Annotated in this window: 42 protein-coding genes and 3 pseudogenes (1 of these 45 running past the window's edge); 30 read left to right on the top strand and 15 right to left on the bottom strand. The window is 40.6% G+C overall.

What is annotated here, in order from left to right:
* The 4 genes from aceK to lepB all read left to right on the top strand — a co-directional run.
* Positions 1-305, top strand: partial view of a bifunctional isocitrate dehydrogenase kinase/phosphatase gene (aceK, locus tag CWB60_RS04035; protein ID WP_138576802.1) — the 3' end only. It extends 1,471 nt beyond the left edge of the window; the window shows 305 of its 1,776 coding nt (coding positions 1,472-1,776); its start codon lies off the left edge, out of view; its stop codon occupies positions 303-305.
* 365 nt (positions 306-670) lie between these two features.
* Positions 671-1,633, top strand: coding sequence for a zinc-binding dehydrogenase (locus CWB60_RS04030; RefSeq protein WP_138576800.1), 963 nt, complete (start codon positions 671-673; stop codon positions 1,631-1,633).
* Positions 1,634-1,736: 103 nt separating this feature from the next.
* Complete coding sequence (locus CWB60_RS04025; RefSeq protein ID WP_004586776.1) at positions 1,737-1,991, top strand: DUF2999 family protein; 255 nt, start codon at positions 1,737-1,739, stop codon at positions 1,989-1,991.
* Positions 1,992-2,129: 138 nt separating this feature from the next.
* Positions 2,130-2,780: a signal peptidase I gene (gene lepB / locus CWB60_RS04020; protein ID WP_004586775.1), complete on the top strand. Its 651-nt coding sequence runs from the start codon at positions 2,130-2,132 to the stop codon at positions 2,778-2,780.
* 31 nt (positions 2,781-2,811) lie between these two features.
* Here the strand turns inward: lepB and CWB60_RS04015 are convergent, their stop codons facing one another.
* The 6 genes from CWB60_RS04015 to CWB60_RS03985 form a co-directional block, all read right to left on the bottom strand.
* Positions 2,812-4,065, bottom strand: coding sequence for a nitrate regulatory protein (locus CWB60_RS04015; RefSeq protein WP_029771678.1), 1,254 nt, complete (start codon positions 4,063-4,065; stop codon positions 2,812-2,814).
* Between the two features lie 269 nt (positions 4,066-4,334).
* Complete coding sequence (gene cobA, locus CWB60_RS04005) at positions 4,335-5,201, bottom strand: uroporphyrinogen-III C-methyltransferase (protein ID WP_138576796.1); 867 nt, start codon at positions 5,199-5,201, stop codon at positions 4,335-4,337.
* Between the two features lie 11 nt (positions 5,202-5,212).
* Positions 5,213-5,566 carry a nitrite reductase small subunit NirD gene (gene nirD, locus CWB60_RS04000; RefSeq protein ID WP_024033472.1) on the bottom strand — a complete coding sequence of 118 codons (354 nt, stop codon included), beginning with the start codon at positions 5,564-5,566 and terminating at the stop codon, positions 5,213-5,215.
* On the bottom strand, positions 5,553-8,129 hold the full coding sequence (gene nirB / locus CWB60_RS03995) for a nitrite reductase large subunit NirB (RefSeq protein WP_138576794.1): 2,577 nt from the start codon (positions 8,127-8,129) through the stop codon (positions 5,553-5,555). Before nirB ends, nirD begins: the two co-directional genes overlap by 14 nt.
* A 420-nt stretch (positions 8,130-8,549) precedes the next feature.
* The gene (locus CWB60_RS03990; protein WP_055255729.1) at positions 8,550-9,206 is read right to left on the bottom strand and encodes a carbonic anhydrase; all 657 of its coding nucleotides are present in this window, start codon (positions 9,204-9,206) and stop codon (positions 8,550-8,552) included.
* 249 nt (positions 9,207-9,455) lie between these two features.
* Positions 9,456-11,102: a sensor domain-containing diguanylate cyclase gene (locus CWB60_RS03985; RefSeq protein ID WP_249318329.1), complete on the bottom strand. Its 1,647-nt coding sequence runs from the start codon at positions 11,100-11,102 to the stop codon at positions 9,456-9,458.
* A gap of 146 nt (positions 11,103-11,248) precedes the next feature.
* Between CWB60_RS03985 and CWB60_RS03980 the strand changes: the two are divergent.
* The 10 genes and pseudogenes from CWB60_RS03980 to CWB60_RS03935 form a co-directional block, all read left to right on the top strand.
* Positions 11,249-11,521: pseudogene (locus CWB60_RS03980) on the top strand (RICIN domain-containing protein); the annotation flags it as partial.
* Between the two features lie 141 nt (positions 11,522-11,662).
* Entirely contained in the window at positions 11,663-13,984 is a 2,322-nt protein-coding gene (locus CWB60_RS03975) for an agarase (protein WP_138576792.1), read from the top strand.
* Positions 13,971-14,960 (top strand): SMP-30/gluconolactonase/LRE family protein, encoded by a 990-nt coding sequence (locus CWB60_RS03970; protein ID WP_138576791.1) that lies wholly within the window; start codon positions 13,971-13,973, stop codon positions 14,958-14,960. The genes CWB60_RS03975 and CWB60_RS03970 overlap by 14 nt, the downstream gene beginning before the upstream one ends.
* Positions 14,961-15,152: 192 nt before the next feature.
* A complete protein-coding gene (locus CWB60_RS03965; RefSeq protein ID WP_096739505.1) occupies positions 15,153-16,265 on the top strand; it encodes a mandelate racemase/muconate lactonizing enzyme family protein in 1,113 nt (370 codons plus the stop codon).
* A gap of 9 nt (positions 16,266-16,274) precedes the next feature.
* Positions 16,275-17,297, top strand: coding sequence for a zinc-dependent alcohol dehydrogenase (locus tag CWB60_RS03960; RefSeq protein WP_096739506.1), 1,023 nt, complete (start codon positions 16,275-16,277; stop codon positions 17,295-17,297).
* A gap of 11 nt (positions 17,298-17,308) precedes the next feature.
* Positions 17,309-18,073 (top strand): SDR family oxidoreductase, encoded by a 765-nt coding sequence (locus CWB60_RS03955; protein ID WP_064385154.1) that lies wholly within the window; start codon positions 17,309-17,311, stop codon positions 18,071-18,073.
* A 3-nt stretch (positions 18,074-18,076) separates the two neighbouring features.
* Positions 18,077-19,525 carry an aldehyde dehydrogenase gene (gene aldA / locus CWB60_RS03950; RefSeq protein ID WP_096739507.1) on the top strand — a complete coding sequence of 483 codons (1,449 nt, stop codon included), beginning with the start codon at positions 18,077-18,079 and terminating at the stop codon, positions 19,523-19,525.
* Between the two features lie 199 nt (positions 19,526-19,724).
* On the top strand, positions 19,725-20,897 hold the full coding sequence (locus CWB60_RS03945; protein ID WP_138576790.1) for a cytochrome P450: 1,173 nt from the start codon (positions 19,725-19,727) through the stop codon (positions 20,895-20,897).
* A gap of 56 nt (positions 20,898-20,953) precedes the next feature.
* A complete protein-coding gene (locus CWB60_RS03940; RefSeq protein WP_096739509.1) occupies positions 20,954-21,262 on the top strand; it encodes a 2Fe-2S iron-sulfur cluster-binding protein in 309 nt (102 codons plus the stop codon).
* Positions 21,263-21,275: 13 nt separating this feature from the next.
* Positions 21,276-22,550 carry an NAD(P)/FAD-dependent oxidoreductase gene (locus CWB60_RS03935; protein WP_138576788.1) on the top strand — a complete coding sequence of 425 codons (1,275 nt, stop codon included), beginning with the start codon at positions 21,276-21,278 and terminating at the stop codon, positions 22,548-22,550.
* 9 nt (positions 22,551-22,559) lie between these two features.
* On the opposite strand, the gene CWB60_RS03930 is transcribed toward CWB60_RS03935, so the two are convergent.
* The gene (locus CWB60_RS03930) at positions 22,560-23,408 is read right to left on the bottom strand and encodes a helix-turn-helix domain-containing protein (protein WP_249318327.1); all 849 of its coding nucleotides are present in this window, start codon (positions 23,406-23,408) and stop codon (positions 22,560-22,562) included.
* 104 nt (positions 23,409-23,512) lie between these two features.
* Here CWB60_RS03930 and CWB60_RS03925 point away from each other — a divergent pair, with 104 nt between their 5' ends.
* A complete protein-coding gene (locus CWB60_RS03925; protein ID WP_138576786.1) occupies positions 23,513-24,331 on the top strand; it encodes an IolE/MocC family protein in 819 nt (272 codons plus the stop codon).
* A 62-nt stretch (positions 24,332-24,393) separates the two neighbouring features.
* Here CWB60_RS03925 and CWB60_RS03920 read toward each other — a convergent pair whose 3' ends face one another.
* From CWB60_RS03920 to CWB60_RS03910, 3 genes are all read right to left on the bottom strand, one after another.
* A complete protein-coding gene (locus CWB60_RS03920; protein ID WP_138576784.1) occupies positions 24,394-26,745 on the bottom strand; it encodes a beta-galactosidase in 2,352 nt (783 codons plus the stop codon).
* An 86-nt stretch (positions 26,746-26,831) separates the two neighbouring features.
* The gene (locus CWB60_RS03915) at positions 26,832-27,941 is read right to left on the bottom strand and encodes an NHL repeat-containing protein (RefSeq protein WP_138576782.1); all 1,110 of its coding nucleotides are present in this window, start codon (positions 27,939-27,941) and stop codon (positions 26,832-26,834) included.
* 75 nt (positions 27,942-28,016) lie between these two features.
* Positions 28,017-28,778: a phytanoyl-CoA dioxygenase family protein gene (locus CWB60_RS03910; protein WP_138576780.1), complete on the bottom strand. Its 762-nt coding sequence runs from the start codon at positions 28,776-28,778 to the stop codon at positions 28,017-28,019.
* A gap of 234 nt (positions 28,779-29,012) precedes the next feature.
* Between CWB60_RS03910 and CWB60_RS03905 the strand changes: the two genes are divergently transcribed.
* The 5 genes from CWB60_RS03905 to CWB60_RS03885 all read left to right on the top strand — a co-directional run bounded on the left by CWB60_RS03905 (position 29,013) and on the right by CWB60_RS03885 (position 36,489).
* Positions 29,013-29,777, top strand: a complete 765-nt coding sequence (locus tag CWB60_RS03905) for an IclR family transcriptional regulator (protein WP_138576778.1) — start codon at positions 29,013-29,015, stop codon at positions 29,775-29,777.
* A 429-nt stretch (positions 29,778-30,206) separates the two neighbouring features.
* A complete protein-coding gene (locus tag CWB60_RS03900; protein WP_138576776.1) occupies positions 30,207-32,978 on the top strand; it encodes a TonB-dependent receptor in 2,772 nt (923 codons plus the stop codon).
* 75 nt (positions 32,979-33,053) lie between these two features.
* Positions 33,054-34,622, top strand: a complete 1,569-nt coding sequence (locus CWB60_RS03895; protein ID WP_138576774.1) for a tryptophan halogenase family protein — start codon at positions 33,054-33,056, stop codon at positions 34,620-34,622.
* A 33-nt stretch (positions 34,623-34,655) separates the two neighbouring features.
* Entirely contained in the window at positions 34,656-35,375 is a 720-nt protein-coding gene (locus CWB60_RS03890; protein ID WP_138576772.1) for a SapC family protein, read from the top strand.
* A gap of 103 nt (positions 35,376-35,478) precedes the next feature.
* Complete coding sequence (locus tag CWB60_RS03885) at positions 35,479-36,489, top strand: Gfo/Idh/MocA family protein (RefSeq protein WP_138576770.1); 1,011 nt, start codon at positions 35,479-35,481, stop codon at positions 36,487-36,489.
* Positions 36,490-36,725: 236 nt separating this feature from the next.
* Here CWB60_RS03885 and CWB60_RS03880 read toward each other — a convergent pair whose 3' ends face one another.
* Positions 36,726-37,340 carry a GntR family transcriptional regulator gene (locus tag CWB60_RS03880; RefSeq protein ID WP_096041592.1) on the bottom strand — a complete coding sequence of 205 codons (615 nt, stop codon included), beginning with the start codon at positions 37,338-37,340 and terminating at the stop codon, positions 36,726-36,728.
* A gap of 105 nt (positions 37,341-37,445) precedes the next feature.
* The gene (locus tag CWB60_RS03875; protein ID WP_138576768.1) at positions 37,446-39,782 is read right to left on the bottom strand and encodes a beta-galactosidase; all 2,337 of its coding nucleotides are present in this window, start codon (positions 39,780-39,782) and stop codon (positions 37,446-37,448) included.
* A 324-nt stretch (positions 39,783-40,106) separates the two neighbouring features.
* Between CWB60_RS03875 and CWB60_RS03870 the strand changes: the two genes are divergently transcribed.
* The 9 genes and pseudogenes from CWB60_RS03870 to CWB60_RS03830 all read left to right on the top strand — a co-directional run bounded on the left by CWB60_RS03870 (position 40,107) and on the right by CWB60_RS03830 (position 51,434).
* Positions 40,107-41,702, top strand: coding sequence for an MFS transporter (locus CWB60_RS03870; RefSeq protein ID WP_138576766.1), 1,596 nt, complete (start codon positions 40,107-40,109; stop codon positions 41,700-41,702).
* A complete protein-coding gene (locus CWB60_RS03865) occupies positions 41,699-42,637 on the top strand; it encodes a sugar kinase (RefSeq protein ID WP_138576764.1) in 939 nt (312 codons plus the stop codon). The genes CWB60_RS03870 and CWB60_RS03865 overlap by 4 nt, the downstream gene beginning before the upstream one ends.
* Before the next feature lie 9 nt (positions 42,638-42,646).
* Positions 42,647-43,735: a glycoside hydrolase family 117 protein gene (locus CWB60_RS03860; protein ID WP_138576762.1), complete on the top strand. Its 1,089-nt coding sequence runs from the start codon at positions 42,647-42,649 to the stop codon at positions 43,733-43,735.
* Between the two features lie 11 nt (positions 43,736-43,746).
* Positions 43,747-44,802 carry a UDP-glucose--hexose-1-phosphate uridylyltransferase gene (locus tag CWB60_RS03855; protein WP_138576760.1) on the top strand — a complete coding sequence of 352 codons (1,056 nt, stop codon included), beginning with the start codon at positions 43,747-43,749 and terminating at the stop codon, positions 44,800-44,802.
* Positions 44,799-45,953 (top strand): annotated as a pseudogene (gene galK / locus CWB60_RS21160) (galactokinase). Before CWB60_RS03855 ends, galK begins: the two are co-directional and overlap by 4 nt.
* 10 nt (positions 45,954-45,963) lie before the next feature.
* Positions 45,964-46,992: a UDP-glucose 4-epimerase GalE gene (gene galE / locus CWB60_RS03845; protein ID WP_064385073.1), complete on the top strand. Its 1,029-nt coding sequence runs from the start codon at positions 45,964-45,966 to the stop codon at positions 46,990-46,992.
* Between the two features lie 117 nt (positions 46,993-47,109).
* Positions 47,110-47,304: a hypothetical protein gene (locus tag CWB60_RS03840; RefSeq protein ID WP_096041599.1), complete on the top strand. Its 195-nt coding sequence runs from the start codon at positions 47,110-47,112 to the stop codon at positions 47,302-47,304.
* A 24-nt stretch (positions 47,305-47,328) separates the two neighbouring features.
* Positions 47,329-47,637: pseudogene (locus tag CWB60_RS21155) on the top strand (aldose epimerase family protein); the annotation flags it as partial.
* Between the two features lie 338 nt (positions 47,638-47,975).
* The gene (locus CWB60_RS03830; RefSeq protein ID WP_138576758.1) at positions 47,976-51,434 is read left to right on the top strand and encodes a TonB-dependent receptor; all 3,459 of its coding nucleotides are present in this window, start codon (positions 47,976-47,978) and stop codon (positions 51,432-51,434) included.
* A 361-nt stretch (positions 51,435-51,795) separates the two neighbouring features.
* Here the strand turns inward: CWB60_RS03830 and CWB60_RS03825 are convergent, their stop codons facing one another.
* The 3 genes from CWB60_RS03825 to CWB60_RS03815 are packed head-to-tail and all read right to left on the bottom strand — an operon-like array spanning position 51,796 to position 54,363.
* Positions 51,796-53,724: a CRTAC1 family protein gene (locus CWB60_RS03825; RefSeq protein WP_138576756.1), complete on the bottom strand. Its 1,929-nt coding sequence runs from the start codon at positions 53,722-53,724 to the stop codon at positions 51,796-51,798.
* Positions 53,705-53,950: a hypothetical protein gene (locus CWB60_RS03820; RefSeq protein ID WP_138576754.1), complete on the bottom strand. Its 246-nt coding sequence runs from the start codon at positions 53,948-53,950 to the stop codon at positions 53,705-53,707. Before CWB60_RS03820 ends, CWB60_RS03825 begins: the two co-directional genes overlap by 20 nt.
* A 5-nt stretch (positions 53,951-53,955) precedes the next feature.
* Positions 53,956-54,363 (bottom strand): hypothetical protein, encoded by a 408-nt coding sequence (locus tag CWB60_RS03815; protein ID WP_064385079.1) that lies wholly within the window; start codon positions 54,361-54,363, stop codon positions 53,956-53,958.
* Between the two features lie 704 nt (positions 54,364-55,067).
* Between CWB60_RS03815 and CWB60_RS03810 the strand changes: the two genes are divergently transcribed.
* Positions 55,068-57,431 (top strand): alkaline phosphatase D family protein, encoded by a 2,364-nt coding sequence (locus CWB60_RS03810; RefSeq protein ID WP_138576752.1) that lies wholly within the window; start codon positions 55,068-55,070, stop codon positions 57,429-57,431.
* The last annotated feature ends 240 nt before the right edge of the window (positions 57,432-57,671 follow it).

The raw sequence follows: 57,671 nt of genomic DNA, 5'->3' as shown, positions 1-57,671 counted from the left end.
GCGTTGTTTTTTACGACTTTGATGAAATTTGCCCATTGACTGATTGCCACTTTAGAGATGTACCTAGCGCACAAAACGACCTAGAGGAGCTAAGCGCCAACAGTTATTTTGATATAGCAGAAAACGATATTTTCCCCAGTCAGTTTAAGGTGTTTTTTAGCGCAAACGAAACGGCATTTAACTATTTTAACTGCGAACATAACGATCTGTTTTTAGCTGATTTTTGGCAAGCTTGCCAACAACAAATTAAATCAGGCTTTTTACCTGACGTATACCCGTATAAACAAAGCTGGCGGTTTAAATAAAAATAACTAACCCCATGTCTAGCTAGGGCCTGTTTATCTTTTGAGGTTAAATTTGCAGCCGTCTGTTTGGTAATTAGGCAAGGCAGAGCCTATGTAGTGTGGTTGTTCCCCATAAATAGGCGATAACGTAGCATAAATGCCAAACAGGCGCTGCCCGAAGGGTTTCTGCCAAGGGGCCATTTACTCTTTGTTGCCTACATGGATGTAGGTAAGGGGCGTGAGCAGGACGCGGAAGCTTTGCTCGGTTTTTACTTAGCTCACTAGGTTACAAACCTCGCGCCGCGATTAAATGGCCCCTAGATTGAACAAATTTTAATCCTGAAAGGTTATCAGGCCCTAATTAAAAGGCTAAATACGGAGCATTAATGAAATATATTTCTCATGAGGGTGGCACCCTTGCATTTAGTGAAACCGATAAACCGGTTTTAAAAAGCCACGAAGTGCTAGTAAAAGTGTCTGCTATAGGTGTAAATCGCGCTGATTGCATGCAGCGCCAAGGTAAATACCCAGCGCCAGCTGGGGATAGCCCCATTTTAGGTTTAGAGTGCGCAGGCACAGTGGTTGAGCTTGGTTTTGATGTTGATAAAAGCTGGCTTAATAAACGTATTTTTAGCTTGTGCGCAGGCGGGGCTTACAGCGAGTACGTTGCCATAGATGCTAAACAATTAATGGTATTGCCAGATGATTTAACCATGGTAGAAGGTGCAGCTATTAGCGAAGTGTACCTAACAGCATTTGGTGCGCTTTTTAAACTTGGTAAATTACAACAAGGCCAAACAGCGCTTATTCATGCAGGGGCAAGTGGTGTAGGCGGTGCGGCTATTCAAATGGCTAAAAGTGCAGGTGCAACGGTGGTTATTACTGCCGGCTCAGATGAAAAATGCGAGCATGCAAAAGCCCTTGGCGCCGATCAAGCCATTAATTACAAAACAACTGACTTTGTAGAATATATGCAAGCAAATGAGCTTTCAGCAAATGCAATTGTAGATCCCGTATCGGGCAGTTATTTAAATAAAAATGTGGCTATTGCTGCCATGGATTGCCAAATTATTATGCTCGCTTTTTTAGATGGGCGTTTTGCTGAGGTTGATTTTGCAGCGCTATTACGCAAACGTATTTCGTTTCATGCATCAACACTTAGAAACCGTAGCATTGAGTTTAAACGCCAATTACGCGATGACTTAGTTGCGCGTTTTTACAATGATATTGCAACTAAAAAGTACGACTTTAACGTGTATAAAACACTACCGTGGAGCGATGCAAACGAAGCGCATGCTATTTTAGAGCGTAATGAAAATGCCGGTAAAGTGGTATTACTTGTAGAATAACCACCCAATGTAACACTGAGGCGTGTGTTGGCGTTGTTAATGCATGGCTCAGCTAATATAATTTAGTAAATATAAAATACGTACAAAACACACAAGGTTAAAAATGAACCCAATACTAGCAATACTTAAAGAGCACAATGTAAGCGACGAAAAAGTAAAAGCATTGTTCGAGGCCTTTACACAAAACCCAATGATGGCAATGGCATTAGTACAAGAACTTGGTATTCCGCCTGAAAAACTACAGCAGTTAATGGCCGTGGTTATGACTCAGCCGCACTTAATTAAAGAAGCCACCGACGAACTCGGCCTAGACTTTGAAAAAGTAAAAGAAGCGAAAGACAAGCTAAACCAACAATAAGCTTCACAAATTACTCCTTACCAAGGCATAAGCCTTGGTAATTCTACCTAAAATCACCACACTTTTTGTTACATTATTGATTGAACTGCTTGGTATTAAGCTAGTCATACTATTACTTATGATAGGTAGGGACTAGGTATGAAGCCACTTTATAAATTTTGGAAAAATAACCGTTCATTAATTTTATTTATTGCGCTGATGAGCGTGTTTAGAAGCGCAGTTGCCGATTGGTATGAAGTACCAACAGGCTCGATGAAACCGACCATTTTAGAAGGCGACAGAATATTAACCGATAAAATGGCTTATGATATACGCATCCCTTTTACGCATATTCCTTTAGTTAAATTAGCCGACCCACAAACAGGCGATATTATTGTATTTGACTCACAAGCTGCTGATAACCGGTTAATTAAACGCGTAATTGGTGTGCCAGGCGATACGGTAGCGCTTTATAACAACGAGCTAGAAATTAATGGCGTTAAACTTAAATACAATAACTTGCAAAGCAATATTGACTCTTTAGATAAAATAGAAGATTTAAATGGCCACAAACACACCATTCGTGTTGCGCATACGCCTTCACAGCTATCGGGTTTTAATAAAATAACTATTCCTGAAGATTATTATTTAGCAATGGGTGATAACCGCGACCACAGTGCTGACTCGCGTGTTATTGGTTTAATCCCCCGCAGCGAACTACTTGGCAAAGCAGAGCGTATTATTGTGTCGCTTGATTACGACGATTATTACTTACCTCGTAAAAACCGCTTTTTAAAACCCTTACTTTAAGGGGTTTTGGGCGCTAACCACACGCCCGATTTTAATCGCTTAGCTCTACAATTTTTTGCGCAATATTATAAAGCGAGCAGTGCGAGTCCATTGCTTGCTTTTGCAACTTTTTATGAGCTTGCTCTTCGCTAAGGCTTAGCTGCTCTATTAAAATATACTTTGCCTGATGTATTATTTTTTGTTCTGTTATTACCCGTTTAGCATCAACTAAAGCCTGGTTTATTTGCTTAATATGTTGGCTTTGCTCCATGATTAGGTCGTACATGCTTTTATTACTATTGAGTTTATTAGCAGCGGTATTTTGGGGGGTATTTTGTTTAAACGCGAGTTGCCCGTCGGTCATTGGCATGTATTGTTCTTCAAGGCTGCTTATAACTTGTTTATTTGAATTTAAAGTGCGCTGCGCCTGAGCAATTTGCATTGCTGCAGAGTCAATAAGGTAGTCACTGAGGTTTTGCTCTATTTTGTGCATAATATCGATACGCGTTGTTGTTACCTCGTACCACACCTCACTAAGCTGAGAAAGCGGCTGCGCATTTTCGTCATCTAAATTTTGTAAAAGCCCGCGTAGCTGATCCACTTGCTTATTTACGGGGTGATCAGTTAACGAGCGATAGCATTTTAATACGTGTTCGTCGGCATATTCGTTAAAAAACGTAAAGCTGTGGTGCTGTTGTTGAACAAAATGAGCAAGCTGTTGTTTTTGCTCCACGGTAAACTTACTTGATGCAAACGCTTGCGCGCCACAGGCACGTTCTTGTCCGGCGTATTCTTTACCTTGCATAAAATTAAAATAAGCCACTAGCAATCGTGTAACGCGCGGGTCGCTTGCGCCATCGGCGGCTTCTAAAATTATATTTAGCAAACACGAAATAAGCTGCGTATACGATTGAGTTGCATGCACTGGGGTAATTTTTTGATTTGCTATTTGTTGTCGCAGCTCTGGCAGCGCCTCTAACGATTGCAAACTATGGGTAATTAAATTGTACAAACGGGTGTGGCCCGTGTCGGCGTTATCGGTAATAAAGGTCGTTTTAATTGAGTGGTAAAACTGCGTTTGGGTTTGCTCTGTTAAGCTAATTTGTTGTTTTAACTGCGAGGCAAAACGTTTGCGATTAGAGGCTAAATAAATATTGCTCATGCCGCGCTCTTTTTGTAACTGATGTATAAAATCGCCCAGTTTAGTAAGCGATGCACAGCTTTTTTGAAGCTGCTTTAAGGCATGAATTTCTTGGTATTTTGCTGCTAATAAAAACTGTTTTGTGAGAGGATTGCTCGATAACATAGGACTTGTTCCACACTTTTTTGTATATAAATTGCAACCACTGTTCCAATCATTTAAAAATTTTTCGATTGAATTTAAAATTAAATTAAAACAGCCGCTTAAAGCCATACTTGTTATTTGTTCCCATTTTAACTTATCTGTCCTTATTACAGGAATAAACCTTTTTGGTGCAAAAATAGTTGTTTTTGCACTCGGTTGCGCCCTACATGAACGAGGGGAAAAAAGTGTTTACTCTATAAACTGCACAGAGCAAACACCAGAGGGGGAATTTATGCGTTGCTACATTGCAGCAACGCTGGGCTGATAGCCATTTGATGATTTATTACCTCGCCAACCATAATTAGCGTAGGGCCCGTTAATGTGTGCACCGCACTCTCGCTAGTAATTTGCTCAAGCGTGCTGGTTATTATTTTTTGCTGGTTGGTGGTGGCATTTTCTATCAATGCGATAGGGGTTGTTTTAGGCCAGCCAACCGATTGCAAACCAGTACTTAATGCGTTTAAACGTCCTAATCCCATATAGACGACTAGCGTGGGGTTATTAGAGCATTGTACATAGGTGTAGTTGTGCCAATTAGGGAGTTTATTAGGATCGGCAAATTGCGCCGTTAAAAATGTGACACTTCGGGCCACATCGCGAGCAGTAAGCGGTATACCAGTATAAGCCGAGGCTGCACACGCGGTAGTAACGCCTGGGACAATAGCAAAATTAATATTGTGCTGTGATAGGGCGTTGGCTTCTTCATTAATGCGCGCAAAAATACTCGGATCGCCACCTTTTAAACGAACAACTTTAAACCCTTGTTGTGCGTATTTTACTAATAAGGCACTAATGGCAGCTTGTGGCATAGAGTGCTTGCCTGCGCGTTTACCTACGTACACTCGCTGCGCATGTTTAGGCAGTGTATTTAAAAGCGCTTCACTAACTAGGCTGTCGTATAATACTACTTCGGCTGCTGCAATCAGGCGCTGCGCTTTCACCGTTATAAGCTCAGCATCGCCCGGGCCTGCCCCTATTAAATACACGTGGCCGTTTTTTTGGTGTTTAGCTTTGTACTTTGCATCTTGAGTTAGCCTATTAACAAACTTGTTTAGCCATGGGCTGTCAATACCCGAAAAATACGAAAGAACACTCATTTTATTGCTCCTTATGCTAACGCTGTAATGGCTTTTGGCTCAGCGCTAACAAAGACATTGCCATTGTCTATTTTGGCTTCAAATACGGGGAGCTGTATTGCCTCTGCTTCTAGGCACTCGCCGGTATTTAAACAAAAATGTTGCTTATACAAAGGGGAGGCCACTACTAACTTTCCATCAATAGAGCCAATAATGCCGCGCGATAGTACATTGGCTTTGCCTATCGGGTCGTAGTTGCTAATGGCTAACACAGGCTCACTATTTTGTGGAACATAAAATATGGCCACTTGCTGGTTGTTTACTAATGCGCATACGCCACTATTAGCAACTAGGTCGTCGGTTGTTCCAATTTTATGCCAATACATCAGCTTGCTCCTGCTCAATTTCCATTACGGGGATACGGTTTGTCGAATTTTGCTGGTTACGTTTTTCAGACTCAGTGGCGGGGCGAATTTGGTTGCGCTCTTGTACAAATAAAATATTGCTATCGGCATCTGGGCTATTAATAAATTGGCGGAACCGTTTTGAGGCCTCTGGACTTTCGACTGCTTTTTTCCATTCGCAGGCGTAAGTTTTAGTTATAAGCGCCATTTGGGTTTCAAGCTCATGGCAAATACCTAGGCTGTCGTCTATTACTACGCTTTTTAAATAATCTAACCCGCCCTCTAAATTTTCCATCCACACTGAGGTGCGCTGCAGTTTATCGGCGGTTTTAATGTAAAACATGATCACGCGGTCAATGTATTTAATGAGTGTTTCGGTATCTAAATCGGTAGCAAATAAATCAGCATGGCGCGGGCGCATACCGCCATTTCCACATACGTATAAGTTCCAGCCATTTTCGGTTGCTATTACGCCTATATCTTTGCTTTGTGCCTCAGCGCATTCGCGAGTACAACCCGATACGGCCATTTTAAATTTATGCGGGGCGCGTAAACCTTTGTAGCGGTTTTCAATCGCAATCGCGTGGCCAACACTGTCTTGAACGCCATAGCGACACCACGTACTGCCAACGCACGATTTAACAGTTCTGAGCGATTTACCATAAGCGTGACCGGTTTCAAAACCGGCTGCAATAAGTCTTTCCCAAATAATAGGGAGCTCTTCAAGGCGTGCGCCAAATAAGTCGATACGCTGCCCACCGGTTACTTTACAGTACAGGTTAAAGTCTTTGGCAACTTGGCCAATAACGATAAGTTTGTCGGGGGTAATTTCGCCACCCGCTATACGGGGAACGACAGAGTAAGAGCCATCTTTTTGCATATTTGCAAGGTAAGTGTCGTTGGTATCTTGCAGGCCAACATGAGCGGGTTCTAAAATAAACTCATTCCACGTTGAAGCTAAAATAGAGGCCACGGCAGGTTTGCATATTTCACAGCCGTGATGACCGCTGCCATGTTTAGCGAGCAAATCATCAAAAGTTTTAATGCTTTCTACTTTTACTAAATGCAGTAACTCTTGGCGCGAAAAAGCAAAGTGTTCACACACATGGTTGTTAACTTCAACCCCACGGCTTTGAAGTTCACTGTCGACTACCGATTTTAATAATGCGGCACAGCCACCACAGCCGCTGGCGGCTTTGGTACAAGCTTTAACTGCAGATAAATCGCATGAGCCGCCATCAATTGCACCCACAATGTCTCCTTTGCTTACATTGTGGCACGAACAAATAGTGGCGGTATCGGGCAGGGCATTTCCCGCTAAAACAGGAGCTCCTTCACTATCAGGTAAAATGAGGCACTCAGGGTGTGCGGGTAATTCCATATCGTTTAACATGTACTGCAACAGTGTGTCGTAATCGCTAGTATCGCCAACAAGCACTGCGCCTAATAACTTATTGCCTGCCTCATTTAAAATAATTTTTTTATAACAATCACGAATAGGATCTTGATAAATTAACTCTTTGCAATCGGGGGTTTTAGCGTGGGCATCGCCAATTGAGCCTACCTCTACCCCGAGTAGTTTTAATTTTGTGCTCATATCGGCACCTAAAAACTCAAGTTCGCCGCCTGTAAGTTGGCTTGCAACCACGCGAGCCATGTTATAACCCGGGGCGACTAAGCCAAATAGCTTTTTGTCCCATAAGGCACATTCGCCAATAGCATATATATCTGGGTTTGATGTTTGGCATTGGTTATTTATTACAATGCCGCCACGTTGCCCTAATTCAAGTTCGGCCACTTTGCCAAGCTCATCGTATGGGCGAATACCGGCCGAGAACAAAATTAAGTCGGTTTCTAAAAACGTGTCATCTGAAAAATTTAATCTGTAACGGCTTGTTTCGCCTTTTACTATTTCGCTGGTGGCTTTAGCGGTATGCACGCTTACGCCCAATTTTTCAATTTTGTTTTTTAACAGCGTACCACCTTGTTCATCAAGTTGTACCGCCATAAGTTGGGGTGCAAACTCAACTACATGAGTATCAAGCCCAAGTTGCTTAATTGCATTGGCTGCTTCAAGCCCTAATAAGCCGCCACCTATCACTACGCCACTTTTACTTTGTGCAGCGCTAGCTTTTATTTGCTCTAAATCTTCTAGGGTACGGTAAACCAAGCAATGGGGTTGGTCATTCCCTTTAATTGGCGGCACAAACGGGTACGACCCTGTTGCTAAAATAAGTTTATCGTAATTAAATTTATCACCGGTTTGAGTGCTAACTACCTTGTTTGTTTTATCTATTTCATTAACCCACTGGTTAGTATGCACATTTATATTTAACTGCTGATAATTATCAAAGGTGGTTAGGGCTAAATCGGCGGCTGTTTTACCATCAAACACGCTGGATAAGTAAACACGGTCATAAGCTAAATTTGCTTCTCCACACAGTACGGTAATGTGCGCGTTAGCGTCGCTTTGGCGCATTTGCTCTACAAAATGGTGCCCAACCATCCCATTCCCAATAATGAGTATTTTTGTTGGTGTTTGCATTGGTATCCCCTCAATGACGGTTTAATTTAAAAACAAAAAAGCCCGCCACAGTTACAAATTAATGCAACTGCGAGCGGGCTTCTTTGCCTGTGGTCATAACAACCTAAATGTGTGTCGTTTTAATAACGAACGGTATGGTTATCATATAAGCAAAAATGCGGCCATTTTTATAAGTGTTTGTTTTTTAATGGCTATATTGATTTTGAATGGTTTTACTTACGCATATTTGAGTTGTTTTGGTGCGGTGCCAGCACTATGGGAGTGCACAAAATGAGGCTACAATGTGCTGCTTAGTCAGCAAAAGTGCATTTGTGCCGTTAACTAATAACGAGGGGTAGGCGTTTAGGCTATAAATAAAAAATGCGCTTTGTTATTTTGAAATAAAAATAACAGTAAGCGCATTAATTCTGTAAAGCGGCTTTACTTGCTTTGTTTTGCTAGGGTTTCTACATCGGTATCTTCAACAGGTTTAAAGCTGCCCGTTGCTTCATCGTAGGTTTTAATTTCTGCAGATTCTATATCATATACCCAGCCGTGTAGCTTAACTTGACCGGTTGCAATTTTTGCAGCCACAGCAGGGTGTGTTTTTATATGCTGTAGTTGTTGTACTACGTTTTCTTCAATTACTAAGCCTAGGTGGTCGTTATTGTTTAGCTCTGCGCAACCGCATTTTTCTTTTACAACTTCAGTTGCTACGCGGCTGTGGCCAAGCCACTCTTTAACGTGCGGTAAGCTCGATAAACCTTCAGTATTTATAGCGCCTTTCATTGCGCCACAATCCGAGTGTCCACAAATAATAATGTGCGATACGCCCAGTGCAGCCACCGCAAATTCAATTGAGGCTGTCATACCGCCGGTTTGATTACTATGTGGCGGGATAATATTGCCCGCGTTACGACAAATAAATAATTCACCGGGTTCAGTTTGAGTCACTAAGTTAGGATCGATACGCGAGTCGGCACAGGTGATAAATAACACTTCTGGGTTTTGACCATTGGCTAGTTTTTGAAACGCTGCTTTTTTTGATGGGTAAACTTCTTTTTGAAACTTAGCCACGCCCGAAATAATATGTTCCATGTACAACTCCTATTGGTGTAATTTAATCGTGTTATTTATAGCTTTATTCGCCTGACAAATTAGCGCCATTATAACTTTGTTCTTGTTTGTTTTGTACTATTACACTGTTTAATAAATTTCATGCGCACGATCAAAGGGCGACACACGTGCATGAAGTTATTGGCGAATACATGAGCGTACCTAGCAGAGACTTCGAGTAAAATAAAAGGCGGTAAGTGGCGAAAAAAGGGGGTTGAGAAGGTTAGTAGCTTAACTTGCTTTAAGTTTATGGGCTGATTTTAAGTTATACATGCGCTGATCCGCTAAGGTTAAACACTCGGTATGGCTTTGGCACTCATCGCTAGATGCTATGCCAAAACTAATACCAGATTGCGGCCATTGCTGCTGAATAGTGCGATGTAATGCGGTGAGCTTCTGGGTAAGTGTGGTTTTTAGTTGGGGAAGGTGTGATTTGTTTTTGACTTTACATAACCAAATAAATTCATCGCCCCCGGTTCTAAATACGGTGCCGTCTTGCGCTAGATGCTGTGTCATTAATTTTGCTGCATTTATTAAAAAAGCATCACCTTTAGCGTGCCCAAGCGCATCGTTTATTTTTTTTATTCCATCACAATCTATAAACACAATGATGTAAGCACTGTGTGCAAGTTTAATCAGCTCATCATTTAATAGTAGCCGGTTGCCAACTTGGGTTAGAGGATCAAAGCGAGATTCATGTAACAAGGTACTAAATTCGTGCTGTTTTAACTTTAGCCACTCAGACAAAGACAGCACAATACACACACAATCTATTGCTAAGGCTAACAGCACAAGTATTTCTGATGAGGCCGCATTTATTAAATCAAAATGAAACGCAACGAATACTACTAATGACAGGCTATAGAGCATATTTCCAAATAAAAAATACTTGGCTCTAAAATCGTTCAGGCTAAGCATGGCAAACCCGGTGGTTAAGCTGAGCATAACCCATACGGCTGCTAAAAAGTGCGCGATATAAAACACTAAATAAAAGGGCATTAATAGGCTGCAGATACCGCATATAAATGCACTAACGGTAAAGTATTTTAAAGCACTCCCAAGCTTATTGGCTTTTTCTTTATCGAAGTTAAACAGGTAGTAGGTAAATGCTGCTGCGCAACTTACAGCAAAGGCAAATAAATAAATACCTAAGTAATGTTTATTAAAAGAGGGGCTGGCATAAATTGTATTTACAGCGCCCGAAGCAAACGCCCAGCCAAGACCGTGCAAACCGACATACCCAGCACAAAACAAGGCCACTTTTTGCTTTACTCTTAAAAACATTACAAAGGCCATCATTGCTAAAGTAAGCATGACAGAAATTGCAATAAGGCTTAATGAGTTTATATAAAACTGATGATGCAAAAATGCACCTTCGCTTAAAATACTTAAATCAACCGGCGTTGGATAGTGTTTGGCTTCTAAATATATCCATAAATAGCCACTGCTTGGCGCATAGAAGGGCAGTTTAAATGCTTGTCCATGCATTAAAATAGCCGGTTGATTAACGTGAGACTGCGAAAAATCAGCAAGCTTAACTATATCCCCCTGTTCGGTTTGCCAATAGGCTAAACCAACGTCGATAAAATTGGCTTGCGGCAGCACATACCAAGCTCCAGTGGTGGGGTTATTTAACGCAATTTTTGTTATTACAGCGCCACTTTTACCGAGCAGGTTACTCGTTTCACTAGCGTTTTTATAAGATGTAATTACTTGCTGTGCAGAAGGAGGCGCATTGAATGCTGTGACAGGGCGCCACAGGTTATCATCCTCTAGGGTAATGTTGTTATTAAGTGTATAAGCATATGTTAGCGGGCTAAACAAAGCACAGAAAAAGAATACTGTTAATATACCAACCCGCACCATACCTAAACTCACTTTAAAAACCCACTAAGCGATTATAATCAAATTGTAAACAAATAGTATATAAATCAAACAAAATTATCGCCTTTAAGTAATGGCTTAATTTGGCTTTAAATAACAAACTGCATTAATAAATAAATAAATAAGTAAGTAATAATGAATATGCAATTAGCTCGCAGTTAAGTGGTTTGTGCATGCAGATTGAAAACGCCAGTACAAGTAATGGCGCTAAGTTGGAGCAGTGGGTTTGTGATCATGCAAAAGCCAGTCAACGCTTTACTCTCAATAGCACGGGTGATGACTACTTCGAGCTCAAATCAAGTTTAAGTAATAAATGTGTTGATATCGCAGGTAAACTGCAAACATATGGTGCTGATATTGTACAGTGGCAGTGTTATAACGGCGACAATCAACGTTTTCAATTTATTGAATAATACAATTAGCAAAGTTTTTTACACTAATTCAAATTGTTGACAATTAATTGTTATTTATTTTGTGTTGTGTAATTATTCAACATAGTACCTAACCGCTTTTTTACAAAAGCGGTTCTTTAATAATAAAAGAATAGGCTTGCTATGAAACACACACATAAAACCATTTATATCCCAATAGCTCTATTGTTAAGCACTGGGCTTGTCGGCTGTACTAATAATCAACCAGAACAAAGCATACAGCTTAGTAATACTACACAAAAAGAACACATGCTGTGGGATTTTGAAAAAGCTGACTACCAACCTTTTTTAAAAAGCCACAATGCCACTACAAGTCTAATTGAACAGCAAGGCAACCATAAATTAAAGGTTACATTTGCTGCAAAAACGCATCACGAAAGTGATATTGAATTTGTAAATAACCAAACTTGGAATTGGCAAGCTTTAGGTAATTTCGCTTTTGCTTTAGATATTGAAAACCCTGATAAAGTGTCTACCCAGTTATATATAAAAACAATTGATAAAACTGGCAAAGCACAAAGCCGCAGTGTAGTGGTACCCAGCGAATCAACTAATACTTATTATATTGAATTAAAAGGCGCTGATTTAAATATAGAGTCGGGTATACGCTCTAATCCTCCAAGTTGGAAAAGCAGCTACACACCGGTATTGTATCGAGGTGGTGCAAAAAATATTGATGTCAGCCGAGTAACAAAAGTGAGCTTTGGCACAAAGGGCTTATTAGAAGACAAACACTTACTCATTGAAAATGTAAGGCTAATAAAACCGACAAACTTTGATACTGAGTACCTAGCAGGCTTAGTGGATAAGTTTGGCCAAAACGCCAAGCGTGATTTTGCCAATAAAGTATCTTCAACTGAGCAGTTAATTGCGGTTTCAAAACAAGAGCAAGCCAACCTTAGCAAAGTCCCTTTAGCTGGTCGCTCTAAGTTTGGTGGATGGCAGGATGGGCCAAAACTTAAGGCTACAGGCTACTTTAGAACCGACAAGTACAATGGAAAATGGAGCCTAGTTGACCCACAAGGCTATTTATTTTTTTCAACCGGTATCGCCAATGTACGCTTAGCCAATACCACTACCATTACAGGTTACGATTTTGATCAAAAATACATAGTACAAAGAGAGCCCGGTGATTTAACCCCTGAAGATTCGATTGGTTTAAACCCTGCACCGAAATCGGCATGGCCATCACGTTATATTAGCTCAGAATTAAGAGCAAATATGTTTAATTGGCTACCCGCTGTTGATGATCCGCTCGCAGATAATTATGGATATCGCCGTGAAGTTCACAGTGGTGCGTTAAAAAAAGGCGAAACATTCAGTTTTTATAGAGCTAATTTACAACGCAAATATGAAACCCAAAACGAACAGGTATTGATGCAAAAATGGCGAGATACCACCATTGACCGTATGCTCACTTGGGGTTTTACCTCGTTCGGTAACTGGATTGATGAGGGTTTTTACCAAGAAGATCGCATACCCTATTTTGCGAATGCGTGGATCATTGGTAACTTTAAAACCGTTAGCAGTGGCAACGATTACTGGAGCCCACTACCAGACCCCTTTGATCCCGCCTTTATTAAACGCGCTGATGTGACGTTAGCAACGCTAGCCGCACAAGTTAAAAATAACCCATGGTGTGTTGGTGTATTTATAGATAACGAAAAGAGCTGGGGCATGATGGGCTCAGTTAATTCGCAATATGGTTTAGTGATTAACACATTAACTGTCAATGCAAAACAAAGCCCGACAAAAGCTGAATTTGTGTCCCTGATGAAAGAAAAGTATCAAGACATATCAGTATTAAATGTAAACTGGAAAACTAATATTTCATCTTGGCAGGAATTTGCCTCAGGGGTGGTTATCCATGATATCAACGAGGCAGTACAAGCTGATTTTTCCGTGATGTTATACCACTACGCAAAACAATACTTTGCCGTTGTTGAGCAAGCGACAGCCAAGCACTTGCCTAATCATCTATACATGGGCGCGCGATTTGCTGATTGGGGCATGACACCTGAAATTCGCCAAGCTGCGAGTGAGCACGCAGATGTAATGAGTTATAATTATTACCGTGAAGGCTTAAATGATGATTTTTGGGATTTTTTAGCCGCACTTGATAAGCCCAGTATTATTGGAGAGTTTCATAATGGGGCGTTAGATTCAGGGCTATTAAACCCAGGCCTTATTCATACTCAGTCACAACATGAGCGTGGCGTTAAATATCAACAATACATGAAGAGTGTGATCGATAACCCATACTTTGTTGGCGCACATTGGTTTCAATATATAGATTCGCCGTTAACTGGGCGCGCTTATGATGGCGAAAACTATAATGTTGGCTTTGTTAATGTCGCAGACATTCCCTATCAGCCGCTTGTCAACGCCGCTAAAGAAGTTAATCAGCAACTATATCAACGCAGGTTTAGTCATGAAGATAACTAAAAGCTTGGCCTTTAGCTTATTTTTAGTGATTACCTTATCTGTATATGCAGAGCAACACGAGGTTAAGCCGCTTATAAAGCAAGGCCCTTATGAGATATACAATAAAAAAGCGTTACAGGTTTTAGATTTAGATGCAACGATTGAGACACTCGCATCAGGCTTTGATTGGTTAGAAGGGCCTGTGTGGGTGAATGATGGCCAGTACTTATTGTTTTCAGATATTCCCACGCACCGTGTGTATCGGTATCAAGAAGGCGAAGGAGTGCAGCTATATTTAGCACACAGTGGTTATTCAAATGGTCTATTGCTGAATCAGCAGAACGAGCTGGTGTTGTTGCAATCGCGCTCACGTCAAGTAGTTAAAATGGTCGCGCCATTAACGTCAGCTAAGGCAAACTATCAACAACTTGTTAGCCAATATAAAGGCCAGCGGTTAAATAGCCCTAATGACGGCGTATTTAATCGCCAAGGCCAGTTGTTTTTTACCGACCCTCCTTATGGTTTAGCCAAGCAATTGGACGATCCCGCTAAAGAGCTAAACTTTCAAGGTGTATATAGCCTAACAACGACAGGGCAGTTACAGCTGTTAGACAAGACACTGATTTACCCAAATGGCATTGCGTTATCAAAGGATGAAAGCACCTTGTATGTAGCCGCATCCAATCCGCAAAAGCCTGCATGGTATCAATACAAATTGCATAAAGACGGGACGGTAATAAATAAAACGTTACTGTATCAATTGCCTGCTGTTACATCAGATAGTCATGGTTTGCCAGATGGCTTAAAAATACACGCAGCTAGCGGGATTATTTTTGCAACCGGGCCAAATGGACTTTGGCTATTTGATGAACAAGGCACGTTATTGGCACGGGTAAGGCTGCCTCACATCAGTGCCAATTTAGCCTTTAATGCTCAGCAAAATCGGGTGTATATCACTGCACATCAACACTTGCTGGCGCTCTCATTAAAGAATTAAGCTAGTAGGGTTCACCATTACAACTCATCGAGCAAGTCAAATCAGTTGATTAACTTGCTCGCGCTTTACTTCAAAGCAAATTTCCGCGTTAAGTTATTTTCATTTTATTAACTATATATCCTTTACAATAAATTTGCATTGTTGTAGATTGTTAACAATAGACAGTATCATGTAAACTAATTTGGTGGCTAGATGAGAAATTCATTACTAAAAATAAAAAGCGTAAAGGTGGAGTATTATCAAATTCCTCTGGCTGAGGTGTTAAGTGATGCTAAACATGGAGATCATACCCATTTTGAAGTGATTGCTGTGCGCATCATGACAAACGACGGCTATGAAGGCATGGGTTATACCTACACCGGTGGCAAAGGTGGCCGTGCTATTTATTCATTATTAAATGATGAAATTAAACCTGGCTTAATTGGCGTCGACTCATCAGCCATCATGTCAATTTGGGATAAATTACAGTGGGATCTGCATTATGTTGGTCGCGGTGGTTTATTAAGCTTTGCTATTTCTGCAGTTGATATTGCGCTGTGGGATATCAAATGTAAGCGGTTATCAGCACCACTGTGGCAAGTCGCTGGTGGTCATAGCGATAAAACAGCGTGCTACGCTGGCGGAATCGACCTTAATTTTGATCAGAAAAAGCTGCTGGCGAATATTCAAGGCTATCTAGATCGTGGCTTCAACGCCGTTAAAATTAAAGTTGGTAAAGCAGACAATAAAGAAGACGTAGCTCGTGTTGAAGCTGTCAGGCAGTTGATTGGTGATGATAGAACGTTAATGGTCGATGCTAATTACTCAATGAACGTAGAGCATGCAATTCGTTTTGCCAAAGCGATTGAAAAATTTGATATTACGTGGTTTGAAGAACCAACCATCCCTGATGATTACAAAGGTTTTGCTCGTATAGCACAGGCGACATCTATTCCTTTAGCGATGGGCGAAAACCTGCACACTTTACATGAATTTGGCTATGCAATTGATCAAGCCAAATTAGGCTTTTTACAACCTGATGCCTCTAATATTGGCGGTATCACTGGCTGGCTGCACGTAGCAAGTCAAGCTTATACCCACAACTTACCTATTTGTAGCCATGGTATGCATGAATTACATGTATCGCTTCTGGCTTCACAACCTCATGCGGGATTTTTAGAAGTTCACTCGTTCCCGATTGATGAATACACAACGCGACCGTTACAACTTGATGATAACGGTAAAGCCTGCGCCCCAGATATTATCGGTACTGGCGTAGAGTTTGACGCGCAATTAGTTAAACCACATTTAGTAAAACAATCATAAGGTATCACTATGCAAGCAGCAGAATATATTGGTAATAAATCGTTTCGTATCGTTGCAGGTCAAGCGATAAAGCCACAAGCAGATGAAGTTCGTTTAGATGTTGGTTTTGTTGGTATTTGTGGTACCGACATGCACATTTACCACGGTGTAATGGATCAACGTGTAAACCCACCACACACCATAGGACATGAGATTTCAGGTGTTGTCGCCGAGCTTGGCAGTGAGGTTACTAACCTACAAGTAGGTGATCGTGTTGTTGTACGTCCACTTGATTATTGTGGTGACTGCCCAGCCTGTAATGCAGGCCATAGCCACGTGTGCCATAACCTTAAATTTATGGGGATTGATTCAGTTGGCGCATTCCAAAATTCATGGACCGTAAAAGCCCGCACTATCCATAAACTACCAGAGAATGTATCACTTGAGCAGGGTGCACTGATTGAACCGTTATCGGTTGCATGCCACGATATTTCGCGTTCTCGTTTAAAAGCAGGCGAAAAAGCTGTAGTGATTGGGGGTGGCCCAATTGGTCAGCTTGTCGCATTAGTGGCAAAAAGTGTGGGTGCAGAGGTATTGATCTCAGAGGTTAATAACGAACGACGTAAATTTTCGTCACGTTACGATATTGAAACAATTAATCCGCTGGAACAAGATTTACAAGAATATGTGTCTAAATGGAGCGATGGAAAAGGCGCTGATGTTGTGTTTGAAGTATCTGGTGTGCAGCCTGCAGTTGAAGCCATGACCCAAATTGCAGCTGTGCGTGGCCGTATCTGTATGGTTGCTATCCACTCACAAAAACCGCCAGTCGATCTATTTCAGTTTTTCTGGCGTGAGTTAGAGCTGGTTGGTGCACGTGTATACGAAGATGCTGACTTTGAAATGGCAATTGATTTGGTAGCCAGTGGCAAGATTGACTTAGCACCATTTATTACATCTGTGAGTGAACTTGCTGATATTAGCTCTGCATTTGCCAGTATGGATAACAATCCAACGGGTATGAAAGCACTTGTCTCTTGCCAAACTAAGTAATGGAACAAATTATGTTAGATAAATTTAGCCTAAAAGGTAAAACAGCGTTAGTCACAGGGTGTAGTCGTGGTATTGGTAAAGCAATGGCACTGGCATTAGCAGAAGCGGGCGCCGATATCATCGGCGTATCAGCAAGTCTAGCAAAGTCTGGCTCAGATGTTGAAACCCAAGTCTTGGAGCGCGGTCAGCTATTTCATGCTTATCAATGTGACTTTTCATCACGAGAAAGCTTGTATACTTTTATTGAGCAAGTGAAAAGTGATCACCCTAAAATAGATATTTTAGTGAATAACGCTGGCTCAATCTTGCGCGATCCAGCGGTTGAGCACAGCGATGAATATTGGGATAAAATCATTGAGATTAACTTAAACTCACAATTTATCTTAAGTCGCGAACTAGGAAAAGAAATGGTCTCGCGTGGCCAAGGTAAAATTATCTTTACTGCGTCATTATTAACCTTTCAGGGCGGGATCACCGTACCTGGCTATGCGGCAAGTAAAGGGGCAATAGGCCAATTAACTAAAGCACTTGCCAATGAGTGGGCGAGTAAAGGTGTTAATGTAAACGCTATTGCACCGGGTTACATTGCAACAGATAATACCGAAGCACTCAGAAATGACCCAGAGCGTGCAAAATCGATTTTAGAGCGTATTCCGCAAGGTCGTTGGGGAACACCGGATGACTTTAAAGGGCCAACTGTATTTTTAGCATCAGACGCCTCAAACTACATGAACGGCAGTGTATTGCTAGTTGATGGCGGCTGGATGGGACGATAAAAAATGACAATTAAAAATAACGTAAACTTTATCAATGGTGAGTATGTAAGCTCATCAAATAGCGACACCATCAGCGTGCTCTCGCCAAGTACCGGCGAGCAGGTGGGTGTTATTCCTAAAGGCAGTGTTGAAGATGCACAAACAGCTCTTGAAACAGCGACTGTTGCACAAACTGCATGGGCACAAAAAACGCCACGTGAACGTGCCACAATCCTACGCCGTTTTGCACAAGGTATTCGTGATAATAATGAGCGCCTAGCTGAGTTATTAGTACAAGAGCAAGGTAAGCTGATTGATGTGGCTCGTATGGAAGCCAATGTCACAGCAACGTTTATCGAATATGCATGTGATAATGCCTTAACAATCAAAGGGGATATCATTCCTTCAGATCACGAAAACGAAAAAATCTATATTCATAAAGTGCCACGTGGTGTGGTTGTGGCAATCACAGCGTGGAATTTTCCGCTGGCGTTAGCTGGTCGTAAAATTGGCCCTGCACTAATCACCGGTAATTCTATCGTTATTAAACCAACGCAAGAAACGCCATTAGCAACTATGGAACTCGGTGAAATTGCTAACCAAGCGGGTGTTCCTGCTGGCGTACTTAACATTGTTAATGGTACTGGCTCTGTGGTGGGTCAACATTTATGTGAAAGCCCGCTGACAAAACTGATCACCATGACCGGAAGTACCCGTGCAGGGCAAATTATTCATCAAGCCAGCGGTAAGCATTTAACTCCTGTTATGCTTGAGCTTGGCGGCAAAGCACCGTTTATCGTAATGGAAGATGCAGATCTAGATAAAGCTGTTGACGATGCTGTTACAGCACGATTTGCAAACTGTGGTCAAGTGTGCACCTGTGCAGAGCGTTTATATGTGCACAGTGATGTATACGACAGCTTTATTGAAAAGTTCATCCCTAAGGTTAAAGCCTTAAAAGTGGGGGACCCGATGGATCCAACATCAGAGATGGGTCCTAAAGTAAACCAGAGTGAAATTAATAATATTCACTCAATTGTTGAAAAAGGCATTGCTCAAGGCGCGAAGCTTGCCACTGGCGGCAAAGTCGCGACGGTGGCAGGATTTGAAGGCGGAAACTGGTACGAACCCACGGTACTTGTGGATGTTGACCAAGATAATATTTTAGTGCACGAAGAAACCTTTGGCCCAATATTACCTATTATTAAAATCAATAGTATTGATGAAGCGATTGCATACACGAATGACAGTGAATACGGTCTATCAGCTTATTTATACACAAAAACATTGGATTACATTCACCGCTCTATTGCTGAAATGGAAGTAGGCGAAGTGTATGTAAACCGTGGTTTAGGTGAGCAGCATCAAGGTTTTCACAATGGTTGGAAACTAAGCGGTATGGGCGGTGAAGACGGCCAGTACGGGTTAGAGCAATACCTTGAGAAGAAAACAGTGTATTTAAATGAGAAGTAATTAGGCAGGGTGGATTCTCTCACATTTGCCCACCTAAAGCCGATGCAGTGCATCGGCTTTTTTGTGCTTGTGTGTTTTTTAACAAAAAACAAATAGGACATGAAATTACCATTTTTAAGCGTTAGTTGTGTATTTTGAGCAAAAATAACGGACTAGTATGGTTCATCAAATTTATATTTTACGGTGAAGGTATTAAGTCATGACAACAAAAAACACAAAGGTGAGTGAATTTGCCGATGCATTTAAAGGGCAACGTACCGCAACAGGCATAGGCCAAATGGATGACCAAAATGATCCCGTAAATATGATATTAGGTTTAAAAGAAGTACGAAAAGCCGCGCATAATTGTACCCTGTTTCAATCAGGTGCCAAACCTGGCCGCATTGTTATTCCTTCTGAAGTTGCAATTAGAGAAACCCGGCAAATTCCCTTTGAAGTTGACCCACCTGAGCATGGCGGTGTTCGTGAGTTATTAAACCCGTGGTTCAAACGTCCGTTAGAAGAGCAATACCAAGCGCGTTTACAACAAATCATAGATGACACTATTGAACATGCTCTGAATACCGAGACGATTGAAATTGTCAGTGAATTTGCACTGCCACTGCAATCGAAGGCACTGACATTGTTACTTAATACCCCAATGGATACAGCACAAACATGGATTGATTGGGGAACACATGTATTTCGCAGTGAAGACAGTAATCTAGATGGCGATAAAGCCAACATTCTGTACGACTACATAGATCAACAAATTGATAAAGCAGTGGCGCAACCTAGTGATGATCTGTACTCAGTATTACTGGCAGCCAAGGTCAATGGTCAAACCATGACCAAGGAGCAAGTTAAAGGGGTCATGATGCTAACTTTTGCAGGTGGCCGCGATACCGTCATCAATGCTATCACTAACTCAATGGCTTACTTTAGCGAACACAGTAGCGATTTACAGCGTATTTGCAATGAACCAGAAATCCTTAATCGTGCGGTGGAGGAGTTGCTTCGTTATTTTTCACCCTTAACGCATATGGGGCGAGTATCCACACAAGATACACAGGTTTGTGAGCATGCGATAAAAGCTGATAGCCGTATCTCTTTGTGCTGGGCATCAGCAAACCGTGATGAAAACATCTTTAAAAATCCAAACCATGTAGATTTTGACCGTAAAGTAAACCCTCACGTCAGTTTTGGCTTTAGTCATCACAGCTGTTTAGGAGCCACTCATGCGCGACAAATATTACGTCAATTGGTGTTATCTCTGGCTAAAAAAGTTGCCAGCATAGAGACAGTTAAAGCCGACGAAAATATTGAACAGCTTGGTGAATTTTCAAGAAAAGTCGGCTTTAACAGCCTTCACGTTCGTTTAACCGCTAAATAATTAATCGATAACAAAGCGCACTGTAGCAAGTGTCAGTAAAAAGTAGAGGAATAATCATGGCTAAAGTAATTTTTATGACCCAAAGTAATGGCGCAATTGCAGTGGAAGGAAGTGGTGGTTCGTTAATGGAACTTGCGGTGGCAAATGGTGTATCAGGCATTGATGGTGATTGTGGCGGAGTGTGCTCTTGTGCAACCTGTCATGTTTATGTTGCCCCTGAAGATTTTGAGAAAGTGGGAGCCGCGGATGAAATTGAAAGCGACATGCTCGAACTTGACGATAACGTGACTGAATATAGTCGGTTATGCTGTCAAATTGAGGTATCTGATGACATAGATGGCATGACATTTGTGGTGGCAAATTAATTGGTAAATTCTTATGCAACATATAAATACAGAGCAAAACGACATTGATTTAAATGTAGTCGTCATAGGTGCCAGCCACGCAGGTGTTAACTTCGCGTTTAATTTACGCCAACAGGGCTGGCTTGGCGCTATTACACTGATTGATAGCGACCCTGAATTACCTTATCACAGACCGCCGTTATCAAAAAAAACCTTGCAAGCAAGTGACACAATTGCCAGCCCATTGAAAGCAGAAAAAGCTTACAAAGATAACAATTTATCGCTGTATTTAGGGCAAACTGTTACAGCCATCAACAGTGAAAAAAAAACAATTACATTAGCATGTGGGCGGTTAATTACCTTTGACAAACTTGTTATTGCCACGGGCTGCTCGGCGTTTATTCCTGCGATTAAAGGCTTAAATGAGACTGTTGATGCTCAAGGAAGTCATCAGTATTTTTCTATGCGAACCTTTGTTGATACAAAGGCGATAAAAGCTGCGCTTAATAACAGTCGCGATAAACAAGTCGTGATTATTGGCGGCGGGTATATTGGGCTTGAGTCAGCATCGTCATTTGTTGCATTAGGTGCCAATGTCACTGTGATTGAAAAGCATGACAAAATATTATCCCGGGTGACCTCTGCGGTGATGTCTGACTTTTTAACTGATTTACATCAAAGCAAAGGGGTAAATTTACAAACCAGCAAGGATGTAGTCGAAATAAAACACCAAAGCAATAAACACATCGTGGTATGCAGCGACGGCAGTCAATACCCCGCTGATTTTATTCTAGTGGGCGTGGGTGTAAAGCTAAATACCCAATTGGCAAGTGCTGCGGGGATAGAGGCCGATCAGGGAATTAAAGTAAATGAGGCTTGCCAAACATCCCATCCTGATATATTTGCTATCGGTGATTGTACTCGTCATTTTAGCAAAATTTATCAGCGATGGATCCGTTTAGAATCAGTCCAAAATGCGGTTGATCAAGCCAAATCGGCGGCCATGTTTATTGCTAAGCAAGAATACACGCCCGCGGCTGTGCCTTGGTTTTGGTCTGATCAATATCAATACAAGTTACAAATTGTGGGTTTAGCAAATGGATATAATGAGCTAATAGTGCACAAAGAAACACCAGAGCAGTTTTCTGTTTGGTATTTTCATGATGACACCTTGTTATGTGTTGAAGCAGTTAATAGTAGCAAAGCTTATGTACTTGGGACGCAAGCGATAAAACAAGGGCTATCAGTCAATAAAGCGTTATTAAGGATCACAACAGCATTAAGTAAAACCTTATTACAGAGCACATAATTGCGCTTATTAGCGCAGTTGTTGACGATACTGTAGCGGCGTGACTTTGAAGTGAAACTTAAACTGTTTAATGAAGTAGGAAGGACTGGAAAAGCCTAAATCATAAGCAATATCTGTGACTGATATATCAGTTTGACCCAATAATCGCGCAGCGTTATATAACTTATGTTGAATAAGGTAATCGGAGTAGGGAACACGAAAGTGTTTTTTAAAAACCCGAGAAAAATACGACGGCGATAAATGACACATATCAGCGGCTTGCTCTAACGAAACGTTAATACCGTTATGGGTCTTCAATTGTTCAATAATAGGCGTTAACTTTTTAAAGCTTGCTAAGCCAGATCGCGGTTTATTGAGCGTTGCCGCGCCATTTTTACCGTACTCGCAAACGAGTGTTATAAGGCTATTAAACAACTGTTTACAGGTTTTGCTTTTAGGGTTTTGGTTGTATTCGCTTAGCATCCAGGCTAATAAGCAGTGCAGCTTTTGTTGTATTTCGACACAGAAACTAAGATGCATACCCGATTTAAGCAGCTCGGTAAATTCGTTTAAAGCCGGGTCATTTAGTTGCTCAGGCATAAATTGCACTATATACCAAGATTTAGACCGCGGGTTTAACTCAAAGTCATGGGTTTGCATTGCTGGTGTAAATACGGCCTCATAATCAGATAGCTTTGACTCGCCCTGATGATAGAAATAAGTGCCATCGATGTGCTCAAAAAAGATGAATTCATGGACCTGATGAAAGTGCATAAAACAGGAATAAGCATCGTGCTGCAAGTAACTGACATGATGAATTTCAAAATCGTAGCCATCCTTTATGGTAAATGGCTCGCAATAGATTGCAGGCTTAGACATATGGTTTATTGTTAACAAAACTTAATTGAAGTGTATCGCGCCTTATTAAAAGCTGCAATGTCTGATAAGCCAAATTGAATATTAGATACCCTAAAGGAGAAAATATGGAATTAAAGTTTTTATGCCCTTACTGGGGTTGTGAAGGAATAGCCGCAGAGCAGTTTGTTGCCCGCGTACTCGCTGCGGGTTTTGATGGGGCTGAAATTAACTTCCCTGATGACGATGAATTTATTGCAACCATTAAACGTGCGGCTCGTGAAGATAACTTTGCTGTGGTTGCTCAACAGTGGCTGGCTGCTAAAGCAGAATCGTTTGCACAGTACCGAGCTAGGTTTAATGCGCGACTACGCTTTCTTGCTACTCTTAATCCTGTGTTTATAAATTCACATACAGGGAAAGACTTTTATAGTTTTGCGCAAAACAGCTTATTACTAAAAGATGCGTTAGCGTTAGAACGTACTTTAACAGTGACCATTACGCACGAGACTCACAGAGGGCGCTTTAACTATGCCGCTTTTGCTACTGAGCCTTACCTCCAACAATTTCCAGAGCTAAAATTAAATGCTGACTTATCCCATTGGACTAATGTAAGTGAAAGCTTGCTTGAAGAGCAACAAGATGCCCTATTAGCAGCGCAGCTGCAGAGCTACTATATTCACGCAAGAGTCGGGCATACTCAATCCGCGCAAGTAAATGATCCCTTTAGTAGCCAATGGCGTGACACATTAAACCTGTATGTACAATGGTGGCAAACGATCATCGACTTAGTAAAAGCACGAGGTCAGCAAACATTTTATATTTGCCCAGAGTTTGGTCCTTGGCCTTATATGCCGAATGAACTCAATTCTAATAAACCAATAACAGAGCAATGGCAACTGAATGTTGCTATGAAAGATTACCTAAAGCAGCACTTGGTTGTGTAACTAGAGGGGATATTTTATAACCGGCTTTAACTTAAAAAAAGCCGGTTATATCAGCGTTTGTACTATTTACCGTAGCGTTTTTCGTACATGGTCGATGTGACGTCTTTTACCGCCTCAATCATTTTAGGATAAGGAATATCGGTGCCCGTGACAAAGCCGATATTGGCATTTTCACCATCAAAGGCTCGCCCAGATACTGGTTCATCAACATACTGAAACCAATGCGCGCCTACCATGTAAGGTTTTTCGAGAACGCTTTGCATGTATTTTTTATACATGGCTGCACGGTCAGTTTGATTCGCTGCATGGACAATGCCTGGGTTGAACAAGCCAGAGTCGGTTGCAGTTCCGATATGAAACTCGCCAATAACAACAGGTAAATCAACATTTTCTAAAAATTTCCAATAATGATCTTGCATGCCTTCTTCGTAAATATTAAAGCTTAAAACATCTGAGTATTTTACAGAGGCTTTAATAATTTCATCGGGCATACCCCAATTAGCCATACGAGCGCCCATATATAAGTGATTAGGGAGTTTTTTAGCTAAGGTGCCATTAACCACTTTAAAGTATTGCTCGCCGAGCATTTCTAGCATTTTAGAAATATCAGCTATTTGTGCATCGCTGTAAGTGGTAAATGTTACGCCCTTGTCGAGCTCATCCCAGTTAGCGATATCACTTTGCCATGCTTTATTTAATGCAGTAATTGAGCTGTATTTTTGTTTAAGGTGCGTAGTAAAAGCATGCTTAGCAGGGCTATTCGCTGCATTTTTAGAAAGTGCATCGAGTATGATCCCATAACGCTTTTCAACACTGCCTTCACGCTCGCCCCAACTTTTCTCGTTATCTATAAAAATACCGATACACCAAGGTGATGCTTTAATTTTTTGTGCTATAGCATCGATTGTTATTTCGGCGCGTTTTTTAAATTCAGGGTCGTATACGTCAGGCATTAAACCCCAGTGGTTGGTGTGGCCAGAAAGGGTTTTAAAATCACCAATAATCCAACCGTTGGCAAAATAGGGCACCGATTCTTTATCATAAAAAGCCGGGTCGACCCAGTTACCAAACGATGTAAACCCCCAATCCTTCATGCGGTCAAGTGTTACATCATGCCATTTATCTATGTACGATTTAGGTGATGTTTCGCCGTAGCGACGTTGTAAATTTGCACGATAAAAGCTATATGTTTCGCCATGTGCCACAGGGCCTTTATGGGTTGAGCGTCGGTAGCTGTAATGCTCGCTCAGTGGCTCATTGTAATCCGGCAGCCATTGGAACATATTATGACGCAGCTCAGAAGTAATAAAGCGGCTCTGGCGAGCTTGCTCTGAGACTTTAACAATGCCCATAGAATCTTCGGGGGTGATCTCATCACTGCTGCGATTACGTACTGAGTCGTCTTTAAAGTCTACCCCGGTAATTGTTGTTAGGTTAGCCATACGGACATTAGCGGGACCATGAGAGAAAAATAAATACCCTTCAGGGTCGACCATCCACCATTTACCGTCTACTTTTTCAGTTCTGAAATAGCCTGTAGCCTCTAACTTAGGACCGTTGGCGTAACCACCAAATCGTGAGCGGTCGCTCATGCCTTTGGATTTTGCAAGTTCAGCTAGTTCAATATCAGCCAAACGTTTAAGCTGCTCATCTGATGTGATTGTCAGTGCATTGGTTTGTTTACTGTATTGACCATATTTGTCGATGATATTAACCATCCAATTTGGATCAGACGGTGGGTTTTCTCTTAGTTTTATGTCACCAATCAATACCGACTTATCTTCTAAAATGCCAATGGTAAATAAGTTCATTGCGCTAATTTTAGTAAAGTCGCCACCATCATCACGCCAAGAGCGCCACACCATTAAGCGATCTTTTGTTTGCCAAGGTGGCGCATCTCCCCACATACCGGTATTTGTTTGTGCTTCTTTGCCAGCTAAAGGAAAATACACCGTCCCTTGGTAATTAGCAGGTAAACTCACTGAGCGACTTTGTAGCTGACCGTGTGGGTTTTCTAATGACAAGTAAACATGTATAGAGTCTGAGCTGATGTTTTGTATATCAAATGCCAAATTATAGTTATTATATGCCGATACGTCCCACGGGCTCGGTGGAGCTATTTTTAGCTCAGAAATATTTCCCTGAGCTGAAAAATTTAACGCTAATTGTTTATTATTTGCTGATTCAATCAGTTGATGAGATGTGTGACTATCAAAAAGCCAACTTTGCTGTTGTTGATCTGAAAAATCAACCAGCTTGGTCAGTGTTTCTACCTCAGTAAATGGATCTGCTTGTGAGTTAACTGATGGCTCTTGCACAGGCGCTTTATGTGTATCGCTGCAACCATTGGCAAACACACAGGCTAAGCTTAGCGCAATTAAATTAAGTGTCATTGAAGGGCGAGGTGCTGTCATTATAGTTTGGTCCTGTTGTAAACTAGAATGAATAACATACGATCATTGTTAACAATAAACAATGATCGTGTTCATATTTATCACTTTTAATTTTGTTTTATTAACTTCATTGGGTAGCTGTTGGACGAATTCCATTGGCCAACATATAAATTGTCATCTTGATCTACACAAATACAGTGCACATGATTAAATACTTGCCAATCAGTTTGCATCGGTTGTAGTTGACCGTCCTGATAAACAGGTTGTGGTGCACCCACGTTAGCGATGATTTTATTTGTTTCGTCAAAAATACTAATAAAACCTGAATCATCGGCATTGTGATTATCAACGTGTGACCAACACACCGGCGCATAAAAAACGGATCCCTTGAATACGGGGCCACCAATGTAAGCGCCATTAGCACTGATTGTTTTAAGGTATTGGCCATCTAAAGAAAATACTTTTAAACATTGCTCAAACCGAGAGCTTACGAGTAAAGTCGGGTTATTTTCATCACGTAAGTCAATTTCAATTCCGTGCGTATTTTGTAAGTTGTAGTGGCTATCGCTGTTATCGTGTCCTCCCCAGTGTTTTATATAGCGGCCTTGTTTATCAAAATTAAGTAAAAAGTCGCTACCGTAGCCGTCGGTTACATACAAATCGCCATTCGGTGCAATGGCGATATCAGTGGGACGAAAAGGTTGCTCAGGTGAATAAGCGCCATAAGTTTGTGGGTGGCCAATTGTGTAAATGAGCTTGCCGTCTAGGGTCATTTTGGCAATAAAACCAGCTTGTGGTATTACATTGTTGGTAGGGCTATCCCATTGTTCTTTGCTGTGACCATCCCAATGTCGGTTAACGACCCAGCCACTATCGACAACATATAAATACTCTTGCTCGCCTTCTTGCATAATTTTAATGGCATGGCCACCTGGGAACAGGGTACCAAATGCATCCAGTAACTCACCTTGTTGCGAGTAAACTAAAATGTTATTGCGGGTGTTATCAGTGATCATAAAAATACGCCCTTGCGAGTCCATCACCATGGCGTGACAATTTTCGATAGGGTAGTCTTTGGGGTCTAATTTACCCCAGTGCGCATCTATCTTGTATTGGTAGTTACCATGACCCACTATTTTGCCATGCGGGTCTTGTCCGTTTTTTGGTATTGCGTGAGCAATTTGTTGTTTTTGTTGTAACGTTAGCTGTTGGATCATTGTAATTTCCAAATAAAAAACCAACTCAAAGTAAGGGCTAACAATCTTTGAGTTGGTTTGGCTAGAAAAGGGTGGCTATCCTGGGTGATTTAAAATCGCATCATCATCAACCCGATCGAGAGGATAGTAAATCGCTTCATTTTCTTTAAATGATTGATTGCTGACGGCATTATAGGCACAAATCATTGACCAACGTGGCTCAGACGCTCTATTTTGATTAGATTTATGTAGCAAATTACAGTGGAAAAACAACACATCGCCAGGCTCAAGCTCAACGTTAACCAGCTCATGATATTTCATGGCCTCTTCGACAAACTCTAAGCACGCGCCTTTTTGATCGCCAGTTTTGCTGTGATCTAAACGCCCTAAATGATGAGAGCCTTTTAAAACTTGTAAGCAGCCATTTTCAATCGTTGCTTTATTAATCGCCACCATACAACTGATTGCTTTAGGGTAAAGCATATAGTTATCACGATGCCAGTAACCAAAGTCTTGGTGCCATTCCCAAGCACCGCCTACAAAGGGTTCTTTCATCATAATTTTGGTGCTGGTATGGTAAACCTCTTCGTCGATGAGGGTTTCACAGATATCTACTAAACGACGGCCACGGGAAAACATACTGTAAAAGTCATCTCCCGTTTTTTGCCATAAACACACTTTACTTACTGCACCATCAGCATCTTTTTTATGCCATGCTCGCTCGTATAACGAATCGTCGTTAAATGCGGTTTGTTGTAAGCGCGCAATTTCTTGCTCATTATAATAGCCTTTTGCAATAACGTAGCCGTCTCTATGAAAGTCAGCAATTTGTTGTGGTGTGAGTTGTCTGTTGTTCATAACTGGGTGTCCTGTTAGTGACTATTTGTTGTAAATTGTTGACAATGATGTATCGGTTTATTTAACCGGTCAAGCTGTAATTTATATGAAAATATGGTATTTATATATGAATGCTAGTGAAATTAATTAACTAATTGTTTCTACATAAATTCATTGTAAATACGGTAGAAAAATTATTTTTTAATTCATATATGAAGATGAAAAATTGGTTAATTTTTGTGCTGATGGTGGTTTATGAACACAAAAGTAAAAAATAAATACGCAGTACCCGCGTTAGATAAAGGTCTCGATATCCTTGAGTATTTGGCGCATAAGGGCAGTGCATGTTCACAAAGTGAAATAGCGGCCGGGCTTAATCGCAGTCCCAATGAAATTTATCGGGTTTTGGTAAGTTTAGAGTCTAGAGGTTATTTAATTCGGGATGAGTTTTCTGGCCGGTATAGTTTATCGCTAAAGCTTTTCAATTTATCCCGCTCTATTTTGCCGGTGGATCAAGTACGCCAATGTGCCATTCCTTATATGGAAGATTTAGCGGTAAATTTAGGGCAGTCATGTTACTTAACTATGCTGTATCAAAGCCAAGCCATGACAGTAGCTCAAGCACGTAGCCACAGTGAAATGCATTTAAGCATTGCTGAGGGATCACTATTTAAGTTGTGTCAATCAACACCTGGCAAACTGCTGTTAGCAAATAGTAATAGTGCAGTACGAGAGATGCTTATTGATCATGATGACGTTTACAGGGAATACAAAAAGCAAAATGAAATTTTAAACGATTTAAATATAATCCAAGAACAAGGATATATAATACAACGCAACCCACTTATTAATGGTGTTAACGACTACAGCTTTTTAATAGGGAAGCCTGAAGCAACGTTAATAGCAGCACTCACAATATCGTCATTCGAAACCCCCTTTTACGATGCGCTTAACCAGCAAAGTATTATTACTGAGCTAAAAGCGGCCGCTAATAGCATTACTTCTATATTAATAAGATAAAGCGATTAACTTATATCACACCTTTTGTGATAAGCAGTTTGGCAAAGTTATTTCATTACTTATTGTGTAACAATAAAACATAAGCATTAAGCACCCATGCTCTATAAAGAGTATTTGTTACTCAATTAAAAAATCCTAGCTTATATCACTAATTTTTAGCGCTATTAATATTACTGGGCGCTCAACTTCTTATTTTTATACCTCCAGTCCCCGTATTTGCTCAATAAGGCACTTTCTGTATTTGCTCTTAATTCACGATGATTAAAAAACGCCCATAAATTGTAAAATAAATACGCAATTTATTTGACTTATGTAGCAAAGTTACTTTACTGTAAAGTTAATTGTTAACAATGTTATGGTAACAATAAGGCATCTCGTTAAATATTAAACAACAATTACACTCTACAAACACATTATTTAGGTGCAAAAATGACTCACACACAATTTAAATTAAATGCGATTTGCGCAGCTATGCTACTCACATCCACATTGGCTAATGCTGAGCAACAAAACGATACAGCAGCGCAAAATGATTTAGAAGTTATACAAGTAACCGGTATCAGAAGTGCTCTTAGTAAATCTGCATCAATCAAACAAACTTCATCGGGTGTGGTTGATGCCATTTCGGCAGAGGATATCGGTAAATTACCTGATACTAATTTAGCAGAATCATTACAGCGTATTAGCGGCGTATCTATTGATAGAGCCAATAACGAAGGTAACCAAGTAACAGTGCGTGGCTTTGGTCCTAGCTTTAACTTAGTGACTTTAAATGGCCGCCAAATGCCGAATTCGTCGGTATTACAAGAAGCCGGCGTGTCACGTAGTTTTAATTTTAGAGAAATTGCAGCTGAAAGTGTCTCTGGTGTAACTGTTTATAAAACAGGTAAAGCGAATGTCGCATCGGGTGGTATTGGTGCAACCATTGATATTAATACCGCCAAACCATTTGATTACGACGGCTTTAAAGCGTTCGCGAATGTTAAAGCGATAAAAGACACCAGTTCAGAAAAATCCAATGTTACACCTGAAATATCCGGCATGATCAGCCAAACATTTGCTTATGATATGTTTGGGGTATTGTTGTCAGTTTCTCACTCAGAGCGTGAAAGTGGTCGTGAACGCGTTGGTACGTCGCAGGGGTGGGTTAAAAATCGCGCTAACCCAGATGGTGTAGATAGCAGCGCTATTGACACATCAGTAAACCCCACAGGGACCTATTGGGTGCCTTGGACCCCAGAAATGGAGCGTTTTGAAACGGAGCGTACCCGTGATAACGCTCAATTAGTATTACAATTTGCCCCTACAGATAATATAACTGCTACGTTTGACTACACTTTATCGCGTTTTGAAGAGATCAGTGAAACCAATAAAATGTCGTTTTGGTTTGATAATCCAGGCGGTACAGCAGATCAAAATGGTACTTTAGTGGATATCACCAATGCCAATGATGAGCTTAACTTTTGGGCATGGGAGCTTTACGAGAAAAAAGAAAACGACTCTTTTGGTTTAAACTTAGCGTGGCAAGCATCTGATTCACTTAAATTAAGCTTTGATACCCATGATTCAACCTCTCATTCGAACCCTGACGGTACAACGGCCGAAACAATTGCAAATTTAAAAAATGTGCCTGGTTCAGTTGATTTGATTGGTGCTAACTTCGCAACTGAAGTGCCCAGTATTACTATTGATGACTCATCATTATCGGGCGGTGCTTATAATCCTGATAATATCGTATCTGATTTATATCAGCGCCGCGGCTACGAGATGAAAAACAATATCAAGCAATATCACGCCAGTGGTATGTGGGAAAACTTAAACAGCGGTGCAATTTCAGCGATTCATTTTGGCGCTATGTACACGGATTATCAAATTGATACTTATTTATCCGAGCAATTCTCATTTGTAGATATTCCGTTAGATAGCTTAGGGTTGACGTTTGATGACGCAGCAGGTTTTGCTGATGGTTTTTCAGGTTCTGATCAGCTATTTCCTTATATGCCAAGATACAGTGCCCATGACTTTGTGGATATTGTTAAAAACGAAGGTCTATTTTTAGAGCCTAATGTTTCTACTAATGGTGTACAAGAACAAACACTAGCGTTTTATGTGTCATTAGATGTAAGTACCGAGTTTAATAATATTCCAATTGATATGAATGTTGGGGTACGTTATGAAAGCACGGATGTAACCGGTTATTCTGTGAAACCAGCGATCATCGCGCTTAACTATCGCCATGCTGAAGAGCTACGCCCTGTGTATGCAGATGAAGCCACACCCCAAGAGCTGGAAGGTGAATACACGCGTATTTTACCAAACCTTGATTTAAGTGCTGATCTAGATAACGGCTATAAAGCACGTTTTTCATACAGTAGAACGTTAGCTCGTGCAGGTATTGATGCTATGTTCCCATCTACCACAATTAATGCACGTCCTGGAGGTCCATTTGATGCCTCACAGGGTAATCCAAATCTATTACCTATTACCTCAGATAACTTTGACTTCTCGTTTGAGTGGTATGGTGATGATGGCAGCTATGCATCTGTAGGTTACTTTAAAAAGTTTGTTGAAAACTTTATAGGCGCAGGGGTGGTACAAGGCACACTTGATGACATTAACGGTGAGCCGCTGCGCGACCCAAGTGTAAACCCGCGTCCTGGCTGCCCTGACAGCAGCGATGAGCCTAACCCAGATTGTTTGAGCCAACCGTCTGATCCGGTTGTTACCTTTGATATCTCAACACCTGATAACCTACAAAATCGTGAAGTAGATGGTTGGGAATTAAATGGTCAGTACATGATTGAAGATACAGGTTTTGGTGTTGTTGCTAACTATACCATAGTTAATAGTGATGAAGAGTTTGATCCGTATAACTTTGATCAAACTATTGCACTGGCAGGCTTGAGTGACTCTGGTAATCTTGTTGGTTTTTATGAGAATGACGACTTCGAAGTGCGTCTTGCTTATAACTGGCGCGACGAGTTTTTACTTTCGCTTGGAACAGAGCCTACGTTTACTGAAGCCTATGGTCAGCTAGACTTCAACTTTAATTACACCATTAATGAATCGTACTCAGTTAATTTCGATGCGTTGAACTTGACTGACGAAACCGTTCGTCGTCATGGTCGCTTTAGCGAGCAATTGATCTCTGCTGAGCAATATGGTCCACGTTATAGCATTGGTTTCACGGCTAAGTGGTAATAAGCTAAATTTAAAGAGCAAGGCACTGCTAGTCTTGCTCTTTTTATTGGCTATATAGCAATAATAGAGGTTGCTATGAATGACACATTAAAATCAATTGTAATAGTCGGTGGTGGAACCGCTGGTTGGTTAAGTGCAGGGATTATTGCAGCCTATTTAAAAAAACATCACAGTCTTAATTATCACATTACATTAGTTGAATCAGCTGATATAGCAACGGTTGGCGTCGGTGAGGGCACATGGCCGACCATGCGCAGAACGTTACAAAATATGGGGGTTGATGAAGCACAGTTTATTAATCAATGTAATGTATCATTTAAACAAGGTGCCAAATTTGCCAACTGGCATAGCACAAAAGAAAACGACTTTTACTACCACCCGTTAATGATGCCACAAGGGTTTGCAGATAATGATTTAGCGGCAGCTTGGCTTCGCCAAGACACTGACTCAGCAGCACCGCATAACCATTTTGCAAATTTTGTTTGCCCACAACACGCATTGTGTGAGCACAACCTAGCGCCTAAAGCCCTAACAACTCCACAATACAGTGGTGTGGCAAATTACGCATATCATTTAGATGCAGGCCTATTTGCCACATTTTTAAAAAATCATTGCATTAACCACTTAAACGTAACACATGTAGTGGCCAGTGTTTTATCGGTAAATAATAACGCTAATGGCGATATACACTCCTTAAGTTTGGATAATAACACGGCGCTTTGCGGCGATTTATATATAGATTGCTCAGGGTTTAAATCTTTACTATTAGGTGAAAATTTAAAAATCGGCTTTAAATCATGCAAAGACATTTTGTTTGCTGATAGCGCATTAGCAGTACACATGCCGTATGACGATGAAACTCAGGTGATTAGTTCACACACCATCTCTACAGCACAAACAGCAGGTTGGATATGGGATATTGGCTTGCAGACACGTCGTGGAGTAGGGCACGTTTACTCAAGCCGCCATATCAGTGAGCAAGAGGCCAAAGAGCAGCTTTTTGATTACTTAAACATCTCGCCCGCTAAGCGGGCTGACTTTAATGTGAAAAAAATTAGTTTTGAACCAGGACACAGAGAAAAGTTTTGGCACAAAAACTGTGTGGCAATTGGTTTGTCGGCTGGATTTTTAGAGCCATTAGAGGCGTCGGCCTTATTGCTGGTGGAAATATCCGCTAACTTTATAGCAGAGCAATTACCAGCTAACCGGCAAGTCATGGATATAACTGCCGCACGATTTAATCGCACCTTTAGCTATCGTTGGCAGCGTATTATCGATTTTTTAAAGCTGCACTACATGTTAAGTGAGCGAACCGATAGCCTTTTTTGGCAGCGACATTGCGCTGAGCAAAGTATCCCGCAAAGCTTACAAGGTAACCTAGCATTATGGCGAACACATATCCCTAATGACAACCACTTTGATTATTCTGTCGAGGTATTTCCGGCAGCAAGCTACCAATACGTACTGTATGGCATGGGCTTTAAAACGGCGACGACCCATTATGGTAATCATCCTCGCGCGATTAAAAAAGCGCGCAATCTAGCAGCTAAAAATACCAAAGACACGGCTGAATTAGTGAGTAAATTACCGGATAACCGCACATTATTAAAACAAATCAAGCAGTATGGTTTACAAAAAATTTAGCTAAATCACCGCATTTAAATGAGCAACTTTACGATGACAAACGCAACATTATTAGATAAAAAAACACACGCAAACTTATACATAAACAATGCGCCAAGTGCTGAATTTGGTGACAATATTAATTACATTCCCATAGTGGCTGATGAGCTAAAACAATTGGTGCTAGATTACCCTGTGTATTTTATGAAAAACCCACAGACAGGCCAGTTTGAACTGTTTGTTTTAACCGGCTTTACAGCGGGAGAGAACCTATTTTTGCAGCAAGGACGTTGGCGAGCGCAATACATTCCGCTGCACATCAAGCGCCAGCCGTTTAAACTAGGTCTACGTGATGCCACGATAACCGAGCCTACGGATAACGATTTAGCGGTGCTTATTCACCAAGATCACCCACGGGTTAATGAAAACACTGGAGAGCGGATTTTTGATCAGCAAGGAGAGCCCACAGCTTACTTGAATGCTGTTTGTGAGCAGTTAATGACATTAATGCACGGTAATAAGCGCACTAGCGCGTTTATTACAACCTTGCTAGAGCATGAGTTGCTAGAAGCCGTACAACTGAGCCTGACTCAACATGGCGAAAAGCAAACTTATAATGGCTTATACGCCATTAACGAACAAGCATTGGCGCAGCTTGATGCACACGCGCTTCAGTCACTACACGAAATGGGCTATCTGCAAGCTTGTTATATGATTATCTCTTCAACAGGGCATATACAAAAGTTAATAGGCTGGCTTAACGAAACACCTTAAAACAACCGAGCATATAGTGGTGAAAACTCAATAGGTGGCTTGTTAAATCAATTGAAGTACTTGAGCCTATTAATAATCTATAGCTAAAGGCAATAGGATTTAGATGAATAAAAATAAAACAGTACGTTGGGGAGTTGCCGGGCTTGGTAGCATTGCGCATCGTTTTGCTTTCGATTTAAAAAATAATGTAAATAATGCCGAGTTATATGCTGTTGCATCGCGCTCTCAAGAAAGAGCGGATAAATTTGCCAATGAGTTCGCTTGCCAGACTGCGTATGGTGATTATAAATCGCTAGCAGAAAATCCACACGTCGATGTTGTTTATGTGGCGACTATTCATCCATGCCACAAAGAGTTGGTAGCTTTATTTTTAGCCCATAATAAGCATGTTTTTGTAGAGAAGCCAGCCTTTACTAATGTCAAAGATTGGGATGAAATGCTCAATTTAGCAAAGAGTAAAAACCTTTTGCTTATTGAGGCAATGAAATCAGTTACTTTTCCTGCTTATCGTGAACTGCTTAAATTTATTAAAAGTCATAATCTGGCAATTACTCGTATTGAGGCTTCATTTGGTACTAAGAATGAGTTTAATAATACTAATCGTCTATTTGATCCAAAACAGTGTGGAGGTGCCACATTAGACGTTGGGGTATATCCTCTATGGCTATATGTCGATATTTGTCGCCAGTTAAATATTCCTCTACAGAAACCCTTGGTAAATATTACGCGAGATAATCCAATATCAGCCGTTGATGAAATGGTCTCCTTTGTATTTAACACCAAGGTACAAGGTAATCTATCAGCTTCAATAACCAGAAACTTACCAAGTAAAGCTGTTTTATCAGGCCCAAATGTTGAGATTATCATCCATGAAAAATGGTGGAACCCCCAAATTATTGAGATCACGCACTATGGAGCCAAACAAAAAATTGAAATTGATAGTACAGGGGAAAGCTTTGAGTTTGAGATAGAGCATATTTCAACGCTTATCTTAACGAACAAGTTAGAATCTGATGTGATACCTCATGCTAACAGTCGCGCAGTCATTGAGATAATGGAGCAAGCGTTGATAGCCAATGGTTATCAGCATTTGGTTACTGCTCAGAATGTTTGACGCTACTTAGCTTTGAGCGAAACGATAAATCAATATTATGAGATTCAGGTTTTATTGGCGGATGCTATAACCATGAGTAGTGATGGCGAATGAATTATATGGTGGGTTTAAATGTCTTCTCTTAAGCGCAGCGCCTCATAATCTCTTTGTGAATAATAACTTAAAGGGGTTTTATTGGCTTTAAAACTAAAAAAGCCACTTTGCAGCGGCTTTAATTCAGCATAAAATTTATTTCATTACTTGATATTGTGTTTAATCGCTTTGATTGCAGTGGCGCTATCTTGGGCTTTTAGGGCTTCAAGAATTGCACGGTGTTCGTTAACACACTCAGAACTTGAGGTAATACGTTTGTAATTTAAACGCATACGCATGACATACGGATACCAAATATTAACCAGCTCTTCACCACCGGCTTGGTAAATTAAATATTGATGAAACGAGATATCGATTTTTGTGACTTCAGTGTAATCTTCACGTTCCAAGGCATCTTGTAACGAAGCTAAGATATCTTCTAAATCTGCAAAGTGTTGCTCATTTAAACTGCCGTTTAACTCGGTTACGGCATATTCTTCGATACTGCGGCGAAGTTTGATCATTAGCTTTTGCAGTTTAGGGTCGAGTACACTGTTTACTGATGCGCCACAGTTATTACGTGAAATCAATAAACCTTCTTTCGTTAATTGCAGTATAACATCGCGGATAGGGCCACGAGATAGGCCAAATCGTTCTGCTAATTCTTTTTCATTTAATTTAGTTTGTGGGGGCATCTCACCAGAAATAATATCTGAACGTAGCTGCTCAGCTATCTGATCTTTTACAGATAAAATTTTTGTTGGTTTAGTTGCGGCCATATTTTTTCCTACGTTTATTTTATGCTTTGTTTTTCTTTACTTAGTGTATATAAAAAAAAGCGAATGGTCTATTGTCAACACATTACAATAGACCACTATTTAAGCTTATTTTTTAAATCGACGCTCGTACATTTCGTTGTTTATAGTTTTTGCCGCTTCGACCATTTCAGTATAGGGGCGATCTGTGACTGTAATAAAGCCAACGTTATAGTTTTCTCCATCATAAGCTCGTCCTGTAATAGGTGAGTCTATGTATTGGAACCAGTGAGCACCAATAAAGTATGGGTTATCAATCACTGAACGCATGTAATCTGTGTACATTTTAGCACGGTCTTGTTGATTTGACGCATGGATAAGACCTGGGTGGAATAGGCCAGAATCTGATGCGCCTACATGGAACTCACCAATAATAGTTGGCTTGTCGAATTCGCTTAAGAATTCCCATTTTTTAGGTTTAATGCCTTCTTTGTATGCATTAAAGCTTATCACATCAACATGCTTTGCTGATGCTCTAACGACTTCAATGGGCATTCCCCAATCAGGAAAACGTGCGCCTAAGTACAAGTGATTAGGTAAGTATTTATCCATAGCTGCATCAATAACGCTAAAATATTTATCGGCGTAAGCGCTTAGCATAATTGAAAAGTCAGCCAGTTGGTCGCTGTTTTTAACATCCACTTTCACGCCTTTATCAAACTCTTGCCATGAGGCTAAATTTAAATGCCACACTTTATTGAGTTCGTTTATGTCAGTGTATTTTTGTCTCATTAAACGTGAGAATTCAGCTTTAGTTGGCACTGTGGCGGCGTCTCTGCCTAGGGTGTTGATCACGATACCATAATGGCTTTGCACTGAATCAGGGCGACCAAAGCTTTTTTCGTTATCAATAAACACGCCTACTGCCCAAGGAGAGTTTTTAACCTCTTTAGCCACATTTTCTACTGTAATATTGGCACGCTCTGTAAAATGCGGGTCGAATACGTCAGGCATTGCACCCCAAAAGTCATTACCGCTCGAAACGGTTTTAAAGTCGCCGATGATCCAGCCATTAGCAAAGTAGGGAACTTGCTGATTATCGTAGTAGCTTGGATCTGTCCAGTTACCTAGTGAAGTAAAGCCCCATGTGATCATGCGTTTTAAGGTTACTTCACGCCATTTTTGCATATAGTCGTTATTGTTTTGACCATATTTACGCTCAAGGTTGGCAGAATAAAAGCTGTAAGTTTCACCATGAGCGAGTGGACCAGAGTGAGCACTCTTACGGTAACCATAGTGTTTACCCATTGGCTCATCGTAACTGGGCAACCATTCAAACAGGTCTTTACGTACTTTTGATGCGACAAAGCGACTTGCTAGGGCTTCTTTATTCACTTGGTTTAAGCCTTTAGAATCTTCCGGTGTTAAACCTGATTCATTGGCACTTTTGAATAGGGATTGGTCAAAATCATAGCCAGTTAAGGTAGTGGAATTGGCAAGACGAATAATATCTAAACCCGTTGCCAAATAAAGGTAACCGTCTGGGTCAACCAGCGACCATTTACCCTTGTATTTTGCTGTTCTGAAGTAGCCTGTTCCTTCAAGTTTTGGCCCTTGTGCCCAACCGCCAAAGCGTGAGCGATCTGCTGGACGCTGTGATAGCAGCTGTTGCGCTTCTTGTTTTTTATCTGCTATTAACTCGGCTTCAGAGTCTACTTTGTAGGCAAAGTCTTGTTTTGCATTTTGACCAAATTTATCAACAATGTGGGTTAAAAATTCTGTATCGAATTCTGGATTGGTACGTAAATCGATTGATTTTATTTGTAAAGCTTTATCATGCAATGCGCTTTGTACACTCAAAGAAATTTTAGTGATCCCTTTAAGGTTTAAGTTCTTTTTGCCCCACATAGAGATAAACTGAGTTTCATCGGATTGCCATGTTGCAGGGTTAGAGCGTAAGCCTGAGGTAAAGTTAAGCTCTACATTTTCTTCTCCTTCAGGAGTAGCTAAATCATGACCATCAAGTTTGGCATAATAAGTATTAAAGCCGCCGATAGGTACATTCACTGTGCGGGTATAATTAGCACCATCAATATCTGAGATATCTAAGTAAATTTGTACTGAATGTTGGCCTGGGTTTGCAAGTTCAAAGGCAATATTGAAATCTTTGAATTGGCTCCAATCCCATGGGGTATCTGGGGTTAATGTGATACCTGAATAGAGGTTTTGCTCTGAATCAAATGCAACATTAATCACATCGGCATCATTGGTGACTCTTGCGCCGCTGGTTTTTATTTGTACGGCGGTGTTAGCAGTATGCTGGGCATCATCTAACAGCTGCAGTAGGGTTTTGCTGGTGTTTGTTGCTTGGGCTGCCACAGGCTCTGACACGCTGTTTGTCTGCTGATTACATCCTGTGAGAGCGAGTAGGAATGCAGTTACAGCTAGATTTTTTTTATGTTTCATTGTTGTCCAACCTTATTTAAGTATTTAACACACCATACACGAAAAACAACAAATTGAAAATTGTTAACAAAGTACAATTTATTGTGTTGCCGTTATTCTATTATAATTTATTGATTTTAAATGATTTAAAAGTTTCAAAAAAATATAAGCACAAATCGAATTTGCTAGTTTTTTCAAAATATATGTTGCATACGAGTTAATTATGAAATAACCTCAAATGAATCGCTCATGGTTAATTGTTAACAATTTTAAGGGTGGCATACTTTGATTGTTAATTTCTCAATTAATACACACAATGATAACAACAAAATTGGATAAAGATGTATGAATGGTAGCAACCGTAATGTGTTCTTTTTCGCCTTGGTGGTCGCCTTTGGCGGTTTTATTTTTGGCTTAGATGCTGCTTTGATCTCAGGAACGGTTCGTTTTGTCTCTGCTGAGTTTAATTTAACTGATATACAAATAGGCACTGTGGTAAGCGCTCCTGGTTTTGGCGTGTTATTCGCTTTATTGATCACCGGGTACATATGTAACGTATTTGGTCGTAAAAATACACTGATTGGCATTGCATTCATTTATATATTTTCAGCTATTTCTTCGGTATTAGCGCAAAGTTACGAAGCGTTAGTGATTGCACGTTTTATTGGAGGGTTGGCATTTACGTCTTTATCAGTGGCTGCAATGTATATTGGCGAAGTAGCCCCAGCTAAGTATCGTGGCAAGCTGGTTTCTATGATCCAAATAAATATTGTTGTCGGTTTATCTGCAGCCTATTTCGCAAATTACTTACTCGTTGAACTTTCGCAAAGTAGTTATCAATGGGTCAGCACTTATGCAATGCAAGATAACTTATGGCGTTGGATGCTGGGTGTTGAAGTTATTCCTGCTGTTATTTGGTTTTTATTGTTATTTACCATTCCGCAAAGCCCTCGCTGGTTAGTAATGAAAGGCAACGAAACACGTGCAAAAGCAGTGTTATTACGCTTAACCAAATGTAGTACGCTGGCCGCTGAACAACTGCAGACTATAAAGTCGAGTTTAACCGACTACTCAGATAGCGGTAGCTATCTAGCTTCATTCAAACAGTTACTTGATAGTCGTGTTCGTGCCGCTGTGATTATTGCGTTAACAATAGCATTGGTACAGCAAGTCACTGGGATTAACGCCATTATGTTTTATGCGCCAACCGTGTTTGAGCAGTTGGGTGTGGGGACTGATGCGGCATTTTTAAATGCGGTGTTAATTGGTTTGGTTAGTATTGTGTTTACAGTGGTGGCTATTGTTTTGATTGATAAGCTTGGCCGTCGACCTTTAGTGATTGGCGGTTTAGCAACAGCAACGTTGAGCTTATTTATGTGTTATATCGGCTTTAGTCAGGCCGAGTATAGTCTATCAGCAGAGCATATTGCTGAATTTTCGAGCTTAAATACAGTGACTGGGTTAGAGCAATTAATTGGTCAGGTATATCACAGTGATGTTGAGTTTAAACGTGCTTTGGCCACGGTGTTCTCTGCAACCCAATTACAAGGTTTTGAAAGTGATTTAATTCAACGTGCGGCAACAATTAATGCTCCACTTATTTCACTCGGTATTGCAGGTTTTATTGCCGCGTTTCATTTTTCAATCGGGCCTATAATGTGGGTGATTTTTTCTGAAATATTTCCAACCCGTATCCGTGGTGTTGCAATTCCAACGTTTGCCTTTATTGCAAGTGTTGTCAGCTACTTAGTTCAGCAGTTTTTCCCTTGGCAATTAAATAACTTTGGTGCGGCGAATATCTTTTTGTTTTATAGCATTAGTGGCGTGATTGGTTTTGTCTTACTTTATAAAATTATGCCAGAGACGAAAAACAAGTCGATTGAAGAAATTGAAGAGCAATTAGCCGGTGTATCAGCTAAAAAAGTATTGGAGGGTGTGTGAGTACTTTATTAGCGATAGGCGAATGTATGGTGGAGCTGGTTCCTCAAGGGATCAGTGAATGCAAGCAATCGTTTGCCGGAGATACGTATAACGCTTTAGTTTACGCCAAGCGTTTTGCACAGCAGCTAAATTGTGAATTATTTACAGCGGTTGGTGAAGACGTATTAAGTGTCAACATGCTGAAAAAATGGCAACAAGAAGGCATTAGCGCTCAGCAAGTAATAAAAACGGCTACGCATAATGTGGGGATCTACGCGATTTCAACAGATCAACAAGGTGAGCGTGGTTTTGATTATTGGCGCAATCAATCTGCTGCTAAACATATGATGCAACTGTTTGCTGCCAAGCCATTTGATTTAGGTTTAGGCGCGAATGATTGGGTGTTTTTTAGTGGTATTAGTTTAGCCATTCTTGATGATGAATCTAAACAAGCATTGCTCGATTTATTAGCTAGTTTAAAACGACAAGGCTGCACCATTGCGTTTGACCCTAATTACCGTGCCCGTATGTGGCAATCAAAAGAGCATGCAATTGACTGGTTAGAGCGCGCATACCAAATCAGTGATCTCGTATTGCCTGGGCTTGATGACCACCACACCTTATTTGGCCACACGGATATTGGCGAAATAGTCCAGTATTGCCAACAATTTGCTGTTAATGAAGTGATAGTAAAAGCCGGTGATAAAGGCATGCAGGTGTTTTGCGAAAATAGCTTAACGGCACAGTGCTCATTTAATCCTGCGCCACAGCAAGTTGACAGCACCGCGGCAGGCGACTCTTTTGCCGGCACTTACTTAGCGGCCAGAATGACTCTTCATGAACCACAAACCGCATTACACATGGCTGATAAAGTTGCCTCACACGTTGTGCAACATCAAGGCGCCATTTTACCTTTTGAGGTTTACCAAGCGCTTAAATTAAACAGTGCAAAGTAAGGAATAGACATGTCTGATAATCAACAAAAATTAAGTTTAGCGAGCCGCCGAGCAATCGAAAGAGGCTATGACAGCCGAGGTCCTCAATGGTTAACAGAGTTTGATGTAACACCATTAAAAGGTGATTTTGCTTATCAAGAAGGGGTTATTCGCCGTGATCCGTCATCAGTTTTATATATAGATGGGCTTTACCATTGTTGGTACACCAAAGGCGAAGGCGAAACGTTAGGTTTTAATGCAAATGATCCCGAGGCAAAAGTATTTCCGTGGGATTTAACACAAGTGTGGCATGCCACATCGAAAGACAGTATTACGTGGCAAGAGCAAGGCGTTGCTATTGCACGTGGTAAAGCCGGTGAATATGATGATCGTGCCGTATTTACACCTGAAGTATTTGCTCATCTAGGTAAGTATTATTTGGTTTATCAAACAGTTGAAACACCTTATACCAACCGTCAATACGAGCATATTGCCATTGCTCAGGCCGATTCTCCTTTTGGCCCATGGTACAAGTCAGCTGCGCCAATCGTTAGCCCAAGTAAAGATGGTGTGTGGTCTGGGTATGAAGACAACCGCTTTGCCGTTAGTAAAAAAGGCAGTTTTGATAGCCATAAAGTACACGATCCATGTTTAGTGTTTTTCCAAAATAAATTTTACTTGTATTACAAAGGTGAAACGCAAGGAGAGGGGATGAACTTTGGCGGGCGTGAAATCAAACATGGTGTTGCAATTGCTGATGACGTAATGGGCCCGTATGTAAAATCAGAGTTTAACCCTATCTCTAACAGTGGTCATGAAGTGGTGGTATGGAACTTCAGAGGCGGAATTGCCAGCCTGTTGACAACCGACGGCCCTGAAAAAAATACCATTCAATTTGCAAAAGACGGTATTAACTTTGAAATAATGGCGCATATTAAAGGCGGGCCTGAAGCCATTGGTTTATACCGCCCAAGCAAAGGTTTTGATGAAAACCCTGCGCCAGGTCTTAGCTGGGGGCTGTGTCATAAATATGATGCTAGTTGGAATTGGAATTATATTTGCCGTTTTACACCGCGTAAGCAAGTGCTTGATGCCGGCACATTTCAAAATAGTAATTAAGGCTTTCAGTAATGAATAATCAAAACAGCCAATTTGACCCTACTGAACACCCACACCGCCGATTTAACCCTTTATTAGGGGAATCCGTATTGGTCTCACCGCATAGAGCTAAACGCCCTTGGCAGGGCCAAGAAGAGAGTGTCGATCATGAAATCAAACCTGCCTATGACGAAAACTGTTTTTTATGTAAAGGCAATACTCGGATCAATGGTGAAGTAAACCCTGATTATGAAGGGACGTTTGTTTTTACCAATGACTTTGCTGCACTACGTGAAGATGTACCTGGTGTTGCGTTTGATGATCCATTATTTAGTATGCAAACTGAGCGCGGTACTGCACGAGTAATCTGCTTTTCGCCGGATCATTCGAAAACCTTGCCTGAATTGTCTTTGGCTGAAATTACCAATGTGGTGGCAACGTGGCAGCAGCAATGTAAAGAGCTATCACAGACCTACCGCTGGGTACAAGTGTTTGAAAACAAAGGCGCTGTAATGGGTTGCTCTAATCCGCACCCGCATGGCCAAATTTGGGCGCAACACCAGCTACCTAGCTTAGTCGAGCGTAAGCAGGTTAACTTACAACAATACACCCATCAGCATGGGTCAAACTTATTGCTTGATTATGCCAAACGAGAAGTGGAATTACAGGAGCGCGTTGTCTGCATCAATGATGACTGGCTAGTGGTTGTGCCTTATTGGGCTGCGTGGCCATTTGAAACGCTTCTATTACCGCGCTTTGCGATAACCAGAATGACTGATTTAACAACAGTCCAGCAAGCGAGTTTAGCTGAGGTGATCAAACAAATCACAGTCAAATATGACAATTTGTTTCAATGTTCATTTGCTTATTCAATGGGTTGGCATGGTGCGCCATATGATGACCAAGATGACTCATGTTGGCAATTACACGGCCAGTTCTTCCCGCCACTGTTACGCTCTGCAACTGTTAAAAAGTTTATGGTGGGTTATGAAATGATGGCTGAAGCGCAGCGCGATATAACCCCAGAGCAAGCCGCAACTATATTAAAAAAACAATCACTCACTCATTATAAAGAGAACAAGAAATGAATGTTGAGCATAGCGTACGTTTAGCTTTTATTAATCACTATGGACGCGAAGCAGACTTTATAGTTAAAGCTCCTGGGCGTGTCAATTTAATTGGTGAACATACAGATTATAATGACGGGTTTGTACTACCTTGCGCTATTGAATACGCCACTTTTATTGCGGTGTCGGCGCGAGATGACGATAAAGTAAATGTACTTGCACTAGATTGTAATAATCAAACAGATTCGTTTTTTATTAATACTGAGCTTAATAGCCACAGCACTCAAACGTGGAGTAACTACGTGCGCGGTGTAGTAAATGAATTACAAAAAAGCGGCTATACACTAAGTGGTAGCGATATCTGTATCAGCGGTGATGTACCCCAGGGCGCAGGCCTTAGTTCTTCGGCCTCCCTTGAGGTGGGTATTACCTATGCGTTTAATCATTTATGTGATTTGTCTATTGAGCGAAAATAGATAGCCAAAATTGCGCAAGCTGCAGAAAACAATTTTGTGGGATGCAACTGCGGGATAATGGATCAGCTTATTTCAGCATGTGGTAAGCGGGGGCAAGCACTGGGTATTGACTGCCGCTCACTTGATTTAATTGAAGTGGGTATAGACCCAAGCATGAGCATTTTGATGATTAACTCTAACGTTAAGCGTGGCTTGCTAGATAGCGAATACAACTTACGCCGCGAGCAGTGTTATGAAGGTGCTGAGGCCTTAGCTAAATCAAGCTTACGTGAGGTTAGTATTGAGGAGTTTGAGGCGCAAAAGCATACCTTAAAAGCAGATGTTGCAAAACGTGTTGAGCATATAGTGTATGAAAATGCGCGAACTCTAGAGGCAATGGACGCGTTTAGTAATAACGACACCACAGCATTAAGCAAACTGATGATGCAAAGCCATGAATCCATGCGTGATTTGTTCGAAATCACGACACCAGAAATTGATTTTCTTGTGGATATTATTGCAAATGTAATTAATACACATGGCGGCGTAAGAATGACGGGCGGTGGTTTTGGTGGGTGTGTGGTTGCATTTGTTCCTAAGGTTTTAGTAAAGGATGTAATTTACGCTATTGAATCGCAGTACGAGCAGCAAACTGGATTAAAAGAAACAATATACACAAGCGTACCTTCAACAGGTGTATCACTTATTAGTGCATAAGGAGAGCCAAATGGACAAAGTACTGGTAACAGGTGGGGCGGGCTATATTGGCAGCCACACTGTTTTAAGCTTATTAAGAGATGGTTTTGATGTAGTTGTAATAGATGATTTAAGTAACTCAAGTCGTGAAGCGCTTACTCGCGTAGAGGCCTTAGCAAAGCGCAAAGTAGAATTTATTCATGCTAGTTTACTCGATACTGACAAGTTATCTGCCACGTTTTGCGAGCACAAGTTTGATTCCGTTATTCACTTTGCTGGCTTAAAAGCGGTTGGCGAATCAATAAAAAAACCACTTGAATATTACTATACCAACTTGGTATCTACCTTAAACTTATGCCAGTGCATGCTTAAATATAACGTTAATAAGCTAGTTTTTAGCTCTTCAGCTACGGTTTATGGTCAAGGTGCTTCTGTCCCGTATACCGAAGATTTACCGCTTGGGCGCGCGGCAAGCCCATATGGGCAAACCAAAGTAATGATCGAACAAATTTTGCAAGAAATCGTTGCCTCTAACACAGCTCTCCAAGTGGCAAGTTTGCGATATTTTAATCCTATAGGTGCAGATGTTAGCGGCCAAATAGGAGAAGACCCATTAGGCATTCCCAATAACTTAATGCCTTTTATTGCTCAGGTAGCTGTAGGTAAACTTGATAAACTCGCTATTTTTGGTGGTGATTATCCTACAGAAGATGGTACATGTGAACGTGACTATATACACGTTAGTGATTTAGCTAATGGTCATATTAAAGCTCTTAAGTGGCTTGGCGAGCAACACCACAGCTTATATGAAGCGTTTAACTTAGGCACTGGTATTCCTTATTCTGTGCTTGGCATAGTAAAAGCGTTTATTGAACATACCGGAGTTGATATAAACTTTGAGATCGGAAAGCGCCGCGATGGCGACTTAGCATCTTTTTGGGCTGACTCATCTAAAGCCCAGTCTGTTTTAGGCTGGCAATGCAAATATACCCTCGCAGACATGATGAAAGACACATGGCGATGGCAAAGTAATAACCCCCAAGGCTTTTTAAGCAAGTAACCGTGATGCAGACAATAACGCTTAAGCGGCATGATGGCTTAAAAGTGACTTTAAGTAGCTATGGCGCCACTATTCGAACAATTGAGGCGCCTAACGGCGATCACCTTGCTTTGTGTTATGAAAATAAAGCAGATTGGCGCAGTAATCCAGCACGATATCAGCATTAATAAGGTGGCTTTTCACTGCGTTAGCCCTAGCAATGATCAAGGTTTTCCTGGTCGTGTTGAATTTATTTTTAGCTATAAGCTTAGTGATAACCAGCTAGTGATCACAATGCAGGGTGAGCCAAGTGAAATCACCAAGCTTGATTAAGTTCTAACTGGCAACGGTTTTGATGATTACTATTTATTAGACCCAAAGGGGGCAGGGCAATTACAGCTTCTTGGCTCTATTGTAAATAAAATAACGGGCTACCAAGTTGATATACATTCAACGGCAACGGGTTGTAAGTTTTATACTGGGTTTTACCTTGACCCGCAATTTAAGCATCTTGATGGCCAACAATTTGGCCCTTACATGGGGCTGTGTATTGAGCCACATGAACTTCCCAATGCTGTCAATCATCCACATTTTCTCAGTACGCTTTATGCACCAGAGAAACCGTATTACCAACAAATAAAATTTGAGATCCATTTCCCACAATAAAAATAATCAAAAATAAGGTAAGTCGATATGAAACGGAGAAACTTTCTTAAATTAAGTGCAGGGTTAATTGGCTCTAGCTAAATGCAAACAATTTACCAGTTGGCCTTATGTTAAAAAGTTTAACAAATAATTTAACTGACTTTTATAAATAACGTTGAATCCCTTTAATTTAGCGAAACCGTGATAAAGAGTGCGAAGTAAGCGTGAAAGCAGCTTCGCTTTTTTTGAATTAACACTGCATTGTTAACAAAATACAGTTGACAATGAATTGCTGCTCATACTATTGTTTACAAAATAATAACCTGACAACATAATAAAACCTTCAATGGGGAACACACATGAAAACCATCAACAGTATATTTAAACTCAGTGCAATAACTGCAGCACTTATGACTACTCAACTGGCTTACGCTCAGCAAGAAGAAACTAAAAAAGCTGAAGAAGACATAGAAGTTATAGAAGTAAGTGGCCTAGCTGCTAGTGTTAAAAAATCAATTAACGATAAACGCTTCGCTGAAAACGTGGTTGATTCAATTAACGCTGAGGATATCGGTAAATCGACAGACCAAAACATCGCTGATGCATTATCACGTGTAACCGGTGTTTCTGTTCAGTCAGTAGATGGTGAAGGTTCTCGCATCTCTGTTCGTGGTGCAAATTCACAGCAAAATAACATCAGCATGAATGGAGTTCAGCTTGGCTCAACAGGTTATAGTCAAGGTGTTGATTTATCGCAATATTCATCAGATATTTTATCGAAAATTGAGGTGGTAAAAACACCAAGTGCCGATCATGAAGAAGGTTCTCTTGGTGCGAATATAAATTTAACCACTACAAAACCACTCGATTTAAATTATGAAATTGCAACCGTAACACTTGAAGGTCGATATAATGATTTATCTGAAGAAGATAACTATAAAGTATCAGGCACTATGTCGAAGAAGTTTTTTGAAGACACTTTTGGTGTAGTTGTAACTGCAGTAAAAGAAACAAATGCCTACAGAAAAGATCAGTATTCAGCAACGCAGTGGTTTGCACTAGAATCGCCTCTGGCCAAAGATACAAATGGTAATGTAGTAGAAAATGCGGTAGGTATTTCACCTCGCCTTACTGATTATGAATACCATGAAAGCCAAAATGACCGCACTAATTTTAACCTAGGTTTGCAATGGTTAGCGTCAGAAACTACGGAAGTAAATTTTAATGCCAATTTGAGTAACCAATCAATCCAAAACTCAATGCACGGTATTCGTACACGTTCTGTTGATTATAAAAACTTAGTTGAAGGTGAAGATCCTGGTCTATCAACGGGACCTTCAATTTATACAGATCCAGAAGCTGATTGGCGTACCATTGATCTAGAAACTAACACCTTCACTAAGTTTGTAAACCGCTTTGGTACTGGTGACTTGCTGCAATCTGAAGCTGATTTTGATAACAAAAGCGCTGTTTATTCGTTTGATATTAATCATCAATTTAGTGATTTGTTGCAAATGGATGCTGGTGTTGGTTATTCAAAATCAGAGCAAGTTCCTAATAATTCTGTGTATGTTGGTATGCAAAACTATGGGAATATTAATGCATGGATCATTAATAATGTCTCGCCAGAAGATGTTGAACCAGTAGGCTACGACTGTACGCTAAGTAGTCAATGTCAGTTGATCTCTGGAAGTGGTGAGATTGATTATGGCGAAAACAATACATTTGGTGATCCACTCAATGTATGGGATAACTATGGCACGACAGGATTTAACCCTGATGATTTAAGTGCGCAACATTTGAATTATATGAATCGTACGTTAAATACAGTAGAAGATGAGCAAAAATCGCTATTTGTTGACTTTGATTATGCACTTGATTCAAATAACTTCCGCTCAATTGAGTTTGGCGCGAAATGGTCTAACCGGACTAAGTACGTAGATGCGCAACAGGGTACATTTAACACAGTGGGCGAAGGTGTTGTTGTATTAAACCCTTATACAGGACAACCAACCGTATTAGGCAGTGGTTTACGTGACATATCAGGCGATATGGTGACAAGTGGTGACGAATTCCCAGTCGATGACTTTATGGCTGGTCTTGGTTACGGTCGCGATAGTATTACTGATGGTTGGTCTAGTTTTTCTGCATTTAAAGCCTTTGAAGTCGCGCAAGGTAGTTCAGAGGTTGCGTTTGATATTAATGATTCAAATACACGTAATACGGAACTTGATAACTTAGCTTTATACACTAAGTTAAATTTCGAAGTAATGGATGGCAAAATTACTGGTGATGTGGGTGTTCGTTATGTTAAAACGACAGTTGAAGTACAGGGATCATCCGGCGTGCAATTTGCTTATGACCCTTCAAATGCGGCACGTTTAATGGACCCATTTAAGCTTGAGGAGTTACGTGATACCAGCTTACCATTATGTGAGGCCACGCGTTTTTACGGAACTAATTATGACGAAGAAGCGCGTTGGTCACGCGTTGATGGTTTAGGTTATGATACATTAGGTACTAATGACAAAACAGATGATGTTGTTATTGCTGACCAAGGTGCATGTCATGATCCAAATGCTATTCAAGGCAATCCTAATGAAACAGAGTGGTGGTTATGGCGTCACTCAGATGTTTCAACTGAAAAAAATTATGTATACGGCGAACGTAAGTTTGATGAAAACGGGAATTTATTACCAACAGAAGATCGCAGTGTTCGCACATTTGCTGTAACAGATGAGCATGAATATGATGTGTTTTTACCAAGCTTAAATATCAATTATCTGCATGATGAAGATACAATTATTCGATTTGCTGCATCTAAAACTATGGCGCGCCCACAAATAGATTCGCTTCGCCCAGGCTTTAAAGTAAGTGAGACACAATGGGGCGGAGAAAACAGGAATAATTCTATTACACTGACTATCCCGAAATTAGATCCACTTGAATCATTTAATCTAGATTTATCGTATGAGTGGTATTTCAATAAGTCAGGTTTATTAGCTGCGACACTGTTTTACAAAGATATGACTAACTTTGAAGAGTCAGAAACAATCGTGACCTATATGGATGACTTACGTGACGTAGGACTCACAGAAGGTGAATCATATGATCCAAGTGACTTAGTGCTTATTGCAGGACAAGATAGCTTAGAAGGGTGTATGCCTAAGCGCTTCCAAGGCGGCGAAGACTACTTAAAAGACTGGATGTACTCGGGTGATTTAGAGCAAATGTGTGCTAAGTTTAATACCACGCGTATTAAAAACGGTAAAGGAGCGTCAATAAAAGGTCTTGAACTACAGTACATGCAAACCTATGATAACTTACCGGGTATTTGGTCTGGTTTAGGTTTACAAGCTAACTATACTTATCAAGATTCTAAATATGACCAAGAAGTTTCTTCAATTGATAGCAGTGTGAAAGTACCATCACTTGCTGTTGCATATACACCTGAGCATAGTTACAACTTGACTGGTTTCTGGGAGAAAAATGGTCACCAGTTGCGTTTATCATACCAAGGTACGACTGATCAGTTAGTACAACGTTCTTGGGAGAATGGCTCGCTGTGGGAAGATGGTCGCCAAACACTCGACTTCTCAGCTACTTATCAAGTAACAGATATGATGTCTGTATCATTCCAAGTGGCTAACTTAACAGATGAAGGAGTACGCCAGTACTTCACTAGCAGGTTTCTTGAAGCAGGCGGTGTGACCTTTAATGAAGGTAGCCCACTAGAAGGTGATGCAACTAAGTCACGCACGGTTTATCAATACCATACCGGACGTACATTTAGACTTAATACGCGTATTAATTTCTAACACGTTTCTCGAGAAGAAGCCCGCAACATCGTTGCGGGCTTTTTTTGTCTGATAATTGTACAAGCTTTTTTATACCGTGCAGATGAAGTGAGTGGCATATATTAAAGTAGGTTAATTACTGATCTAGTTCAGTTTGAGCACAGTAAAGCTAGGGCACGTTTGATTCTATATCAATTTAGTCACTTTATGCACTAGGGCTTTAAGCGAAGCGTTGCATGAAAAATTTCTTAACACCTTGTTTTACTGAAAAAGTTGAATTGTAAATCAGGGGGGACCCATTGAAACGGGAAAATAAAGTACAGGCAAAGTATGGGGAGTTGTAGGTGATTAATTAAAAAACTCCAAGGCTGGAACTATTAAACTAGTGTTTAATAGACCCTATATTTGCCAAACTATCAGCGGGTTGATCGTAGAGCTCAATATGGCTGCCATCACGCCAAGTGACACTAATCTCTTTTATGTTAGAATCATTCCCTAAGCCAAAATGGGCAATGTTCATTAAACTCTGTGAGTGGTTTGCACTGTGCGAACCGACAACTTGATATTGGGTCGTTTGAGCCGTTTTTATTTCAACCTTTGCCCCCATTGCATCAATCCCTGATGGCGAATATCCGATACGCACTAAGCTGTAATGGTTATTAAGCATCGCTGAGGTGTTTTTATATAAGTGCCAACGACCGTTGTCGTCATCGCCACTGAGCAGATCAAGCTTACCGTCATGGTTGTAATCAAATGCTGCGCCCATATCGCCATGAGAATCTTGATTTAACTCGCTGGTGGCTGAATTTAATAGCTGGCTAGTAAATTGGTTATTGCCTTGGTTAATGAGCATCACATCGGCCACGCGTTGTTTTAAATGGCCAAATCGATACACCACGAAATCAATTAAAGTGTCATTATTAAAATCACCCGGCACCACGCCCCAGTTATTATCAATAGTTTGTTTTGGTAATTGCGCTGATATATCCGTAAGTTGACCTTTATCGTTACGTAGTAAAATATCACTTAATGCTAGGTTTTGTGGTGTCCAATCTGTGTTATAGCTAATGACATTTTTGAACGAAGCGCGCACATCCCATGCTAAATTATCCGCTAAATACCATTCTACCCGCCATTTGTTGTTACCTAAATGACCAATATACCAGCCTGTTTTATTGATATTTTTTGCAAATCCTTGGGCTTGATCTGCAGCGATGCTTTGCTCTGAGACTGGCGTGTTTATGGGTACCTGTTCGGCACCTAAAAAGACCGGCATAGCTTTCATTTTTTTGCCCCGAGGAAAATGATAAAAATCACTTAGAATCAAATCCCCCTGTGTTGTTAGGCTCAAGCCATCATGACTTTTATTGCCTTCGTCTCGTAAGTCTAAACGCTTTAGTTGGTCATTGTATGAAATACTATTATTGGCGATGGTGTAATGTAATTTGCCCCTAGCAAGGTAGTAGTCCAAATCTCTATCATTATCGATATCGGCATGGGCAAGAGTTAAAGTACCCGTTGTATCGAGTGATTGTGGCAACACCTTAGCTGTGACATCGGTAAAACTAAAATCATTGTTGCCTTGTAAAATTACTAACGGGCTGTAACCATTAAAGCCGAAAATATCAGGAATGTTATCGTTATTAAAATCAGTGATCAGCACGCGCTCGCTATTTAAATTTTCAAAGACGGGGGAAGGGTGATAATCGAATGTACCATTGCCGTTATTTTCAAATAAAATGTTACGGGGGCTCTGCTCTGTCACCATTTTTTCAGCGTTAACTTGCATAAAGTCCAAGTCGCCATCGTTATCTAGATCAATCCACCGAACAGAACGTCCTCGCGCTCCCATTTCTGATAAGCCAGCTTGCGCTGTAACATCAGTAAATTGACCTTGGTTGTTTTGTAATAACCGCTGTGGTTGCGGGCTAAGGCCATTACCGCCGCCTAATGATAATAAAATGTCATTATCGCCATCATTATCGTAATCGCCACTGGCCATGCCGTGTAAGTCAACTCGTGGGTAAATATCAGCTTGCTTGGTAAAACTAAAATCACTATTTGATAAGAATAACTGAACAGGCGTAGAGTCATGATTAGTTAGTAATAAATCATACAGGCCATCATTATTTAAATCAGATAGGGATGGGCCGCCGTACTTCCAATTTTTATCAGTTGTTAATCCCACTTCAACAGAGACATCGTCGAACATTATTTTAGGTTTAGCTTGCATGCTGGTGTGTTGATTACTGCAAGCTGTGATGCAAAGTGCAATAGATATAGCACTGAGTTTAAATACTGTATTGCTCATAGAAATACTCCTTATAAGGTGTTGGTGTAGGCGTAGCCAAAGTAAACTCATAAATGTAGCTTTCTAAGTTTTCAACAATATCAGCTAAGTTATCGACCGTTTGTTGGTTGCTTAGGGTAGTACTTGTTACAGATTGAGCATCAGTGTTGATTAAGGTTATTTGCTCATTGATGAAATTAGACACTGATGTTTGTTCTTCTGTGGCTGTGGCAATTTGCAGAGCCATGTCGATCAGCTCTTTAAGTACATTTCAATGGTGCGCTGTTGTATGGCTGACACATTTTTAACAAGCTCTGGCCAATAAGTGCCAGCGATATTTAGCGGTTTATTGATTTTTTGATAGATGTTTTCACGGGGTTGTAGCGTCACTTCTTCAGACTTTAAATAGCTCACGTTTTGCGTCATTTGAATAAACGCACATTGTGCATTTTCAGTGGCAAAATTATAAAATAGGCCATTATAAGTTTGCACTGCGGTCGCGCTTCTGAAAATTTCGCCGTATATGTATACATCTAATTGTGTATTGCTTGCAGTATTTATAACGCTATCGTGAAATGAGCGTTCGACACTACTGGTGATGACCACAATTTCACTCAATGTCATTAATAGTTTGCGGATGAGATTGTTAATTTCATACATCGTGTCAACTTCTCGACCAAATTGCGTTATGTATGCTTTACTTAGGTGATTTTTTTCATCAGCTACTTGTCAGACTATTTGCAGATCGCTTAATTGTTTATCGATTATTTCTACGTGGTTATTCAAGTTCGGAAATTGCTTAACTGGCTGCTGGTTCTCAGTAATGAATTGTTTAAACTGATTAGTATTTGTTAGCGCGTTTTGTCGATAAGCGAGCCTCTGCTGCTGCGGCAAAGAAGATCGTACTTTTTCAACTGATATAAGCCCTGTAATTAGTAATGGAATAAGCACTAGCATTAAAATTCGTGTCTTTATTTTATAGTTATTTAGGAATGACATAACAAGCTAAGTTTTATGTTAATTGTCAACAATTTACTTAGGTTACATTTTTTTGTGTCTAAATAGCAACCATTAATTAGTGCAATAATAAAGCAAAGCATAAAGTTGGGTGCTCAGCGTTTAGTTAAACGTTATATCTTGGTGCGTGAGTAAATGGCAAACGTGTTAAATATAAGGGACTAAATCAATGTTGAACCGTGTGTTATTCCGGGTTAAATAGGGGTCTTCAAAACATGTAATCTTACATTTGAATGAAGTTTTTATAATTTCTTAATGTTTTTATGAAAACAAATGCTGATATTTTTAACGAAAACATATATCGTTTGTTTACTGTTAACAATATTCAATGTGTGAGATTGAAAATTATGAATAAAAATATATCTCGTCGCTCAGTTCTCAAAATGTTTGCTGCTGGGGTTGTTGCAACTGGCGTCTCTGGTTGTACTCGTCATTTAGGTGCTATGACTTCAACCTTTACTTGCGGTAACAAGGCTCACCGTGATAACTGGTATAAAACGTATAATAGAGTTTGGCTTGGCAAACAGTATTGGGCTAATCCGATGGAAGATTGGCGTGTGAATAACGGTGCGGCTGAATGTATAACTCGTGGGGGGAATCGCAGTGTTCATTCTCTAACACATCAAATAACGAATATTGATCAAGCTTTTTCCATGTCAGTGGAGGTTACGCGTTTAGAGCAAAATAATAACGATGGAGGCGCGGGTATTCGTCTTGGCGCTAAAAGTGAGCTCAATGAATACCGCAGTAACTGTTTTGTTCAACAGGGATACGACCTCGGTATCAAAAATAACAATTTAGTGTTGGGTAACAACACTGTGCCTTTAAAAATTCCGTTAGAGAATCAATCCGTTACTTTAACACTTTCTGGGACTCCTCAATCAGGTGCTATGGCGTTAGAGCTAACGGCTCGTTTAACATCAACTGAAAATATAATCGGTACGGTTACCCATTTGGTACCTGCATCAGAGCTATTAGGTAATGTCGCGCTAGTGAGTAATTTCTCAATTCAATCTGTTACTTATGAAAATGTGCCAGAAGATAAATTAGGCGCACGTTATAAATTTAGCCACTGGGCTATGCAAGGTGAAGCGTTCTCTGTTACTAATGAACAGACATTTGGCCCTATTCTTTGGACTATGTATTCGTTGAGCGATACATTAAGTCATGAAGGTTTTGTGATGAAATTGAGTGCTTACACAGGACCAATAGGTGAGCAAGACAATCAACAATTAGAGCTGCAAGTACAACGTGACAATCAATGGATTGCTATCGACTCACAGCGTATTGACCATGATGGCTGGTTGGCGACTTTTCGTATTGCCAATTGGGATGAGAAACAAGATACGCCTTTTCGAGTTGTATATCATGAGAAATTCAGCGATGGTACACACACACCAGATATATATTCAGGGATTATAAAAGCAAACCCAAGAAATAATACGCTACGAATGGCTGCATTGACCTGTCAAAATGATTATGGCTTTCCGTACCAACCTGTTGCGCAAAATGTCGAAAAATTAAACCCCGATTTAGTGTTTTTCTCTGGCGATCAAATTTATGAAAGCCATGGGGGATTTGGTGTTATTCGTACGCCGGATGATTTGGCAATTTTAAACTATTTACGCAAATTTTATCAATTTGGTTGGGCTTTTAAAGAAGTCATGCGTAATCAACCGACAATTTGTTTACCTGATGATCACGATGTACTGCAAGGGAATTTGTGGGGTGAGGGGGGCGCAAAAATGCAAAATATTGCAAAAGACCCTTCAGCAAGTGTTTTAGGCGGTTACATAGATTCTGCGCGGGTGGTTAATATGGTACATAAAACAACGCTTAACCATCATCCAGATCCTTATGACTCTACACCAACGAATGGCATTATTTCTTATTATGGGGCGATGCTATACGGCGGTGTTGGTTTTGCCATTCTTGCCGATAGGCAATGGAAAAGTGGCCCAGAGCGTATTAATGTTTCGGTGGGAGAAACAGGGCAAGACGAAGATCCGCTTTATTATAACCCGTTATTCAATCCTCCTGGTTTGGATCTGCTAGGAAATCGCCAAGAGAATTTTCTTAAAGCGTGGGGTAATGACTGGCGCGGGCATAAATTAAAGGCGGTATTAAGCCAAACCGTATTCGCTGCTATTTCTACTCATCAGCCTTTGCCAGATCGTTTCTTAAAATATGATTTTGACTCAAGTGGTTGGCCTGCCTCTGCGCGTAACCGTGCAATTGATGCAATGCGTGACTCTATGGCGTTACATATTTGTGGCGATACCCATTTAGGTTCTTTATCGGAATATGGTGTAAATCAACAAAGAGATAGTAATTGGGCTTTTTGTACGCCTGCCATTTCAGCAGGTTGGCCAAGGTGGTGGAAACCTGAATCGATGAATATGCCTTACCAAAACCGCCCTGCACACGGACTTGCCGAAACAGGCGAATATAATGACACCTTTGGCAACAAGATTTATGTCTATGCGGTTGGTAATCCAGAGGTTGGAAAATCAAATAACCGCTATGTGAAAGCGCATGAAAAAGGCAGTGGTTTTGGTTTTATTACGTTTGATTGTGACAATCTCACTTACACAATGGATGCCTATCGATTTTTAGTCGATGTTAACGATGGTAAAGCAAGTAATCAGTTCCCGGGCTGGCCTGTAACCATTCATCAGCAAGAGAACAAAGGTAACAACCTGTTAAGTTAATTCAGGTTAAAATTACTAGTGTACTTTTTAAAACGGCAGTTGATATATTCTATCGCCGTTTTAATTGACGCAATTTTAAGTAAAAAATAATGCCTTAGCTCTTTCAATAATGCGGCTCTGAATTCGGCGCGAGGCATAAAGATTAGGAAGCGCACTAAACAACTGAGCTACAGTCGTACAAATAGTATCTTAATTATATTTATTCGGAGGGGAGAATAATTTTGGTACGACTGAGTGGAT

Source organism: Pseudoalteromonas sp. S327 (genome assembly GCF_005886415.1).
Taxonomy (GTDB): Bacteria; Pseudomonadota; Gammaproteobacteria; order Enterobacterales; family Alteromonadaceae; genus Pseudoalteromonas; species Pseudoalteromonas atlantica.
The sequence above is the reverse complement of the archived record's forward strand: the minus strand, read 5'-3'. Positions and strand labels throughout refer to the sequence as shown.

What these genes read in the sequence shown, in the direction of transcription:
- CWB60_RS03855 (WP_138576760.1), top strand. Translation starts at nt 43,747, where the DNA reads ATGAATAATCAAAACAGCCAATTTGACCCTACTGAACACCCACACCGC.
- CWB60_RS04015 (WP_029771678.1), bottom strand. Translation starts at nt 4,065, where the DNA reads ATGTTATCGAGCAATCCTCTCACAAAACAGTTTTTATTAGCAGCAAAA.
- CWB60_RS03920 (WP_138576784.1), bottom strand. Translation starts at nt 26,745, where the DNA reads ATGACAGCACCTCGCCCTTCAATGACACTTAATTTAATTGCGCTAAGC.
- CWB60_RS03915 (WP_138576782.1), bottom strand. Translation starts at nt 27,941, where the DNA reads ATGATCCAACAGCTAACGTTACAACAAAAACAACAAATTGCTCACGCA.
- nirD (WP_024033472.1), bottom strand. Translation starts at nt 5,566, where the DNA reads ATGTATTGGCATAAAATTGGAACAACCGACGACCTAGTTGCTAATAGT.
- CWB60_RS03945 (WP_138576790.1), top strand. Translation starts at nt 19,725, where the DNA reads ATGACAACAAAAAACACAAAGGTGAGTGAATTTGCCGATGCATTTAAA.
- CWB60_RS03820 (WP_138576754.1), bottom strand. Translation starts at nt 53,950, where the DNA reads ATGGCTCTGCAAATTGCCACAGCCACAGAAGAACAAACATCAGTGTCT.
- CWB60_RS03940 (WP_096739509.1), top strand. Translation starts at nt 20,954, where the DNA reads ATGGCTAAAGTAATTTTTATGACCCAAAGTAATGGCGCAATTGCAGTG.
- CWB60_RS03890 (WP_138576772.1), top strand. Translation starts at nt 34,656, where the DNA reads ATGACAAACGCAACATTATTAGATAAAAAAACACACGCAAACTTATAC.
- lepB (WP_004586775.1), top strand. Translation starts at nt 2,130, where the DNA reads ATGAAGCCACTTTATAAATTTTGGAAAAATAACCGTTCATTAATTTTA.
- CWB60_RS03930 (WP_249318327.1), bottom strand. Translation starts at nt 23,408, where the DNA reads ATGTCTAAGCCTGCAATCTATTGCGAGCCATTTACCATAAAGGATGGC.
- CWB60_RS03910 (WP_138576780.1), bottom strand. Translation starts at nt 28,778, where the DNA reads ATGAACAACAGACAACTCACACCACAACAAATTGCTGACTTTCATAGA.
- CWB60_RS03965 (WP_096739505.1), top strand. Translation starts at nt 15,153, where the DNA reads ATGAGAAATTCATTACTAAAAATAAAAAGCGTAAAGGTGGAGTATTAT.
- CWB60_RS03975 (WP_138576792.1), top strand. Translation starts at nt 11,663, where the DNA reads ATGAAACACACACATAAAACCATTTATATCCCAATAGCTCTATTGTTA.
- CWB60_RS03960 (WP_096739506.1), top strand. Translation starts at nt 16,275, where the DNA reads ATGCAAGCAGCAGAATATATTGGTAATAAATCGTTTCGTATCGTTGCA.
- aldA (WP_096739507.1), top strand. Translation starts at nt 18,077, where the DNA reads ATGACAATTAAAAATAACGTAAACTTTATCAATGGTGAGTATGTAAGC.
- galE (WP_064385073.1), top strand. Translation starts at nt 45,964, where the DNA reads ATGGACAAAGTACTGGTAACAGGTGGGGCGGGCTATATTGGCAGCCAC.
- CWB60_RS03955 (WP_064385154.1), top strand. Translation starts at nt 17,309, where the DNA reads ATGTTAGATAAATTTAGCCTAAAAGGTAAAACAGCGTTAGTCACAGGG.
- CWB60_RS03970 (WP_138576791.1), top strand. Translation starts at nt 13,971, where the DNA reads ATGAAGATAACTAAAAGCTTGGCCTTTAGCTTATTTTTAGTGATTACC.
- CWB60_RS04025 (WP_004586776.1), top strand. Translation starts at nt 1,737, where the DNA reads ATGAACCCAATACTAGCAATACTTAAAGAGCACAATGTAAGCGACGAA.
- CWB60_RS03925 (WP_138576786.1), top strand. Translation starts at nt 23,513, where the DNA reads ATGGAATTAAAGTTTTTATGCCCTTACTGGGGTTGTGAAGGAATAGCC.
- CWB60_RS03860 (WP_138576762.1), top strand. Translation starts at nt 42,647, where the DNA reads ATGTCTGATAATCAACAAAAATTAAGTTTAGCGAGCCGCCGAGCAATC.
- CWB60_RS03880 (WP_096041592.1), bottom strand. Translation starts at nt 37,340, where the DNA reads ATGGCCGCAACTAAACCAACAAAAATTTTATCTGTAAAAGATCAGATA.
- CWB60_RS03810 (WP_138576752.1), top strand. Translation starts at nt 55,068, where the DNA reads ATGAATAAAAATATATCTCGTCGCTCAGTTCTCAAAATGTTTGCTGCT.
- CWB60_RS03885 (WP_138576770.1), top strand. Translation starts at nt 35,479, where the DNA reads ATGAATAAAAATAAAACAGTACGTTGGGGAGTTGCCGGGCTTGGTAGC.
- CWB60_RS03875 (WP_138576768.1), bottom strand. Translation starts at nt 39,782, where the DNA reads ATGAAACATAAAAAAAATCTAGCTGTAACTGCATTCCTACTCGCTCTC.
- CWB60_RS03900 (WP_138576776.1), top strand. Translation starts at nt 30,207, where the DNA reads ATGACTCACACACAATTTAAATTAAATGCGATTTGCGCAGCTATGCTA.
- CWB60_RS04030 (WP_138576800.1), top strand. Translation starts at nt 671, where the DNA reads ATGAAATATATTTCTCATGAGGGTGGCACCCTTGCATTTAGTGAAACC.
- CWB60_RS03815 (WP_064385079.1), bottom strand. Translation starts at nt 54,363, where the DNA reads ATGTATGAAATTAACAATCTCATCCGCAAACTATTAATGACATTGAGT.
- CWB60_RS03905 (WP_138576778.1), top strand. Translation starts at nt 29,013, where the DNA reads ATGAACACAAAAGTAAAAAATAAATACGCAGTACCCGCGTTAGATAAA.
- cobA (WP_138576796.1), bottom strand. Translation starts at nt 5,201, where the DNA reads ATGAGTGTTCTTTCGTATTTTTCGGGTATTGACAGCCCATGGCTAAAC.
- CWB60_RS03990 (WP_055255729.1), bottom strand. Translation starts at nt 9,206, where the DNA reads ATGGAACATATTATTTCGGGCGTGGCTAAGTTTCAAAAAGAAGTTTAC.
- CWB60_RS03825 (WP_138576756.1), bottom strand. Translation starts at nt 53,724, where the DNA reads ATGAGCAATACAGTATTTAAACTCAGTGCTATATCTATTGCACTTTGC.
- nirB (WP_138576794.1), bottom strand. Translation starts at nt 8,129, where the DNA reads ATGCAAACACCAACAAAAATACTCATTATTGGGAATGGGATGGTTGGG.
- CWB60_RS03870 (WP_138576766.1), top strand. Translation starts at nt 40,107, where the DNA reads ATGAATGGTAGCAACCGTAATGTGTTCTTTTTCGCCTTGGTGGTCGCC.
- CWB60_RS03830 (WP_138576758.1), top strand. Translation starts at nt 47,976, where the DNA reads ATGAAAACCATCAACAGTATATTTAAACTCAGTGCAATAACTGCAGCA.
- CWB60_RS03895 (WP_138576774.1), top strand. Translation starts at nt 33,054, where the DNA reads ATGAATGACACATTAAAATCAATTGTAATAGTCGGTGGTGGAACCGCT.
- CWB60_RS03935 (WP_138576788.1), top strand. Translation starts at nt 21,276, where the DNA reads ATGCAACATATAAATACAGAGCAAAACGACATTGATTTAAATGTAGTC.
- CWB60_RS03840 (WP_096041599.1), top strand. Translation starts at nt 47,110, where the DNA reads ATGAAAATAAAGCAGATTGGCGCAGTAATCCAGCACGATATCAGCATT.